This window comes from Mesorhizobium sp. CNPSo 4684 (assembly GCF_057784315.1).
In genome coordinates, this window is record NZ_JBWLUX010000013.1 from 1 (window position 1) to 55,701 (window position 55,701).

Here is a 55,701-nt window from a genome sequence, read left to right on the forward strand (position 1 = left end):
TGACGAAGGCGAAGATCCCAAGCTCTCCCGCGGCTGTAACCTCAGGTGGTACGGGCGACTTCGCCAAGCCAAGGTCCGGGCGGCCGCCCGGACCTTGGCTCAATCGCTTCAATCCCACGAAATCTCTCTCGTGTAGATACAAGGTGGCGCGGCGCAGCCGCGACGGAGAGGGGGAATGGCGCGGCCTTCAACGAGAGAAATCACCAACGCCGCAGCCCCCTCTCCGTCCGCTTCGCGGCCACCTCTCCCCCGCTTTGCGGGGGCGAGGAACCCAAGGCTGGCGAGGTTACGCCACCCCATACACCAGGCTCACCCGTCCATCCGAAAGCGGCTCGGCCTTGCGCAGTTCCAGCTTGTGCCTAGCGTGCACTGTGCCAAACAGCGCCTTGCCGTCGCCGGCGAGCAGCGGATAGACGATCAGCCGCATCTCATCGACCAGCCCGGCCTCGATCAGGCTGGCGGTGATGCGGGCGCCGCCCATGAGATAGATGTCCTTGCCCGGCTCGCGCTTCAGCGCGGCGATGTCGTCGAGGCTGCGCAGGAAGCGCGTCGACGGCCAGGCTGCCGAAGTCATGGTGTTCGACAGCACATAATGCGGGGTTTTCGCGGCAAACCGGGCCCATTCGAGTTCGGCCGGGTCGACCAGCTTGCCGGTCATCGGCAGCGGCTGGTCCGGCTCGTTCTCAAGGATCGCGCTCCAGTAGCGCTCATAGCCGGCATACATGACGCCGCCGAGCAGGCAGGCGTCGATCTCAGGCATCAGGCCGTATTCCTCCGACCAGTTGTCGACCCAGTCGGCGAACCCTTCGGGTCCTTCCATCTTGCCGTCGATGGAGATCTTCATTCCGGTGATCAATTTACGCATGACTTCCTCCTTCAGGCTTGCGGGATGCAAGCACGTCGCTTGGTTTCATCGGTGGTAAGTGCGAGCCTCCAGGGCGGAGGCTACGCGGTCGTTGCGAGATGGCCGATCGGCCATCCCTGTTGCACCCGTCCCCCTGGCGTGGGGACGTGGCGGTCAGTGGTGGTCCATATCCATCTGGTCTGTCAGGCAAAGGACATCGCGGTAGGCGCAGAGATCGTCGATGAGCGGCTTTTCGTCGGCCAGTATTTTCGCCCTCTCCGTCTCGCCGACGAGCTGGATCATGTAGCTCTGCTCGGCGTTGCCTTGTCTGTCGATGAAGGGATTGAGCAGGCTGGAAGGATTGGCGAGGTCCGGCGCCGCGCCGATGTCCTCATTGGTGATGCCGGCGGCATAGAACATCAGATGCGGCATCGGCATGGTGTGAACCTGCATGTCGGGCGGGCCGATGGTGCGCATGACTGGACCCACCATGTAGGACAGGCCTGCCTTGTCGGGCGTTTTGTAGGTCTTGTTGTCGTAGCGGTTCTGGATTTCAGCCTTCAGCGCGGCAGCGTCCATGCCCTCGGCGCGAAGCTTGGCGGCATCCATGATCACCTTGAGATAGGTGCTGGTGCCGGCGGCGTCGTAGCAGAGGGGAAAATAGATGTCGTTGCGGAAGTCGCCGATTTCCCAGGCAGTGCGCTCGACAATACAGGTCAAAGCGCTCGTGCCTTGCCGGGCAAGCTGATAGCCCTTGGCGGGATCGAGCAGATAGACGGTCGCCTTGTCGCGCAATGGCGACGGCAAGGCGCTGAGCGCATAGCGGGTTTCGAGCTGGGCCGGCATCCGGTCGATGGTCGTGTCGGCTGCCCGGGCTGCCGACTGGCCGGCAAGACCGATTGTTATAGCCAAGCCGATTGTTCTGAATGCACGCATTGTCTCTCTCCAATGTTGGGACGTGTTTCATCGGTCCTCGCGCCGGCATCCGGCGCGAGGTCAGGCAGAAATGCTTAGGTCAGGTCAGGCCGGCAGGCGCTGGTCGTAGTCGGTCTTGAGACGGTTCCAGCCGTCCCAGAACGTTTCCGGCTTCTCGCCCGTCATGCGGGCCGCCAGAATATCGAGATGTATGTGCCAGCCGGCGGCATGCATCAGCAGGCTCGAGCGGTCGGGCAGGCGGCGGTGAATAACGGTGAGCAGGACATCGTCGCCGCGCTGCGCCAATTCGAACGAGACATTGCCGCTGCCGCTCCAGGTGATGGTGAGCTTGCGCGGCGGGTCGTATTCGACAATGCGGCTCTGCATCCGGTGCTCATCACCGAAGCCGGCCGGCCTTTCTCCGGGCGGGTCGGTGAGTTCGTCATTGCGCCAGACGAGTTCGAAGGACGAACCTTCCCCCTCCTCCATGTCGCCGGCGGCCATCCACTGGCGGCGCAGATCGCTCTGCGTCAGATATTCCCAGACGCGCTCCCTGGTTCCGGGCAAAAGCCGTTCGATCCTCAAAGTGGCGGGTTGGATCAACTGGCCGTAGCCGTCGAAGTTCATCTGGTTCATTGGTCGTCTCCCTCGGATGATGTTGGCGTGATCGATTCTGGCTTGGGTGTTTCTGGCTTCATCGGTGGCGGCATCGTCTGCGTCGTCGATGTTTTGCGGTTCGCCTCCTCGCGCAACAGCTGTTCGAGGACATCGAGGCGGCTGTTCCAGAAGCGCGCGTAGGCGCCGAGCCACTCATAGGCGGTGGCCAGCGGACGCGCCTCGAGGTGACAGACATGGGTGCGGCCGCGCACTTCGCGACGGATCAGCCCGGCATGCTCCAGCGCCTTGATGTGCTTGGAGGCGGCGGCCAGCGACATGGCAAAGGGTTCGGCCAGCTGGCTCACCGTACGCTCGCCGCCGGCGAGGCTGTTGAGCATGTTGCGGCGCGTGGCGTCGCTAAGGGCGTGAAAAACCTGATCCATCTGGGGCGTCTCTAATTCAACCATGTAGTTGAATATAGATGCAGGCTTTTGAATAGTCAACCGTTTGGTTGAATGTTTTTTTGGGAGAAGGAGCCGACCCCCTACCCCCCTTGTGGGAGGTCGGACCGCAGGTTCGGGTGGGGTGCTTGGCGCTGACCGCGGGGATGAGAGCAATCTCCCCCCTCGTGGGGGAGATGTCCGGAAGGACAGAGGGGGGCGCGAAGGATCGCTACGTCTCAGCTACTCATGTCTTCGGCAAGGCCGGGTGCCACATGTGATTGACAGGCCTGCGGGACAGCGCCCCCCTCTGGCCTGCCGGCTTTCGTCATTCGGAAAGCCAAGCAATTGGCTTTCCATCCGCTTCGCGGACCATTCCTCAACCCCCACAAGGAGGGAGATTAGCAGCGTCAGCCCCTCACCCCGCCATTGCCAGCGGCACCGGGCTCTTGTTGGGGATCTGGATGTCGATCTCCAGCGTCGACATGGTCTCGCCGCGGTCCATCGAGACCTGCAGATAGTCCTGGTCGATCTGCACATGCTTGGCGATCACCGCCATGATCTCCTCGCGCAGGATGGAGACGAGGTCGGGCTGGCTGCGGTTGCGGCGCTCGTAGGCGAGCAGCACTTGCAGCCGCTCGCGCGCCACCGGCGCGCTGGTGCGCCGCTTGAAGATGTCGAGCAGGTTCATGCCGCCCTCCTTCCCAAAAGACGATCGAGGAAGCCCTTGCGTTCGAAGGGCACAATGACCGGCAGCTGTTCGCCCTCGAGCCGCTTTGCGGCATCGATGTAAGCCTTGGCTGCGGCATTCAGCGGCTCCGACAATGTCACCGGCGAGCCGAGGTTGGAGGCGCGCAGGACATCCTGGCTCTCCGGGATGATGCCCAAGAGCGGCGTCGACAGAATCTCCAGCACATCGTCGATCGACAGCATTTCGCCGCGAGCCGCGCGGGCGGCATCGTAGCGCGTGACCAGCACGTGCTTGGCGATCTGCTCGCCCTGCTCGGCGCGCAAGGTGCGGGCGTCGAGCAGGCCGATGATGCGATCGGAATCGCGCACCGAACTCACCTCAGGATTGGTGACGATGACCGCCTCGTCGGCAAAGCGCATGGCGAGCTGCGCGCCACGCTCGATGCCGGCCGGGCTGTCGCAGAAGACATAGTCGAAGACCGAGCGCAGCTTGCCGATGACCTCGGCCACGCCCTCCTCGGTCAGCGCATCCTTGTCGCGCGTCTGCGAGGCCGGCAGCAGGAACAGCGTCTCGACCCGCTTGTCGCGGATCAGCGCCTGCGACAGCTTTGCCGAGCCCTGGATGACGTTGACGAGGTCGAACACCACGCGCCGTTCGGCCCCCATGATCAAATCGAGGTTGCGCAGGCCGACATCGAAATCGACCAGCGCCACCTTCTTGCCGGTCTTGGCGACCGCCGCCCCCAGAGCCGCGGTCGAGGTCGTCTTGCCGACGCCCCCCTTGCCCGAGGTGACCACCACTACCTTGCCCATCAATAAAGCCTCCGTTGTTGTTCGTTATGTCGCTGACCGGGCGCGAGCCGCGCCCGCCGCATTAGCTGAAAGGGGCGATGCGCAGCATGCCGTTGTCGAGAAATGCCTGCACAGGCTTGCCCCGGACTGACGGGTCCATCTCCTCGGCCGTGCAATACCAGCCATCGACCGACAGAAGCTCGGCCTCGTTTCTGCGGCAGAAGACGCGGGCCGCCGTGTTGCCCTGCGCACCCGCCGAAGCGCGGCCGCGCAGCGTGCCATAGACATGGATCGAGCCGGTGGCGACGATTTCGGAGCCGGAAGCGACCGAGCCCAGCACGATGACATCGCCATGCGGATGAAAGATCAGCTGCCCCGAGCGGATCGGCGAGCGGATCATCAACGTGCCGGCGTCCGGCGCGCCGGCTTTGGCGTCGTTCGGCAGCGGCTTGGCATCGGCCGCCGGCTTCGGATCGGTTGCCTTCAAATCGTTTGGCTTCAGATCCGCCTTCAAATCGCTTGCTGCCTTAAGATCGGCGGCCGGCTTGTCGCCCGACGCAGTAGCATCCTCCGCCCTGCCCGCCTTGCGGCTTGGCTGCAGCAGCCCGTCGGTGGTCGCCTCCTTGGCGCCGACCAGCACCGGCGGCAGATGCGCGCCAAGCTCGCCGCCGCCGTCGAGTTCCATGGCATAGACGCGGATGCCGCGCTGGCCGAGCACGCCGATCAGCGCTTCGATGGCGACGACATCGGGCTTCAGCACGTTCAGATCGAGCACCACCGGGCGGCCGGCAAAGTAGCCCGGCGAGTTGCCGATCCAGCGATCCAGGCTCTCCAGCCAAACATCCAAAGGCGCCTCCGGCGTCAGCGTGAAAGCGACGAAGGAGCGGGCGCGAAAGCGAATGGATTTGGCGTCGAGGGGAGCGGCAAAGGTCACGGCGGGCGATTCCTTACTGATAGGTAAACGCTAGGCCGGGCATGGTTAATGAAAGGTTAACGGGAGGGGGAGCCCGCGTGAAATCGGAAGGTTGGCTAGACGCCAGTTTCGGACGCCAACCGGCGACACATTGTACGTCTTGATACGGGCCGTATGCGGACTGGCAGCTTCGAGGTTCGGATTTTGAGAAGCGGACACTCCCGGTAGCCGCAGGCGTGGACGTGATCTGACCCAAGTACGACGCTCGCTTGTTCGCCGACAGACGGTCGCTTTGCGCCACGCTCCCGACCTTGCGGTCCGCTCAATCGCAGGATTGTGCAACGGCTAAAGGCCTTTGGCGGATCGGATCGGTGGCTCGAGCAACTCTGGCCTGCCAGAATAACGCCTTCGAGCGCGGCGGGTTAGACAGATAACGTCTGATTCGCAGATACATTAGCAGCAGGAAATATGTTGCCAAACGGCGGAAAGAGACGGATCATCAACGCCCGCACCACCCCGATCGAGAATTGGCAGAGACAGGGCTGATCGGGGTTGGCGATCGTATCGAACGCCAGGGAGGTTCAGATGAAACTGCGTGCTTGCCTGCCAAGCGCGGGATGGACCGCACTTGTCCTGATGGGTCTCGGCACCGGCGCTGCCGTTGCTTACGTCGCCGACAGTCCGTTGCAGTCGCGGCTTGCGGCGGCGACAAGAGTGCCGTTGCCGGGAGAACTCGGCGTCGGACACTGTGTCGTCCTGGCCGCCGCCGGCCAATCATTGTCCCCGGAAGACATGAAGGCCTACGAAGAGGCCCAGCCGCCCCTGTGGGACGACCTGGGTTCCTTGAACTATCCAATCAGCACAAAGAGCGCAGATGCTCAAAAATACTTTGACCAGGGGCTGCGGCTCGCCACCAACTTCAATCACGCGGAGGCGCGACGCGCCTTCCGCAAGGCACAAAGCCTCGATCCCGACTGCGCGATGTGCTTCCTCGGCGAGGCGCTGATCCTTGGGCCCAACATCAACGTGCCGATGGATCCTGCCGCAAATGCACCGGCGATCGCTGCTCTTCGAAAGGCGCAAGCGCTTTCATCCGGTGCCACCGAGAAGGAGCGGCGACTGATCGAGGCAGTCGCTACGCGGTATTCCGAAGATCCCAACGCCGATCGAAACGCCCTGAATGCCGCATTCGCCGATGCAACTGCGGCGCTTTCCGACAAATATCCTGACGATCTCGAGCTCGCTGTGCTGGCGGCAGAGGCGGGCATGGACACGCAGCCCTGGGACTATTGGAAGCCGGGCGGCAAGGAACCCAAGGGCCGCACCGCCGACGTCCAGAAGCGGCTGGAAGGCGTTCTCGCCAAGAAGCCTGACCATCCGATGGCAATTCACCTCTACATTCATCTTGTCGAGGCATCGGATCGTCCGGAGCGCGCCGAGCCCTACGCGGATCGGCTGGCAACGCTTATGCCGGGGGCCGGACACATCGTCCATATGCCGAGCCATATCTACTACCGCGTCGGCCGCTACACGGACTCGCTGAAGTCCAACGAAGCTGCCTCGAAAGTGGACGAGACATATATCGCCGAAACCGGCGCTGTCGGTGTCTATCCGCTCGGCTACTATTCCCACAACGTGCACTTCGTATTGGTTTCGGCCCAGCTCCTCGGTGACTCGAAGACGGTGCTTGCAGAGGCCGACAAGCTGGACAAGTTTCTGACCAACGATGTAGCCACGGCCATTCCGATCGTACAGCCGGTGAAAGCAGCTCCCTATTTTGCCTGGGCGCAATATGCCGAGCCCGATACGATCCTGGCCAAGCCCGAGCCGGCCGGCGCGCCGCCTTACGTCACGTCGATGTGGCACTATGCGCGCGGCGTCGCCCTGGCCGAGAAGAAGGACACGTCAGGCGCCCGAGCAGAGGCGGACGCCATCCACAAGATCGCCCAGGAGACCGACTGGTCGGTGCACGATGCCTGGGGAATCCCGGCATTGTCTGTCCTGCAAGTGGCCGAAGATGTCGTACGCGCCCGCGCTGCGCAGGCCGAGAACGATGTCGGCGGTTCGATAGCCCTCTGGAAGAAGGCGGCCGAAACGCAGGACACGATCCCCTATATGGAGCCACCGTACTGGTACTATCCCGTGAGGCAGTCCCTGGGCGCCGCCCTCCTCAAGAACGGTCAGCCGGCGGACGCGGCGAAGGAGTTCGTGGCGGCGCTCGACCGCGCACGCAGCAGCGCCTGGGCGCTGTTCGGGCTGCAGCAGGCGGCGAAGGCCCAAGGCGATACTGCGGCCGAAACCAAGGCCGCGGACGAATTTTCGAAAGCCTGGAAGGGCGATCCAGGCACGGTGACGCTCGAACGGCTCTGACGGAGCTCATACGGGCGGACCGATCCGGTCGGCCGCCCGGGCTCCAACCGTTCACCGAATTCCGATTTGTCGGAACACCTCCAAGCGGTGGTTTGGTTTGACCTGGCCAGTCTTGAGTAGCGAATTTCTCGGTCGCCATCCCGATCCCGAGCAGCCGTCCCTGCTGCCCAACGGAAGGTAGGTGAGAAAATGACACGAGTGCACTGATGGGCCCGGCCTGGACGCCGGCGACGGTCGCGCTGATGGTGCTTGGCTTCGTGCTCTTCTGGCCGCTCGGCCTTGGCCACGCTGGCCTACATCCTCTGGGGCGACCGGTTCGTCAAACGCGTGCGAGCGGGCGAAGGTGACGGTGCGCAACCGCCTAACCGATCGCGGGCGCCCGCCACGAGTTGCGATACGGAGCTCATCCGCTCCCGCTTCGTTGTCGTTCGAATAGAAGACCAGCGCAGCTGCGACCGTCCGCATCAGGCATTGTATAAGACGTTCGCACGTAGCCGTGCGAAGGTCGGCAAATGGCGCAACCACGACCTCCAGCCTGATGGCCGGCAAGGTCTGCTTTCAGGGAAGCTGCGAAGCTGACCTCTACGGCCGACATGAGGCGCATTGCTGTCATTCGTAATTACAGAGAATGAACGCCTTCAATGGTGTATCGCTATTGCGACCACCTCCTCAATGCCGCTTGAAATACTGCACCTTCGGCCTCGTGTTTCTCCGCCGCTTCGCGGTTATCAAACGCGCCGAGATTGCGCCTCTTCCCAGACTTTTTGTCCGGTGGCGGCGCGGTCGGTGCCCAGGCGGTCGAACAGACCCCGCGCTTCGTCCCCCGACATGCCGGTGCGCACGGACCAGTTCCTCGACTAAGAACGTTAGTGCCGGCAATCTCCTTTGTTTGCGGCAGGGCTTCGTCGGCCGTCAGCGGCAAAGCGGCTTCCCGGTGGATCTCCATCGCGTTCTGGTGCAGTGGCGCTTGTGGTCGCCATGGGCGCCTCCCTCACCTTGCCTGCCCGGCGACCCGCCATGCCGAACATGCTTAACGCCGGAGCAGCTTGTCGTGTTACGATTGCCCGTCGGCATCCTCAAGTCAACGCGGCTGCAAGTGCCGGCTCGTGAACCAAACACGCGGGCAAGCTGACGGCAAAGAATTTCCTGCCGCAGGGTTTCGCAAAGCGAGGAGACGTTGATGCGCGCAAGGGGCCGATTTTTCTGTAGCCTGGTGGCTGTCCTGTTTGCCGGTGTCTTCTGGGTGGATGCCGCCCATGCGCAGGATGCAGGGTGTATGTTGGAGCCGGTGGCCGGTACGTCCCGACAGATTCTGAGATGTCGGGAAGGCCTTTCCGTCATCGTGGAAGGTGGCGCTCGTTTTACGCTGGAGGATCGCGATAGAAACGGCAGTCCCGACGCGGTCAGGTTGCGGCGCAAGGCGCTGCTGCTCGATGCTCGGCCCGGCGCGGTCCAGGGTGGCTTCGCGGTGATCACCCCGCAGGCAATCGCCGCGGTGCGCGGCACAAAATGGGCAGTCGACGTTGGCAATGGCAAGACGTCTGTTTTCGTCCTGAGAGGTCGCGTCGCCGTGCAAAGACCGGCATCCACCGATGTCGTGGTCCTCGCACCGGGGGATGGCGTGGACGTCGAGGCCGGGACAGGCGAACTCGTCGTCAAGCGCTGGCCCGCGAAGCGCGTGTCCGCCTTGCTGGCCCGTTTCGGCCAGTGAGCTTGCCCAATGAGCCGGCAATGAGCCGACGAGGGCTTCCGACGCTGATCGCGCTCGTTCTGGCGGGTCTTTGGGGCGCCGGCCTGGGCTTCGCACACTGGCGCAGTAATTTGTGGTTTCTCGATCGCGTCGAGGCAACGATGACCGATCTTCGAACGCTTGTTCGAGGAACGGCAAAGCCGCCGGAGCTGGTCACCATTGTCGCGATAGACGATGAAGCGGTGCGGCGCGAGGGCAGCTATCCGCTCAGCCGCGCCACGCTTGCCCGGATCATCGATACGATAGAGCCGCTTGGGCCGAAAGCCATTGCGCTCGACCTGCTGCTGGTCGACCCCGGGGCAAAAGACACTGACGAAGCGCTAGCGCGTTCGCTGAGCAGGAGCAGAAGCGTAATCGCCGCAGCGGCGATCTACCCCGGAAGCAAACAATGGACGCTGGGCGAAGGACCGCTGGCCCGCGTGCCGAATGCCGAGCGGTTTCTGTGGCCCCTGAAAGCGTTTTCGGACGCCGCCGCTGTCGGCGTCGTGAACGTGGTCACCGACAAGACGGGAACGCCCCGGTTCGTGCCGTTGCTGTTTCGGGCCGGAGACCAGTTGCAAGCGTCCTTCTCCTTGCGTGTCGCCGCCATGGCGGCGGGAGAGGACCCTGGAATTACGCCCGATGATCTATCGCTGGACGGACGGTCGATCCGTACGGACATTGGTCACATCCTGCCTCTGACATTCTATGGCCCGCGCGGCACGATCCGCACGATCAGCGCCGCGACCGTGCTGGAGGGCCAATTCGATCCCGGCGCTATCCGGGGTCGAATTGTCTTGATAGGAGCGACCGCAACCGGCACCGGCGATGTCTTCCCGACACCGTTCGATCCCATATTGCCGGGCGTCGAGGTCATGTCGACGGCGATTGCCCATCTGTTGACTGGCGACGGAATCGTGCGCGACCAGAATGTTCGCCTTGCAGACGCAGGCTTTGCCGTGGTGCTGCCCATGCTTCTTGTCGGCCTGTTGGCGTGGCGCCGAAACGCCATCGGCCTCGCGGCGGTCGCCGGCGTGGTCCTGATCTGGGTCGCGGTCAACATGACCGCTTTCCTGCACCATATCTGGTTGAGCGCCGCGCTGCCGATGACCGCCGCCATTCCGCCGGCAATCCTGTTTGGGGCCGCGCAGCTTTGGCTGGGCAGGAGCCGGGCTCAATATTTCGCCACGCAGAGCCAATTGCTTCAACGCGTTGAAGCCCCAGGACTGGGGGCATGGCTCGCCAAGCATGGCGACTTCCTCTCGGAACCCGTCCGGACAGAAGCCGCCATCCTGTTCATCGACCTGTCCGGCTTCACCGGACTGAGTGAAACATTGGGACCGAGCGCCACACGCGAACTCCTGAACAATTTTCACGCGTTGGTGGACGAAGAAGTGACAAGCTGTGGTGGCGTTGTCACGAGTTTCATGGGTGACGGCGCCATGATCCTGTTCGGCCTGCCGGAACCGGCGACAGACGACGCCTTCAATGCTGCCCGCTGTTGTGTCGGGCTCTCCAGCCACACCAACGATTGGCTTGCCTCGTTGCCTGCGTCGACCGCATCCCGGATCGGCTTCAAGATTGGAGCGCATCATGGAACAATCGTGGCCTCACGACTCGGCGGCGAAGGGCGTCAGCACATTGCAGCCATCGGCGACACCGTCAACGTTGCAAGTCGCTTGATGGAGATCGCTGCCGACCAGAATGCCGAAGTGGCGGTGAGTTACGAAATGCTTGAGGTCGCCGGTCGCGACTGCGCGTTGTTCAAATCCGGTGCTTTAAGAGGACCTGTGGAGACCCAGATCCGTGGGCGATCCAGCTCGCTCGCAATCTGGCTTTGGCAGAGTGCGCGGGCGCAGCAGTAGATCCGGCCCCGTGATCAATGGCGCACCATCCATCCCTTCGCCAAGCCTCTGGCGCCGTGAGGCCCCCGATCAAGACGTGCGCCGCCCTTTCCCCTCGAGCCTCCGCGCCGCCTGCTCAACCGCAGCCCGGTCGGTGCCCAGGCGATCGATCAGCTCCTGCGCCTCGTCGCCCGATATGCCGGTGCGCACGGCCAATTCCTCGACCGTCAGCACGTCGGTGCTGGCGATCTCTCTGGTTTGCGGCAAGGCGTCGTCGGCCGTCAGCGGCAAAGCGGTTTCCCGGTCGATTTCGGCTTCGGCCCTGTGCCAGTGATGCTCGGGATCGCCACCGCCTTCGCGCTCCCAGATCTGGTATGCGCGCTTCTGGATCTTCTCGTGCCGTTCGTCACTCATCGTCGTTCCTCCCTGGTGTCAGGGAAGAACGCGGTGCCGGTGCGAACGATCCAAAAAATTTTGGGTGATCGGTGGAGCTAACGGAAAAGGCGGCGCTCTACGGCGCCCCCCTTCTGGCCTGCCGGCGTTCGTCGTTCGGACAGCCAAGCAATTGGCTTCCCGTCCGCTGCGCGGACCACTCCTCACCCCCCACTTGTGGGGAGATTAGCATCTTCGGCGCCTCGCCAGTTCTGTGACGTTGGAGGTTGGCGACGGCCGAGGTGACGGCCAATCTCCCTCCTTGTGGGGGAGATGCCCGGCAAGGCAGAGGGGGGCGCCGTGGAGCGCGACGGTGCAGGATGACTTCCCCCTCGCCCTTGCCTGCCTCAAACCGGCAACCGCACCTCCAGCGTGAACTCGTTCTCCGCCGCCAGAAGTGCCGCCACCATCTCCTTGTCGCGCTGGCGTTGCTGCAGATAGCAGGCCACCAGCCAGTCCAGCGAGAACCTGCCGGCGCCAACCGCGGCCAACACGAACATGCCGCCTGATATGGCCAGATCCTTTTCGAAATTCAGCAATTCGCTCTGGCTGGCGAAATTGGTGTGGAACAACGTGGCCGTTGCCAGGCAAAACAGGCCAAGGCCGATGCCGCCCAGCCGCGTCAGCAGGCCTGTCGCAACGGAGAGCCCTGCCCCCAGTTGCAGCGCGATGGTCGCGATGAAAGGCGGCAGGCCGACGCCCTGGGCTGCCATCGCCTTGGCGGCGCCGTCGAAATGGATGGCCAGTGTCACACCCTCATGCAGGAAGATGAAGGACATTAGCAGGCGGCCGGCAAGCAAGGTGACGTCCTTGAGGCGATATTTTGCGGCGAGCGTGTGCAGCTTCGCGGTGTGGTCGGTCAGTAGCATGGTCTGGCTCCGGATTTTGGGTGCAGGCAGCCGCCGCGCGCCCGGTGGGGCGGGCGTGGATGGCGCTGGACGGGAGATGTCCGAGGGGCCGGAGCCAGCCTGAGGGAAGCATGCCGGCTCCGGCCTTTGTGGGCGCCGGCCACGGACGCCCAAAGTGTGGTGGATGGGTTGAGGTCGGCGCCAAGGCCCCCTCATCCGGCCGCTTCGCGGCCACCTCTGCCGGGGCGAGTCACGGGCCTCGCCCGTCCTTCGGACCCCCGTTGGGGAGAAGAGGAAAGCGTCAGCGCTGGTCGCCTCCTCTCCCCTCGGGGAGAGGTCGGATTGCCCCGAATTGCCCTTGCAATTCGGTTGGCAATCCGGGTGAGGGGGAATTTGCGCTGTGGCCTTACTGCGTCACCTTGGTGTCAATCGCCTTCTGCAAATCCTCGAGTTCCTCGCAGCCGGCGGGGCAGAGTTTCTGCAGCGAGGCCAATTGTTCGTTGGCCTTGGCCATGTCGCCGGTTTCGACATAGAGCTCGCCCAGATATTCGCGGGCGGCCTTGTGGTCGGGCTTCAGCTCCAGCGCCTTGTTGTAGTAGGTCAGCGCGGTGGTGAAGTCGCCGGTCTTGCGCAGCGTGAAGCCGAGCAGATTGTAGACGTCGGCCTGCTGGTTGTCCTGCGCGAGATCGCGCAGGTCGGCCAACGCGCCCTTGTAGTCCTTGACGGCGATCTTGGCCTGGACGGCGGTGAGGTCGGGCGCATCAGTGCCTTCGATGTCGTCAACAGCAAAGGCCGGCATGACGGTCGCTGCGGGAACCACGGTCAGCACGGCGATGGCGCCGAGCAGGCCGAACAGAGCGTTCTTGCCCAGACAGGATTTTCTCATTGTCTTTCTCGCTTTGGTTGGAAGCTCGCGCTCAAATCTGAACAGGGGTGAAGCCGTAGGCATTGCCGTCCTTGACGAAGACGCCGGTGCCCGGGAACGGGAAGTGCGAACCGGAAATGCGGATGTTGTCCGCGATCACCCGGTCGATGATTTTGTGACGCGTGGCGATCGCCGTCGGTCCGTCCTGGTCGTAGCTGCCCTGCCATTCCGGATGCGGCGCCAGCAGCGCTGGCACATACATGGTGTCGGCCGAGACCATCAGTTGCTCCTTGCCGGAATTGGCGAGGTAGACCGAGTGGCCCGGCGTGTGGCCCGGGGCGGCGATGATCTGGATGCCGGGCACGACCTCGGCGCCATCATTGACCCGCTTCCAGTTCTTCCATTTCGGAAAATTTTCGGCGATGCGCTTCCCGGCGGGCTTGCGGCCCTCGGGCAGTTTCGCCAGCCGGCTGGGGTCGGTCCACCAATTGTATTCGGTGGCGTTGACGATCAGCTCGGCATTGGGGAACACCGGCGCGTTGGTGCCCTTCTCCATCAGACCCCAGACATGGTCGGGATGGAAATGCGAGATCATGATGGTGTCGATTGCCTTGTAGTCGATGCCGGCGGCGGCCATGTTGGCCGGCAGATGCGTGGCGTTGGTCTGCCACTGGCCGACGCCCGAGCCGGCATCCATCATGATCAGCTTGCCGTTCATCTTGAGCACGACGACGGTGAGCGGGATCGGCATGAATTCGGTGGTCAGCCCAGCCTTGGCGAGTGCGGCCTTGGTGTCGTCGACCGAGACATCCTTGATGAAGGCCGGATCGTGGGGCTTGCGCCAGATGCCGTCATAGATGGCGGTGACCTCGATATCGCCGACCTTGTATTTGTAGAAGCCGACCGCCGGCTCGACGGGCGTTTCGGCGAAGGCGGCTTTCGTGAATTCCAGCTTGCCGGCGAGGCCGAAGGCGGCTGCGGCGAGCGTGGTTCCAAGCAATGTGCGACGTGTCATGCTGAACATGGTGATTTCCTCTTGTGAGTGATGTCTGAAGTCGCGGAGAGATGACGGAGAGCGCTGGCTCCCCGTCCTGATCGGTGAGGCGGCTGCGCGGATCCGGCGCCGTCGCCCATGACTCAGCGGCCCCAGATGCTGTCGCGGTTGTGCCGGTCAATGATGTCTTGCACCGAGCCCTGCTTCGGCCCCGTCGTCGCCTTGGTGTCGACGCCGTCCTGGTGTGCTGTGTAGGGAATTGACGCCGTGGCATTGGTGTCCACGGAAGGCTGGCCGGCCTTGTTGGTGAAGTGGTCGCTGCCGGCAAAGGCAGCGCTCGAGGCAAGCAGCATCGCAGCCACGCTGAAAGCGAGCTTGGTCATGTCCAAAATTCCTTGTTTCGTCTCTTTGGGTCGCGGGCTGGAATGGCCCCGCTGATAACAAGACCCGGAAGGGCCGTGCTTTATTCCCCGGTGCGGTGAGATTTTTTTGGAAGGGGAGAAATCAGGGGGCGGTCGAGCAGACGCTGGGCCGGATCAGGCGCGGTTGCGGCGCCTCGGCAATTTCGCCGAACCGTCAGAACGCTACTCCGCCGCCTCTGCGTAATCCACGGGCACATAATTGAGGATCGGGCCGAGCCAGCGCTCGACCTCGGCCAGCGGCATGGCCTTGCGGCGGGCGTAATCCTCGACCTGGTCGCGTTCGACCTTGGCGACGCCGAAATAGTAGCTTTCGGGATGCGCGAGATAGAGGCCGGACACCGACGAGCCCGGCCACATCGCGTAGCTCTCGGTCAGGCTGACGCCGGCATTGCCCTCGCCGTCCAGCAGCCGGAACAAAGTCGCCTTTTCGGTATGGTCGGGCTGCGCGGGATAGCCGGGCGCCGGGCGGATGCCGCGATAGGGTTCGCCGATCAGTTCGTCCGGCGCCAGCTTCTCGTCGGCCGCGTAGCCCCAGAAGTCCTTGCGCACCTTCTCGTGCATGCGCTCGGCGAAAGCTTCGGCGAAACGGTCGGCCAGCGCCTTGACCATGATCGAGGAATAGTCGTCATTGGCCCGCTCGAAGCGCTCGGCGATCGCCACCTCCTCGATGCCGGCGGTGACGATGAAGCCGCCGATATAATCGGGCTTGCCGCTCTCGGCAGGCGCGACGAAATCCGACAGCGCGACATTGGCCTTGCCGTCGCGCTTGGTCAGTTGCTGGCGCAGCGTGAAGAACGTCGCCAGCTCCTGCGAGCGTGCCTCATCCGTGAACAGCTTGATGTCGTCATCGACGGCATTGGCCGGCCAGAAGCCGATGACGCCGCGCGGCGCAAACCATTTTTCCGCGATGATCTTCTTCAGCATCGCCTGCGCATCCTCGAACAGCTGGCGCGCGGCGGGGCCCTGCGTCTCGTCTTCGAGGATCTTGGGATAACGGCCCTTTAGCTCCCAGGTCTGGAAGAACGGCGTCCAGTCGATGTAGCGCGCCAGCTCCGCCAGGTCCCAGTCCTGGAACAGTTTCACGCCCGTGAAGGACGGCCTCGGCGGCTGGTAGGCCGACCAGTCGACCTTGTGCGCATTGGCCCTTGCTTTGGCCAGCGGCAGCCGCTGCTTGTCGGCCTCGGAGCGGGCATGCGCGTCGGCGACTTTTTTGTATTCGGCCCGCACCGTGTCGACATAATCGGCCTTGCCGTCGTTTGAGAGCAGCGCCGATACCACGCCGACGGCCCGGCTGGCGTCGGTGACATAGACCGTCTGACCCTTGGAATAGCGCGGGTGGATCTTCACCGCCGTGTGCACGCGGCTGGTCGTCGCGCCGCCGATCAGAAGCGGGATGTCGAAGCCTTCGCGCTCCATTTCCGAAGCCATGTGCACCATCTCGTCCAGCGACGGCGTGATCAGGCCGGACAGGCCGATGATGTCGACATTTTGCTCGCGCGCCGTCTGCAGGATCTTCGCCGCCGGTACCATAACGCCGAGATCGATGATCTCGTAATTGTTGCAGGCGAGCACGACGCCGACGATGTTCTTGCCGATGTCGTGGACATCGCCCTTCACCGTCGCCATCAGGATCTTTCCCGCCGTCTGGCGCTCGCCATTGTCGATGCCATTGGCGGCGTTGGCCAGTTTCTCGGCCTCCATATGCGGCAGCAATCCAGCCACCGCCTGCTTCATCACCCGCGCCGACTTGACCACTTGCGGCAGGAACATTTTTCCCGCGCCAAACAGGTCGCCGACGACATTCATGCCGGCCATGAGCGGGCCTTCGATGACATGCAGCGGACGCTCGGCGGCCAGCCGCGCTTCCTCGGTGTCGGCGTCGATGAATTCGGTGATGCCGTTGACCAGCGCATGCGAAATGCGCCCTTCGACCGGCAGCTCGCGCCAGGCGAGATCGCGCTCCTTGCCCTCCTTGCCGGCGGCGCCCTTGAAACGCTCGGCGATCTCCAGCATGCGCTCGGTGGCGGTGCCGCCGGCCCTGGGTGCGCGGTTGAGCACGACATCCTCGCAGGCCTCGCGCAGCTCCGGCTCGATCGTGTCGTAGACGGCGAGCTGGCCGGCATTGACGATGCCCATATCCATGCCGCGCTGGATGGCGTGGTAGAGGAACACGGCGTGCATGGCCTCGCGCACCGGCTCGTTGCCGCGGAACGAGAAGGACAGGTTAGACACGCCGCCCGAGATATGGACATGCGGCAAGGTGCCGGTGATCTCGCCGGTGGCCTCGATGAAGTCGACGCCGTAATTGTCGTGCTCCTCGATGCCGGTGGCGACCGCGAAGACATTGGGGTCGAAGACGATGTCTTCGGGCGGGAAGCCGGCCTGTTCGGTGAGCAGCTTGTAGGCGCGGGTGCAGATTTCGACCTTGCGCGCCTTGGTGTCGGCCTGGCCGACCTCGTCGAAGGCCATGACGACCACCGCCGCGCCATAGGCGCGCACCAGCCTGGCATGATGCAGGAACGCTTCTTCGCCTTCCTTCATCGAGATGGAATTGACCAGCGGCTTGCCTTGCACGCATTTCAGGCCGGCCTCGATGATTTCCCATTTCGAGGAGTCGACCATGACAGGCACACGCGCGATGTCGGGCTCGGCGGCGATCAAATTGAGATACCCGACCATCGCCTTCTTCGAATCGATCAGGCCTTCGTCCATGTTGATGTCGATGATCTGCGCGCCATTGGCGACCTGGTCGCGCGCCACGTCGAGCGCGGGGACATAATCGCCCGCCGTGATCAGCTTTCTGAACTTGGCCGAGCCGGTGACGTTGGTGCGCTCGCCGACATTGACGAAGGGAATCTCGTCGGTCAGCGTGAACGGCTCCAGGCCGGACAGCCGCATCTTGCGCGCGATCTCGGGAATGGGGCGCGGCGGATATTTTTTGACCGCCTCGGCGATGGCGCGGATGTGCTCCGGCGTCGAGCCGCAGCAGCCGCCGACGACGTTGACCAGCCCTTCCCTGGCGAAATTCTCTATCTGCGCGGCCATGAAGTCCGGGCTCTCGTCATAGCGACCGAATTCATTGGGCAAGCCGGCATTCGGATAGGCGCAGACGAAGGTGTCGGCGACGCCGGATATTTCGGCCAGATGCGCGCGCATGGCGTTAGCGCCGAGCGCGCAGTTGAGGCCGATGGTGAAGGGGCTGGCGTGGCGCACCGAATGCCAGAAGGCGGTCGGCGTCTGGCCCGACAATGTGCGGCCGGAGAGATCGGTGATGGTGCCGGAAATCATCACCGGCAGATGCACGCCCTTCTCGAGAAAGATCTCGTTGCAGGCGAAGATCGCCGCCTTGGCGTTCAGCGTATCGAAGATGGTCTCGATCAGGATGATGTCGGCGCCGCCGTCGATCAGGCCGCGCAACTGCTCGCCATAGGCCAGGCGCAATTCGTCGAAGCTCACGGCACGATAGCCGGGATTGTTGACGTCGGGTGACATCGAGGCGGTGCGGTTGGTTGGCCCCAGCGCGCCGGCGACGAAGCGGCGCTTGCCGTCTTCCTGCTCGGCGCGAATGGCGGCGCGCCGCACCAGCCGCGCACCGTCGCGATTCAGCGCATAGACGGCATCCTCCATGCCGTAATCAGCCTGCGCGATCGAAGTGGAGGAGAAGGTGTTGGTCTCGAGGATGTCGGCGCCGGCGATGGCGTACTGATAGTGGATCTCCTCGATCGCTGCGGGCTGCGTCAGGATCAGCAGGTCGTTGTTGCCCTGCTGGTGGCAGGCGCAGCCGGCGAAGGCCTCGCCGCGGAAATGCTCCTCGTCGAAACCCAGACCCTGGATCTGCGTGCCCATGGCGCCGTCAAGGATGAGGATGCGCTCGCGCGCCGCCGCGGTGAGTGCCGCAAGCACTTCGGAACCGTCGGGCTTTACCGCGACGGGGCCGAACAACGCATCCAGCGATGCAGAATTCTGCGACATTTTTTATCCTTGGGGCGACAACCATCATATAAGGATATCTTTATGTCAATATACGGATACGACCGAACATGTCACGGCCGGTCAATCATCATGACCCACAGCAGGCCGGCACCGGTCATTGGCGGAACCGGCGCTGCCTACCCCACAACGTCCCGATACACCCTCACCTCGCCATCCTGGCCGCGAATGCGCCAGTTGTCCCCTTCCCGCGCCTCGATATGGTACGGCCCAAGCGGCACCTTGCCGCCGCCTTCCGGCAGGTCCAGCACATAGACGGGATTGCAGATGCCCGACAGGCGGGCGCGCAGCGCGCCGGCCAGCGCCTGTCCCTCGGCAATGGTGGTGCGCCGATGCGCCATGCCGCGCGCGAGGTCGCCGTGGTGCAGGTAATAGGGCTTTACCCCCAGACGATACATCAGCTCGCGGCAGAGCTCCTCCAGCACCTCGACCGTGTCGTTGACGCCCTTGAGCAGGACGCTCTGGTTGAGCAGCACGAAGCCTGCCTGGCGCAGGCTGCGGCAGGCCACCTCGGTGGCCGGCGTGATCTCCCGCGCGTGGTTGAAATGCGTGACGACGGTGACCATCAGCCGGCCCTGCAAGGCGCCAACCAGCCCCGGCGTGATGCGCGTCGGCAGCACGACAGGCACACGGGTGTGGATGCGCAGCAGCCGCACATGCGCGATCGCCTCGATGCGGGCGCGGATTTCGGCCAGCGCCTTGTCCGGCAGCGACAGCGGATCGCCACCGGTCAGGATCACCTCGCGGATTTCGGTGCGGGCTTCGATATAGGCAAAAGCCTCTTCGAGAGCCTCGTGCGTATAGCCACGCCCGATCGAGGTCAGGGACTCCTTGCGGAAGCAGAAGCGGCAATAGACCGCGCACTGATAGGTCGGGAACAACAGCACCCGGTCGGCATGGCGGTGCGTCAGTCGCGGCACCGGACTGAAGGCATGGTCGGCGATTGGATCGTCGAGCTCGCCCTCGGTTTCCACCAGCTCATCCGGCGACGGAATGATTTGCGCGCGGATCGGATCGGCGGGATCGTTCCAGTCGATCAGGTCGAGATAGGTTTTTGGGGCACGCACCTTGTGCCGCACGGCCGCTTCCTGCGCCGCCACCCGCTCAGTTGGCGACAGCGGCAGCGAGGCGAGATCGCGGACGTGGCGGACGCCGGCGCGGATGTCGTCCTGCCAGGCGCTGTCGGCATCGGCGGCTTTGAGATTGGTGTCTGTGGTCATTGGAGGTCTCGGAGCAGCAATTTGCGCGGAGCTATCGGCCGGATGGCGCAGTTGGTCAACCGTCTGTTGCCGCCGACGTTGATCCGTAGAGTTCCCGCCGACCTCAGAGGCTGACGCTGCCCCTCATTGCCCTGCCGGGCATTTCTCGCCGTAAAACGGGGAGAAAGTGGCTAATCCCGACTTTCGCCGCAATCGACCAGCGCCGCGATTTCGGGCAATCTGACGGACAAGGCGCTCAATGGGGAGATGGGCGCTGACAGGGAGGACCGCCATGAGCAAAAGACCGCGCTATGAGGATGCCGTTCAGCGCTTTCGCATCGAAGACGAGATCGCCCGGTTGCATGGCAACCCTGCAACCGGCATCAATGCCTATGTCGAATGCTGCGGCCGCTACACCGGTGAAAACCGGCTGGCGCTGCGCGCGATCTCGGCCGGCGGCGAATTGCGAGAATTCACCTTCGACGATCTCGCCGACATGTCGGGTCGCGCCGCCAGTGTGCTCAAGGATGCCGGCGTCGGTGCCGGCGATGTCGTCGCCGGCATGCTGCCGCGCATCCCCGAGCTGGTGGCGCTCATCCTCGGCACATGGCGCATTGGCGCGGTCTACCAGCCGCTGTTCACCGCCTTCGGCCCGAAGGCCATCGAGCACCGTCTCGGCTACAGCGGTGCGAAGATCGTGGTGACCAATCCGGCAAATCGCGGCAAGCTCGACGAGGTCGAGACACCAGCGCAAATCGCGACCATTCTTGGCTCCGACGAGGCGCTGCCGGAAGGCGACATCGATTTCCGCGCCGCCGTTGCGGCCGCCTCGCCCGACTGCCAGCCGGTGATGCGCAAGGGCGACGACCTGTTCATGATAATGTCGACCTCCGGCACGACAGGCCTGCCCAAGGGCGTTCCGGTGCCGCTGCGCGCCCTGCTGGCGTTCGGCGCCTATATGCGCGATGCGATCGGGCTGCTGCCCGACGATATCTTCTGGAACATCGCCGATCCCGGCTGGGCCTACGGCCTCTATTACGCCATCACCGGTCCGTTGCAGCTCGGCATCGCCACCACCTTCTATGAAGGCGCCTTCAACGCCAAAAGCACCTACGACCTTATCGAGCGGCTCGGCGTCACCAGCCTCGCCGGCTCGCCGACCGCCTATCGCCTGCTTATGGCGGAAGGGCCTGAGGCCGCCGCTCGTGTAAAAGGCAGACTGCGCGTGGTGAGCAGCGCCGGCGAACCGCTCAATCCGGAAGTGATCCGCTGGTTCGACGCCCATCTCGCCGCCCCGATCCACGACCATTATGGCCAGACCGAGAACGGCATGATGGTGAACAACCATCATGGGCTCTCGCATGTCGTACGTGCGGGCTCGGCCGGCTTCGCCATGCCCGGCTACCGCATGGTGGTGCTCGACGAGGCCGGCAACGAGCTCGGCCCCAACCAGCCCGGTATCCTTGCCGTCGACATTGGCAGATCGCCGCTGCGCTGGTTCGAGGGTTATCATCAGGCCGAGACGCCGGCGATATCAGGCGGCTACTACCGCACCGGCGACACGGTGGAGTATGAGCCGGACGGCTCGGTGTCCTTCATCGGTCGCGCCGACGATGTCATCACCTCGGCCGGCTACCGCATCGGCCCGTTCGACGTCGAAAGCGCGCTGATCGAGCATCCGGCGGTCAACGAGGCGGCCGTCGTCGGCGTGCCCGATCCGCAGCGCACCGAGATCGTCAAGGCCTTCGTGGTGCTGGCACCGGCCTACAAGGGCAACCCGAAGCTAGCCGAAGAGCTTGCCCAACACGTCAAGAAGCGGCTCTCGGCGCATTCCTATCCGCGCGAGGTCGAGTTCGTCACCGAACTACCGAAGACCCCAAGCGGCAAGATCCAGCGGTTTTTGCTGAGGAAGGCGGAAGTGGAGAAGCGCAAGGCGTGATTAGGCGCCAATCTCCCTCCTTGAGGGGGAGATGTCGCCGAAGGCGACAGAGGGGGTCGTTGCGCGTGAAGCGCTAACGTCGTCTCGCACTGCAAAAGGAGTCAGCGCTTCACGCGCGGCGACCCCCTCTGGCCTGCCGGCCATCTCCCCCTCAAGGGGGGAGATCTGCAGCTCCGACGCCGTCTTTTTTCGGCCCAATGTTGTCATGTATCCTTGGAATCGAAGGTAGAGCGGGTTTTAAATCATGCGGATGGTCTGGACGTTTCTGTTCGCGCTCGTGAGCAGCGTTGCTTTCGCGGCCTCGCCGGAGGATGACTATATCGCAGCGCGCGACAAGGCGATTGCGGCCATCGCGGCGCTGAACGACGCGAATGCTGCAATCGAAACCATCGACGCCCAGAACGAGAAGGCGCTGGCCGACCTGCAACAGCGTCTTTCCGGCATTATCGGCCCCTTGGGCGTCAAGGATTTTCCGGCAACCGGCACGATCAATATCGAAAGCCTCAGCGACTCCGACATCGGCTACGGCATGCTCGATGGGCTGCGATACACCAAAGGCGACGACGGCCCCACCCTGGTGGCAACGACGCGAGGGCTGCTGGAGCGCTGGCTCCAGGCCAAAGCCGCCGAGACCGACGAGAGTTTCAAACTGCCTGCAAGCATCGATGAGGCGCTGAAGCTCGATGCTTTCTATACCCAGGCGATCAACAGCGACGCCGCCTTCGAGGGAACGCTCGACTTTCCGCTGAAGACGCCTCAAGGCGCCGACATTGCCTTCGCACGGCTCGGCGGCTGGACGCAGGACGTCGGACCGATCTACGAGCAGGAAGTCATCGTTACGATCATCAAAGGCAAGAGCGTCACGATCACAGCGGCGCCGGCGGCCCCTGCCGTCCCGAAGATCGCCGCCTGCGACGCCGTCTGGGCGGCTGCGGATGCCGCCGCGCAGAAATTCCAGGAGGCCTACCAGGCTTCGGACCTCAAGGACGAAAAAGCGTTCGATGCCTCCAATGCCGCCTGGGAAAAAGGCGACGCCGACTATCGCGCCTGCATGGGGAAGAACCTGCCGGCCGACCCGGCCTTCCCGGCACTGCTTGCCCAGGCGCAGGCGCTTGCCGACCAGATGGCGGGGAAGTAAGGCTCCCGGAAGAGCCTCGCGGCGAGATCAGTCGACTTTTTCTCGATTTCGGATGCGAAGGTTCCGAGCGGCCGCCCGATGCCGCTTGCGCAATTCATTGTTCAGGGAACCGCTCTACGCCTTTGCTTTAGTCGCAAGGCACTCAGCTTTCGCCCCCTATGCTGACAACCAAGATCTCAACGTTTATTCCCGGGCCGCCTTGAAGTTCAAATTTAAACTTTAGCTACTATGGTCGATCGATGGACTACTGCCCTGGAAAGGTATTCGGATCGAATTGGCAGGAGAGACACCCAATCCCGGCCGGTTGAAACAGGCCATTTTTTCTTCCGCCAACTTGCCGGCGGCGATTGCCTTTGTTGTGCTTCTCGTCTGTGCCCTGGTTGCCGACCAGAGGAACAGGGAGGTCTCCGATCAGCTGGCGCGCGCTGACGTCCTGGCCAAGGTCAACATCATACGCGCCAAGCTCGAAGGCAACATTACCGGCAATCTCCAGCTGGTTCAGGGCCTCGTTTCGGCGATCGTTACCGAGCCCTATATGGGCCAGCAGAGATTTGCTGCACTCGCCCGCAATTTGTTTGAGCAGAAATCGCAACTGCGCGATATTGCCGGCGCGCCCGATCTCGTCATCACGCTGATATACCCGCTGGAAGGCAATGAGAAAGCCATCGGGCTGGATTACCGCAAGACCGAGGCGCAACGCATGGCTGCGCTTCGGGCCCGCGACCATCGCGTGCTGGTGCTCGCCGGGCCGGTCAAATTGGCGCAAGGCGGACGTGGCTTCATCGGCCGTATCCCTGTCTTCGTGCCGACGGCGGGTGGCGGTGACCGTTTTTGGGGAATTGTCTCGGCCGTGATCGATATCGATCGGCTCTACGCTGCCAGCGGACTGACCGACCCTGACCTGGATATCGATGTGGCGCTCATCGGCAAGGATGCGCTGGGGGGTGGCGGCGAACTGTTCTTCGGCGGCGACAATGTCGTGGCCGGCAATCCGGTGACGGCGGAGGTGCAACTGCCTTCAGGCTCCTGGCAGATTTCGGCCATACCGAAGGGCGGCTGGCCAACCGCTCCGAAAAATGAGTGGCTGCTGTGGACGCTCATGGGCCTCGCCGGCGCGCTGGTGGTGCTGCCGATCCTCGCGGCCGGACGTCTTTTCGGTGAACGGCAGAAAAATGACGCCGAGTTGAGGCGCCTGTCCAGGCGTCTGGAACTGGCATTGGAGGCCTCGGGGATAGGCGTGTGGGAGCACGACCTCGTCAGCAACGAGCTCGTATGGGACGACCGCATCAACGAAATCTATGGCAAGCCCGCCGACGGCAAGACCCGCGGCTATGACGACTGGGCGCTGGCGATCCACCCTGAAGATTTCGAACGGGCGAAAGCGGACTTCGATTCGGCTGCCGCGACACAAGGCCCCTACTCTTCGCAGTATCGGCTTTTGCGACCGGACGGCACAATTCGCCATGTCCGCACACGCGCCAGTTTCTTCCAGGACATCAACGGCGGATCAAAAATGATCGGCGCCGAATGGGACGTGACCTGGGACGTGCTGCTCAACGAGAATCTCGTGCGCGAACGACGCCTTTCAGAATCGAAGAATGCCGAACTGAATATGGCCAAGGCCCGCATCGAGCATGTCGCGCTGCACGATTCGCTGACCGGCCTGCCCAACCGTCGGTATCTGGATGAGATGCTTGCCGAAAACCACGAAGCCGAGGGCCGCGCAGCATTGCTGCATCTCGACCTTGACCGCTTCAAGCAGATCAACGACACGCTCGGCCATGCAGCGGGCGATGCATTGCTGGTGCATGCTTCGAAAGTCATCCAGGCCAGCGTCGGCGGTGCCGATTTCGTTGCGCGCATCGGCGGCGATGAGTTTGTCGTGCTGAGCCATGGACGCGACGACAAGGAGCTCGCCGCGCTTGCCGACCACATCATCGACGCCATGCGCCAGCCGGTCGACTATCTGGGTCACCAGTGCCGGTTCGGCGTAAGCATCGGCATTGCAGCCAACAGCGGCGTCGACGCCAAGCAATTGCTCGTCAATACCGATCTCGCCCTGTACCGGGCGAAAGGCCGTGGCCGCAACCGCTACGAGTTTTTCAACGAAGAGCTGCAGAGCGAGATCGTTCGGACCAAGCAAACCGCCGACGAGATTCTGGGCGGACTCGAGCGGAACGAATTCGTCGTCTACTACCAGCCGCAGTTCGACGCCAGGACGCTGGAGATCGTCGGCGTCGAGGCGCTGTCGCGTTGGGACCATCCGCAACGCGGCATGCTGACCCCCGACGCCTACATCAAGGTGGCTGAAGAACTCAATGTCGTGGCGCTTATCGACCGCACTGTCCTGACGCAGGCGCTTGATGATTTCGAGCGCTGGTCGCGTAGCCACCTCAACATCCCGCGCGTGTCGGTCAACGTCTCCGCCAGGCGCTTGGAGGACAAGGACCTGATCAAGGGTTTGCGCAAGCTTGCCATCAAGAAAGGGACCGTGTCGTTCGAGCTGGTGGAGTCCATTTTCCTCGACGAAAACGACGAACTGGTCACCTGGAACATCGAGCACATAAAGGGGCTCGGTATCGACATCGAGATCGACGATTTCGGCACCGGACATGCCTCGATCGTCTCGCTCCTGAAGTTGCGGCCGCGTCGCCTCAAGATCGATCGCCAGCTGGTCACCCCCATCACCAGCTCAACCGCGCAGCGACAGCTGGTGTCGTCCATCATCGACATCGGCAAGTCGCTCGGTATCGAAGTGGTCGCCGAGGGTGTCGAGACGATGGAGCACGCGCAGATCCTGAAAGAGCTTGGCTGCGATATCCTCCAAGGCTTCCTGTTCGGCTACCCGATGGACGCAAAAGCCTTCAAGACATTCGCCCAGTCACGCAAATGGCTGGCGGCGAGTTGACAAACCCTGCTTGACGCAATTGCGGACGGAAGAACCGTTTCCTGAAATGGCTCTAGCTGCGCAGTCCCGGCGCTCCTGCCGGTCCGCTCGACATATGGATCGACAGAAAGATTCAGCAGAATTTCAGAAATCTTCCGGTACGCGCCCGTTCCTTGGCTTCATTGTTCTCCTGAACGAACTGGAGGAGGTGGAACATGTCAGTGAATGAGAGCACACGCCAAGCCGCCCGGCAGGAACTGCTGGAATATGCATCCACCGTCATGGCTGCATCCCCGTGAGCGCCCATGCCTGGAACAATGTTCGAAATGCTCGAGATCATCGCCATGGAGAGGCGGATGGCTTCCAGCCAAGGTGAAAGCGGATCAAATTCTCCTGATCCCTTGACGTCCAAGCCGATCAAGACCCCAATAGGGCAGCGTTTGCTCAAGTTGGTCAGATCGGCATTCGATGTCGCAAGAAAACGCAGGGCACGTACTGGCACTTGGCAGTTGCGAGCTTGATCTTGCCCGCGGGCTGCTGTTGTGCGACGGGAAACCTGTCGCTCTGCGCTCCAAGGCGTTTGACCTGTTGACCTATCTCAGTAGGAATGTCGGGCGTGTCGCGACCAAGTCGGAACTGATGTCGGCGGTATGGCCTGATGTCTTCGTGACCGAGGACTCGCTGACGCAGGCGGTCAGGGAGTTGCGAAAGGCGCTGCAGGACGAAAGCCAAACCATCATCCGTACGGTCGCCAAACGCGGCTACGTGCTGTCTCTTCTCGAGGCGCCAAAGCAAGAGCGCCCCGGACAACCGAGCGTTGCGGTACTGCGTTTCAGCAATGAAGGTGCGCCGGAAGACACCCCTTTGATCGACGGTTTCGCCGAGGACATTGTCAATGCGTTGGCTCGCTTCGGAAGGGTCGACGTGCTGGCACGCAATTCCGGATTTGCCTTTGCCTCGGATTCCGCTTCCGATTGGCGTGCCGTTGGCGACAGCCTTGGCGCAACCTATCTGGTCCGCGGCAGGGCGACGACCCGCGCAGACGGCATGCGGGTCACCGTCAGTCTCATGACTGCTTCGACGGGTGGAGTCCTCTGGAGCGAAACTTTTTCTGCGTCCGGCGGCCAGATCTTCGACATGCAGGAAGAAATCGCCTGCCGTGTGGTGAACCGGCTGGTCGCTCGGCTCGACGACGCAGGTGTCAAGCAGGCAACCCCGAAGCCTCCCGACAGCCTGGCCGCATACGAGCTTCTCCTGCGTGGACTGGCCCGGCTGCGCGGTTATGGTGATGATGACAACAAGGCTGCGCGCGATCTTTTCCAGGCTGCGGTCGAAAAGGACCCGACCTATGCCCTGGCGCATTCCTACATCGCGCTCGCCGATCTCATTATCGGCGGCTATGCCGAGGCGTCCCCGGAATTGCTTGGTTCACTGATCGAGCGCGCGGAGTGCGCGGTGACCCTGGCGCCGGAAGAGCCGCGCTGCCATCGCGTGCTCGCGCAGGCCTTGATCTCTGCCCGCCAGTTCGACGCGGCCGAACATCACCTTCAGCGCGCGCTCGACCTCAATCCCTATGACGCCGATACGATCGCGCAAATGGGGTTCTTGCTCTCGATGAGAGGCAGGCCTCTTGAAGCACTCGCGGCGCTAGACAGTGCGATACGGATCAACCCGATCCATCCTGATTGGTACCACTATGATCGCGCCATCGCGCAATACTCGGCTGGAGACTACAAGGCCGCGCTTGTCAGCATGTCCAAGGTCCCCTCGAAGTCGCCCTGGCGACTGACAAGGCTGGCGGGGTGCCACGCGCAACTCGGCGAACTGAAGGAAGCTCAGCGCATCATGGCAGAGGTCAAGCGGATAGCACCTGACTTTTCGCCGATGCAGTTTGCGCAAACCGGGATTGCGTACGAACATGCAAGTGATGTTGAACATCTCGTTGCCGGCGTCGCCAAGGCAATCGCTGCGTATGAGGAGAAGCCCTAGGCGGTGCGGTCTTCGCTTTGGACGAGAGCCGAGGCGTCCGTCTGCCGGGCGGGGTTACCCCCGCAACCCCGGCGCTTCCTGCCCGGTCCGCTCGACATATTCGGTATAGCCGCCGCCATAGGTGTGAATGCCTTCCGGCGTCAGTTCCAGCACGCGGTTGGAGAGTGCGGCCAGGAAATGGCGGTCGTGCGAGACGAACAGCAGGGTGCCTTCATACTGCGACAGCGCCGTGATCAGCATCTCCTTGGTGGCGATGTCGAGATGGTTGGTCGGCTCGTCCAGCACCAGAAGATTGGGCGGGTCGAACAGCATCAGCGCCATCACCAGCCGTGCCTTCTCTCCGCCCGACAGCACGCGGCATTTCTTCTCGATCTCGTCGCCGGAAAAGCCGAAGCAGCCGGCAAGTGCCCGCAGCGGCGCCTGTCCGGCGTGCGGAAACGCGTCCTCCAGCGTCTGGAACACGGTGCGCTCGCCTTCCAGCACCTCCATGGCGTGCTGGGCGAAATAGCCCATTTTCACACTCGGCCCCCGCGCCACCGTGCCGGCATCGGGGTCGGAGGAGCCGGCGACCAGCTTCAGCAGTGTCGACTTGCCGGCGCCGTTGACGCCCATGATGCACCAGCGTTCGCGGCGGCGGACCTGAAAGTCGAGCCCCTCATAGATGCTGCGGCTGCCATAGCCTTTGTGGACGTTCTTCAGCGTTACGACGTCTTCGCCGCAGCGCGGCGCCGGCTGGAAGTCGAAATTGACGATCTGGCGGCGTTTGGGCGGCTCGACGCGGTCGATCTTGTCGAGCTTCTTCACCCGGCTCTGCACCTGGGCGGCATGGGACGCCCGCGCCTTGAAGCGTTCGATGAAGGCGATCTCCTTGGCCAGCATCGCCTGCTGGCGCTCGAACTGCGCCTGCTGCTGCTTGTCGGCGATCGCCCGCTGCTGCTGGTAGAATTCGTAATTGCCGGAATAGGCGGTGAGCGAACCGGCGTCGATCTCGACCACCTTGTTGACGATGCGGTTCATGAACTCGCGATCGTGCGAGGTCATCAGCAGCGCACCGTCATAGCCTTTCAAAAACTGCTCCAGCCAGATCAGGCTTTCAAGATCGAGATGGTTCGACGGCTCATCGAGCAGCATCACGTCGGGCCGCATCAGAAGGATGCGGGCGAGCGCCACGCGCATCTTCCAGCCGCCGGACAGTTTTCCGACATCGCCGTCCATCATCTCCTGCGAAAAGCCGAGGCCGTCGAGCACTTCCCGGGCGCGGCCGTCCAGCGCATAGCCGTCGAGCTCCTCGAAGCGGTGCTGCGCCTCGCCATATTGTTCGATGATCTCGTCCATCCGGTCGGCCTGGTCGGGATCGGCCATGGCCGCCTCGAGTTCGGCCATTTCGGCCGCCACGTCGCTGACCGGCCCGGCGCCGTTCATCACTTCGGCGACCGCACTATGGCCGGCCATGTCGCCGACATCCTGGCTGAAATAGCCGATGGTGACGCCGCGATCGACCTGCACCTGGCCCTCGTCGGGCTGCTCCTGTCCGGTGATCATGCGAAACAAAGTCGTCTTGCCGGCGCCGTTCGGCCCGACAAGGCCGACCTTCTCGCCCTTCTGCAAGGCGGCCGAGGCCTCGATGAAGACGATCTGGCGGCCGTTCTGCTTGCCGATGTTTTCGAGACGGATCATGGGGCGGTCCGGGGGAGTTGGTGCAAAGTTGAGGGATTTGCCCGGGGCCATACGCGAATGAGCGCAAGGAGGGAAGAGGCAGAAGCGCCGCAGATGGTGGCGACGACCCCGTCATCGCGAACGAAAACAAAAATCCAGGGATTGTCGAAAACCGCCCTCGCGGAACGACATTGGCGCGGCGGCCTGCATGGCCCCCGACCAACAGGACAGGAATACGGCGATGGCCAAGATGCTCGTGATCTACAAAACCCCGGCCGATCCGGAGGCATTCGACCGGCACTATTTCGAGGTTCATGTGCCGCAGGCCAAGAAGCTTCCCGGCCTGCGACGCTACGACATCAGCAGGCGGCCCATCATCAAGCGCTCGGCGGGCGAGATGCCGTATCTGGTCGGGACGCTCTATTTCGACAGCCTCGCCGATATGCAGAGCGCATTTGCCACCGAAATCGGCATTGCCTGCGCCGCTGACCGGCGGATACTCGCGCCAGGAGACGACGACTTGACGATGCTGGTGTTCGACGTCGACGAAGTGTGAGCCTTCGCCGGTCTCGGACAGCCAGCGGAACGAAGGAGCCGCGCCGAAGCGGACGACGTTACTTCGCGTCGTGGAAGATGATCCCCAGCGTATGCCGCCGTCCCGAGCGCAGGCGGCTGACACCGTGCCTGAGATTGACGCGGTAGTGCCCTTTCGTGCCTTGCACCGGCCGGTTGTGGACAGCAAAAATCACCGCATCGCCCTGGGTCAGCGGCACCACCTCGGCGCGGCTCTGCATGCGCGGGCGCTGTTCGGTGAGAACGAACTCGCCGCCGGTGAAATCCTCGCCGGGTTGCGACAGCAGGATCGCCACCTGCAGCGGGAAAGCGAGGTCACCGTAGAGGTCCTGGTGCAGGCAGTTGAAGTCGCCGGGACCATATTGGAGGAGCAGCGGCGTCGGTCGCGTCTGGCCGTTTTCGTGGCAAAGCTGGAGGAAGGCGGCGTGGTCGGCGGGATAGCGCTGGGCAACACCCATGCGCTCGTTCCAGTCGTTGGCGACGCCGGCCAGCCTGGGGTAGAGCGCGGTGCGCAGGCCGCCGATGAGATCCGGCGGGTAGCGGAAATAGCGGTACTCGCCTTTGCCGAAGCCATGGCGGGCCATCACCACATGGCTGCGGAAATGCTCCTCATGCGGATAGAGCGCGGCGATTTCGGCGCATTCCTCGGGTGAGAGCAGAGCCGGCATGACAGCGCTGCCATAGCTGTTCAGGTCGCCGATTAGAGCGCTCCAGTCCTGCGCGGCCACGCGCGCTTCGGCCGAACGGGTTGCGCGTTTGGCGGTTATCGAATGGATGGTCATGGATGCCTCCTTTGATACGATCAAAGTGGGGCGGGTGAGAGGTGCGAACCACCCGATTCCTGCGGAGATGGACGCGCTTTACCTTCTCCCCTTGTGGGAGAAGGTGGATCGGCGCGCAGCGCCGAGACGGTTGAGGGGTGTTCCAGCGGAGTGAGGCGTTGGCGTTCCCTGGAACACCCCTCATCCGACCGAGCCTCGCTCGGCCACCTTCTCCCACAAGGGGAGAATGGAAAACCGTACGTCACCGCTTGCGATACCCGTCCAACTCCGGATCAAGATCGACCCGCACCGCGTTGGTGAACACGCAGGTCGCCACCATGATGCCGGCGAAGGCGACAAGATTGACCAGCAGCGTGTCGGCGTAGCGGGCCTTGAGTGCCGCCCAGATGTTGTCCGGGACGGCATTGGCGTTGGCGGCGACCGCCTTGCCGAAAGCGATCAGCAGCGCTTCATCCTTGCTCGGCTCGATCGCCTCCGGCTCAAGTCCGCTATCGATCAGCGCACGGCGGAAGAAGGTGACCGGAATCTCGGCCCGGCAGCCTTGCGAGATCGCCAGCGAAAACAGCCAGATGGCGCGGTCGTCGACCGTGGGCCTTAACAGATCGCGCAGCGTGAACCATTCGGCATAGATGCGGTGCGCCGCGGGCGAATGCAGCAGAATGCGCTTCATGTTGGTCATGCGACCGCGCAGGCCAAGCTCCCTGTCGTGCTCGGCGCGGATGTCTTGCGATGCCGTCGCGTAGTCGATCGGCGGGATCATGGCCATCGGATGGTCCTTGGTTGGTGGCGGGCGAGGACGTTCAGCCTCATCCAAGCGTCGCGTGCAGTTCAGGCGCGGTGCGCAGCGTGTTGGACACCGTGCAGATCGCTTCGGCATCCTCGACGATCCGCTGCTTGGTCGCCGCGTCGAGATCGCCCGAGATGTCGAGCCTGATGCTGATCTTTTCAACACGTGACGGTTCGTCCTTCGCCTTCTCGCCGCTGACCTCGGCGCGCACCTCGCCGAGGTTGGCGGCGACGCCGAGGCGCGTGGCGGCGATGCGGGCGCTCAGCACCATGCAGGCGGCGACGGAGGCATAGAGCAGGTCGAGCGGATTGAAGCCCTGAGCATTGACCCCGGTCACCACATCGACGCTGCCGCCGGTCGGAGTTGTCACGACCGGTAAGCCGCCCGGCGGCATCACGGCCAGCGCGCCGGTTTCTCGGGTCCTGACCTTGAGTTCTGCCATTTCAACTATCCTTTCGGGGCCGGGCAAAATGCAAGGCGCAGCCGCCTGGCGGCCGCGCCCTGCCACGCAATGCCGGTATATGGTAGTCTCGGGGCCGACATCGCAACATCGACCGACGAACAAAATCGTCTGCTTCGAGGTTCAGCAATGAAGCGCAGTTTCATTTTGGCTGTGATTGCCGGCGTAGGCCTGCTCTGCGGTGCCGCATTTTTGATTGTCGGTCCGTCCCCAGTCTCGCCAGACGCCATCCAGTCGTCGGTTGTTCGTACCCCTGCATTGATCGACAGGGCCTGGAAGTTGCCCGTGGCTGCTACCTTCAATGCCAACCTTGACTGGCAATCGAACAGTTCACGCTGCGGTCCGGCAAGTGTCGCAAACACCTTCCGCTCGATCGGCGAAGAGGAGACGACCGAAGCCGAAGTGCTCGCGGGAACCGGAAAGTGCTGGACCGGCTTTTGCATCGTCGGTCTGACGCTGGACGAGCTTGCCGACATCGCTCAGGCGAAAACCGGGCGCAAAGTCTCCGTGCTTCGGAATCTGAGCGCCGACGAGTTCCGCGAGCACATGAAGCACGCCAACGACCCCGGCCGCCGCTACATCATCAACTTTACCCGAGAGACGATATTCGGCGCCGGCAGTGGTCATTTTTCACCGATCGGCGGCTATCTGGAGGCCGAGGACTTGGTTTTCGTTCTCGACGTCAACGAGCGCTACAAGCCTTGGCTGATCGAGCGCGAACGCCTGTTCTCGGCCATGGACACCATCGACAGCGATGGCGGCAAAAAGCGCGGGTTGCTTCTGATCGAGTAGCAGGGGCCCCTCAGCGGTTTCTCAGCCACGATGCACTCGCTACCTCAACCCGGCGCCGGCCACCCGCGCAAAATGTGTTTCTGGATCTTGCCGGAGGCGGTGCGCGGCAACGCGTCGGCGAGCAGGAATTCCTTCGGCACCTTGTAGCGGGCGATACGGTCCGCGCAGTGGGCGGCCAGCCCCGAAAGGTCGGGCGCGCGACCGGGCTTTGCGACAACGAAAGCCCGTCCGACCTCGCCCCAGCGCTCATGGGCGATGCCGATGACGGCCGCTTCGGCAATGTCGGGATGTTCGAGCAACGCCATTTCGACCTCGGCCGGATAGACGTTTTCGCCGCCGGAGATGAACATGTCTTTGCGGCGGTCGACCAGGGTGACAAAGCCGTCTTCGTCCCGGCGGGCAATGTCGCCGGTGCGGAACCATCCATCGGATGTGAAGGCCTGCGCCGTCTCGGCCGGCCGCTTCCAGTAGCCGGGCGTGATGTTGGGGCCGCTGAGCCAGATCTCACCGGCCTCGCCCGGGGCGACGTCGTTGCCGTCATCATCGACGATGCGCAGGCAAACCGAAGGTCCCGGCAGGCCGGCGGAACCTGCCTTGCGGGCGATCTGGCCGGCTTCGAGCGGCATGCCGAGCACGGTGCCGGCCTCGGTCATGCCGAAGCCGTCGACCATGCGCACGCCCTGCTCCAGCCACCAGCGGATGTCGGCGGCGGGATTGGGAGCGCCGCCGGTGAAGATAGCGGTGAGCGAGATCCACTTCGCCGGGTCGAAATCCGCGCCATCGCGCAGCATTCTTGCCATTTGCGGCACGCAGAAATAGTGGGTGACGCCGAGCTCGGGATCAGCCAGCCGGCGGTTGGTGAGACCGGCCTCGAAGCCGGGCGAGATCAGCACGGCGCCGCCTTGCAGCAAGGGCGGACGCAGGCTGGTGATGAGGCCGATGACATGGAACATCGGCGCATCGCACAGGAAGACACTTGCATTGCCGACCCGCCCCAGCACGCCGAAATTGACCGCGGTGGCGAAGGCGTTGGCCTCGGTGATGATGACGCCCTTGGGGCGACCCGACGTGCCGGAGGTGTAGAGGATGATCGACGGCTGATCGGCCGGCGGCAAGGGCCGGCGCGTTGCCGGCGCCTGCGCTGCCATCGCCGCCACGAAGGCAGCGACCTCGACCGTCATGCAGCTCTTGGGCGGCGCCCTATCAAACGCGGCATCGTGCAGCAGCAGTGCGGGATCGCAATCGGCGAGGATAGCCTGCTGCTCAGGCGCAGCGAGGCGCCAGTTCACCGGCACGAAGACGGCGCCGAAGCGCATGGCGGCCTGTTGCAGGATCAGGAGGTCGGCGCTGTTGCGGGCGACGCTGGCGATGCGCTGCCCCGGCTCGATGCCGTAGCCGCTTTCGAGCACGGCGACAGCGCGCTGGATGGCTTCGTCGAGCCCGCCGTAGGTCCAGCGCCGCGCAGAAGCGAGGTCGACGCAAGCGAGACGCTCTGGCTGCGTCGCGGCATACAGGGCCACGGGATCGGGCGTCGTCCAGGCCGGCATCTCGCATCTCCTCCCAGATCGGATGTTGGCTGATCACCTTGCCTTGTCGTAGGCGCCGAGGCCGGGCTTGTAGCTCTTCTCATCAATGAACTGGCGGATGCCTTCCTTGCGGCCGTCATTGTCGTAGGAGTTGGCCGCCTCTTGCGCGCGCACCAGATAGTCCTCGGCATTGTCGTAGGTCATCTCGGCGACGCGGCGGATGGCGTCCTTGGTGGCCTTAAGCGCGACCGGATTTTTCTTCAGCAAAATATTCGCCACCTCGGTGACGCGCGCCTTCAGCTTCTCCAATGGCAGGCTTTCATTGACCAGCTTCCAAGCCGCCGCCTTCCTGCCGTCGATGAGTTCGCCGGTCAGCGCGTGGTACATGGCGTCGCGCATCGACAGCAGGTCGACCACTACCTTGGTGGCGCCGCCGCCAGGCAGGATGCCCCAGTTGATCTCGGACAGCGCAAACTGCGCCTCGTCGGCGGCGAAGGCGAGGTCGCAGGCAAACAGCGGGCCATAGCCGCCGCCAAAGCACCAGCCATTGACCATGGCGATGGTCGGCTTGCGGTACCAGCGCAGCCGCCGCCACCAGCCATAGGCTTCGCCTTGAGCTTTGCGGACGGCGCCTAGCCCTTTGGCCTCGGTCTCGCGAAAATACTCCTTGAGGTCCATGCCCGCCGACCAGGCGCTGCCCTCGCCCGACAGTACCAGCACCCCGACATCGTCGCGGTATTCCAGCCCATCCAGCACTTCCATCATGCGGCGGTTGAGCGCCGGGTTCATGCAGTTGCGTTTTTCGGGTCGGTTGAAGCGCACCCAGGCGATGCCGTTCTCGACGTCGAAGGCCACGGTCTCTTCGGTCATGGCAATTCTCCTCCTGCTTGCGTGCATGGCAAGCCAAGAGCCGCGCTCCAACCTGCCTTGCATTAATCGCTATGCTACATAGCTTTCATAATTGCTATGTCGCATAGTATTTTCTGCTTGACAAGGGCCTTGGTCGCGGTGATCGCTTGCAGCATGGACGAGGCCACAATCCGCAGCAAACCCCGCAAGGCCAGGATAGCGCCGGAAGACACGCTCGACGCGCAGATTGGCTACAATCTGCGGCGCGCTTCGGCTCTGGCGCTCAATGATTTCGCTGTCGAGATGGCCGATGCCTCGTTGCGCCCGGTGACCTACGGCATGCTCGCGTTGATCGACGAAAGGCCCGGTATCCGCGCCGCCGAACTCTGCCGCCTGCTCGGCATGAAGAGCGCGAACATGGCGCCGCTGCTTGCCGAACTCGAGGAACGCGGCCTGGTCGAACGCGACGACCATGCGCGGGACAAGCGCGTACAGGTGCTCGCCTTGACCAAGGCAGCCAAAGCGGCCATGCCGGCATGGCGCCGGCAGGTACGCCGGCACGAGGACCGGTTCCTGCAGCAGCTGACGAAAAAGGAACGGGCAACGCTGCTGCGCCTGCTGCGCCTGATCTGGATCGAGGAAGAGTAAGTTCTTCGGCAAGCGCTCGTCACTAGCCATTTGCCATGCCGCCACCGATCTCGCTGAAGACCTTTTTCGAACAAGGCGATAGCGGCGCATCTTGCCGGTCTGATTCAGGCCGGGTGGCATCCGCCTGTCAGCAGTCTTCACCGTGCCCGTTCCCTCTCCGCCCTGCCCTTTGCTAGGCTCGCGCCATCCGCAACAGGAGCGCGAAATCATGATCGTCCAGGCCTGCATCAATGGCGCCCGCGCCGCCGATTTCCACCCTGCCCTCCCCCTCGACGCCGAAGCCATGGCGCGCGACGGTGCGGCTTCGATTGCCGCCGGCGCGGCCGAGCTGCATGTCCATGCGCGCGGAGCCGACAAGCGAGAGAGCCTTTCGCCGGCAGCGATGGATCCGACGATCGCGGCGCTGCGCCGCGCCTGTCCCGGCACGCTGATCGGCGTCTCCACCGGCGCCTGGATCGAGAACGACGATACCAGCACGCTGGTCGCCATCGCCGGCTGGCGCGAATTGCCGGACTATGCCTCGGTCAATCTCAGCGAGACGGCAGCACCCATTGTCATGGAGAGCCTGCGTCAGCGTGGCATCGGCATCGAAGCCGGTCTGGCTTCAGTCGCCGACGCTGAGCGGCTGGTCGGCCTCGACCATGGCGGACGCGTGCTGCGCATCCTGATCGAGATTTCCGAGCAGACGTTGGACGAGGCGTTTGCCGTTGCCTATGGCATCGAAAAGGTGCTCGAACGCGCCGGCATCTGCCGCGCCATCCTGTTGCATGGCGAGAACGCGACCGTGTGGCCGTTCGTCGAGAAGGCGGCGGCGCGGAAATTGTCGACCCGCGTCGGGCTGGAGGACGGCAAGGAATTGCCGGACGGCAGCGTGGCGTCAGGCAATGCTGCACTCGTGGCGGCCGCAGTGGCGATCTTCCGAGCCGGCCGATCGGCGTAGCGGCTGAGGAGTGTGCGCCGGCGATCTACCCTCGTGAGGTGATCGCCACGTTCGCGAAGCGGCGCAACAGCGAGTGATAACTCCCCTCTTGCTGTTACTAGAAATTTCTCATAGGTTGTTTTCATATCTGGAAGAAATTTCCTCTTATTTTTCTCCTTTATGAAAGCCTAGCCTTTGCGTGAACATCTCGATCAAACCGATCGACGGCTGGTCAAGCTGTTGTCACAGGATGCCCAACCCGGCATCAACCGGCTCGCCGAGACGATGGCGATCTCGGTGCCGACAGTGCGTTCAAGGCTGCGCAATCTGCTGGACCGCAATTTGCTGAAGATCGTCGGGCTGCTCAATCTGACCGAGCGCCCGGAGTTGATCTCGGCCATTGTCGGCATCAACGCGCAAGGCCGAGGCCGCGCCCGCGAGCTGGCGCAGCGAATCTCGGAACTGCCTTTCGTCAACTCGGCCTCGGTGGTCACCGGGCGCTTCGACATCATTGTCGACGTCACTGTCGCCGGCGATGTCGCCGACCTCTACCGCATCACCAGCGAGTTGATCCCCGGCGCCGGCATTCCCGGCGAAGTGGTGCGCAGCGAGACCTTCGTCGTCATGGCCTCGTGCAACAAATGGGTCAGCCTTCCCGAAGGCTGCTGGTCGGAAGAAACACCGGCCCGCAAGGAGCCGGCATGAAGATCGCAGTTCTCGGCGGTCTCGGCCTGCAGGGCCGCGCGGCCATTGCCGATCTCGTCGCCAGCGCCGGTGTCGAGGAAATCGTCTGTGTCGATACAGCAGCTGACGGCCCTGTCCGGCTTGCCGGCCTAACCGACCTTTCTCGCGTGCGTTTCGTCGTGCCCGAAGGCGCGATCGGTCCGGCACTCGCCACTGTGTTGGCCGATGTCGACGCCGTCATCGATCTCCTGCCGCAGCCACTGATGCGCGAGGCGGTGCAGGCGGCGATCGCGACGCGCACGCCGCTGGTCACTACCAATTACGGCAAGGCGATTGCCGATCTGGCGCTGGAGGCTGAACGGGCCGGCGTTTCGATCATGTCCGAATGCGGGCTCGACCCCGGCATCGACCTCGTGCTTTACGCGCGCGCCGCAAAGCAGTTCGACAGCATTTCTTCGATCGATTCCTATTGCGGCGGCATCCCCGAACCGAAGGCAATGGCCAAGCCGCTCTGCTACAAGGTGAGCTGGAATTTCGACATGGTTCTGGTCAGCCAGAACCGCGACAGCGTGATGATCGAGGACGGCAAGCGGGTCGAAGTCTCGGCCGGCCGACAGCACGACAACCGCTTCATCCACGAGATCGACGTGGCCGGCCTCGGCCGGCTGGAGGCCTTTCCCAATGGCGACGCGCTGCACTATGTCGAGATGCTGGAGGCCGCCAAAGGGCTGCAACGCTCGGGCCGCTATACGCTGCGCTGGCCCGGCTGGTCGGCGTTCTGGGCGCCGCTGAAGGAACTCGGCTTCCTCTCCGAAGACAAGGTGCCCGGCACAAGCGCCAGCCCACGCGAATTTCTCGGCCGGCTGCTCGGCCCGCAACTGCAGTACGGCGCCGACGAGAAGGACCTTTGCGTTATGCGCAACGTCTTTTCCGGTCTCGAAGGTGGTCGCGCCAAAACGGTGACGTCGGACCTCATCATTGAGCGCGACCTCGGCTCCGGCCTGTTCGGCATGAGCCTCGGCGTCGGCTATCCCGCCAGCATCGTGGCGCAGATGCTGGCGCGACGCGAGATCACCACACCAGGGCTTTTGAACCCGCTGCAGCATGTTCCGGACGAACCGTTCTTCGACGAACTGGCCAGGCGCGGCATCAGGGTTGCCGAGACGGTGGCCTGGGACTGAGGATTTTCGAACGGTGGCGCCGCCGGCAAACGGCGCTGCCGCTCAAAAAGCACCCGAAGGGTGAAAATAACAAACGACGCAGTGGAACAATACAACAAGGAGGAATGCCAAATGAAGATTGCCAAGCTTTTCATCGCCGGACTTGCGCTTGCGGGTCTTACCACCGCTGCCAGTGCCGGAACGCTCGACGAGATCACCAAGCGCGGCGAATTGCGCGTCGCGGTGCAGACGCAAGGACCGCCCTTCTCGCTGGTCGGCGCCAATGGCGAACGCACCGGCAGTTCGGTCGAACTCGCCGAGCTGATGGCCAAGGAAATGGGCGTGAAGGTCACCTTCCTCGACTATGACTGGGACGGGCTGATCCCGGCGCTGCTGTCGGGCAAGGCCGACCTGCTGGTCGCCGACATGACGCCGACGCTGGCGCGCGGCATGAAGGTCGCCTTCACCACGCCCTACATGTATACGGGCAGCACCGTCTTCACCAAGGCCGACAGCAAGTTCAAGACCACCGAGGACTGCAAGGCCAAGGGCACCAAGATCGCCGTGCTGTTGGGCGCCACCGGCGAAAAGGAAGCCAAGAACGCCTTCCCGGATGCCGACATCAAGAGCTACAAGGGCGGCGGTCCGCTGCTGCTCGACGCGGTCAACAACGGCCAGGCCGATTGCGGCGTCAACGACGTCTCGGCGGTCACGGGTCAGTCGACCGCTTATCCCGCCGGCACCTTCACCATCATGCCGGAGTTGTTGTCTAAGGAACCGCTTGCCTTCGCCACCCGCTATGACGAGCCGGACCTGCTGGTCTGGATGAACCTGTTCCTCAACCAGGTCAGCATCGACGGCCGCCTGCAGAAGAACCTCGACTACTGGGTCAATTCCGACGCCTGGAAGAAGGATCACTGAGGAATAGGAATTAGGCAGTAGGGAGTAGGCAGTAGGCAGTAGGGAGCAGTAATTATCCGTTCCTGACACCCTACTCACTACTGCCCACTGCCTATTCCCCATTCACCGCCCATGCTCGAAAACTTCAGCTTCCGCACCATCATCGAATATCTGCCGCTGTTCGGGCAGGGTCTGGTCACGACCGTCTGGCTGTCGGCGCTGTCCTTTGCCGGGGCGCTGGCGGTCGGCATCGTGCTCGCCGCCATGAACCTGCAGCGCAACCAGCTGTTTCGCCTGCCAGCCAAGGCGTATATCGATGCCGTGCGCGCCACGCCGTTGCTGGCGCAACTCTACTTCCTCTATTTCGGCCTGCCGCGGCTCGGCTTCGTCCTGCCGGAGCTCGTCGTCGGCATCATCGCTCTGTCGCTGAACAGCGGCGCCTATGTCGCTGAAATCATTCGCGCCGGCATCCTGTCGATCCCGCGCGGCCAGGTGGAAGCCGGCGTCGCCTCGGGGATGACCTATGTCCAGCGCATGCGCCTCGTCATCCTGCCGCAAGCGTTCAAGGTGACGATCCCGCCGCTGCTCGGCCAAGCGATCGTTCTGGTCAAGGATTCGGCGCTGTTGTCGCTGATCTCGGTTTCCGAACTGACGCGCGCCGGCCAGCTACTGGCGTCCGACCGTTTCATGCCGGCTGAAGGTTTTCTCACCATCGCCGCCTTTTACCTCCTGCTCTACTACTGCCTTAAGGGGCTAGCTGTTGCTTCCAGCCAATGGCTCGGCTCGGCGGGGGCACGCACATGATCTGGCAGCAGCTGCAAAGCCTCGCCGGCAGCTATCCCCTCGCCTTGCGCGGCCTCGGAATGACGGTGATGCTGTCGCTGATCAGCCTGGTGCTGGGCACGGCGCTCGGCTTCGGCCTCGGCATATTGCGCACCGGCGGCAACCGGCTGATCTCGAGTGTGATCGGCGCCTGGGTCGACCTGATCCGCGGCACGCCGTTCCTGGTGCAGATCTTCCTGATCTTCTTCATCCTGCCGGAGTTCGGCATCGAGCTCGACGCCTTCACCGCCGGCATCATCGCACTGACCAATCTGGCCGCCTGCTTTATCTGCGAAATCGTCGCCGCCGGCATCCGTTCGGTGCCGACCGGCCAGGTCGAGGCAGCGCTGGCGTCAGGCCTGTCGCGCTGGCAGCGCATGCGCCAGGTGGTGCTGCCGCAAGCGATGCGCATCGTGCTGCCGCCGCTGGTCGGGCAGTATGTGCTCTTGATCAAGGATTCTTCGGTCGTCTCGGCCATCGGGCTGACCGACCTCACCCGGGTCGGCTGGCTGGTGGTGCAGCGTGTGCCCAACGGCCTGCTGGTCTTCTTCCTCGTCGGCGTCGGCTATTTCATCGTCTGCTATCCGCTGATCATGCTCGCCCGCCGGCTGGAGCGGCGCATGGGCCAAGCGCATGGCGAGGTGCAGCTGTGACATCGAACCCCAAAGGGCGCACGAATATGAGCACGCCAAGCCAGGCCAAAACCGGCATGATCGACTTTCGCGGCGTCAACAAATGGTTCGGCCCGCTCAATGTGCTGAAGGACATCACGCTCAGCGTCGAACCGCGCGAAGTGGTGGTCGTCTGCGGCCCCAGCGGCTCGGGCAAGAGCACGCTGATCCGCTGCATCAACGGCCTGGAGGCAATCAAGGACGGCGACCTCATCGTCGACGGCCAGCGCCTCGGCGATCCCGCCACCAACATGACGCTGCTGCGCACCGAGATCGGCTTCGTCTTCCAGTCGTTCAATCTCTACCCGCACAAGACCGCTCTGGAAAACGTGACGCTGGCGCCAATCCATGTCCGCAAGATCCCGCGCGCCGAGGCCGAGCAGGCCGGTCGCGACTTGCTGGCCAAGGTCGGCCTGGCCGACAAGGTCACCGCCTATCCCTCACAGCTCTCCGGCGGCCAGCAGCAGCGCGTGGCGATCGCCCGCTGCCTCGGCATGCGGCCGAAGATCATGCTGTTCGACGAGCCGACCTCGGCGCTCGACCCCGAGATGATTTCCGAAGTGCTCGACGTGATGGTCGCGGTGGCAGAAGAAGGCATGACGATGATGGTGGTGACGCACGAAATGGGCTTTGCCCGCAAGGTGGCGCAGCGCGTGGTGTTCATGGATGCCGGCGCCATCGTCGAAAGCGGCACGCCGGAGGAGTTTTTCTCTGCCCCGAAGACGGACCGCAGCCGGGCTTTTCTGAGCAAGATTCTCAGGCACTAGGGTCGGCGCTCGAACAACTGGCCGCCGCCGGCACGAGATGAAACTTCGATCTGCGACTATGCATCAAGGATCGCGCTTACCAGCCGGGCGGTGCGCGGCGCGAGCGTCAGCCCTATGTGTCCATGGCCGAAGGCAAGGATCACATCCCGCCCACCTCTCGATGGCCTGATAACGGGCACAGAATTGGGCATTGAAGGCCGGAATCCGAGCCATGTGCGGCTCGGCTCCCCCAGGTCTGGAAAAACCCGACGCGAATTCTCCACCAGCGCCGCCAGCAACCGCTGATTGGCGGGAACCCCCAATCCACCGAGTTCTACAAGGCCTGCAACGCGCAACCGGCCTCGCATCGGGCAAAGATAGAAGCCGAGCGCTGTCGGGCAGACCGGCCGTTCAATCGGTGGGTGGGTCATGTCAAATTCAATGTGATAGCCACGTTCGGCATCGAGGCTGACCGGATCATCGATTTGGGCGGCGAGCCTTTGCGAGTGGGCACCGGCGGAGATAACAGCGGTCTGGGCGCGGATGTCGAAGGGCCCCGCGATGATCCGGATCCCATTCGCTTCCCGGGCGATCGTTTGTGCAGAGGCCTTGACGAATTGCACACCCGCCCGCCGGACTGTTGCGGTCAACCGATGCATCGCTTCGCCCGGATCACTGAGATTGAGTGCGCCCGGAAAAAACAGCCCGCCACCTTCGAAGGGCGGTAGCCGAGGTTCGAGCCGATGCACTTCGTCGGCCGAAAGCAGTTCCTGACCAACGCCATGGAAGCGGCGCAGATCGATATCGGTGGCTGCCGCCTTGAAGGCCTTGGGCGTTTCGTAGAGATAGAGACAGCCCCTGGCGGAGAGCAGGTCCGATGCCCCAATTTCCGCTGCGAACTCCTCCCAAGCCGCCGATGCGTCCGATACGAGTTCGGCGATCCGGCGGGTGTTTTCCCTGAACCGGTGCGGCAGAGATTCGTATGCGAACCTCGCCAGCCAAGGGAAGAGGGTCGGCAAGGCGGAAGCGCGGATCGACAACGGACTGCGCGCGTTGAGCAGCAGGGAAGGCAGATTCCTCAGAACCGCCGGCGTCCCGACGGGGATTACCGCATAGTCCGCGATGGTCCCGGCGTTGCCGTAAGATGCGCCACTGCCAGGTTCGTTCGGTTCGATCACGACAACCTCGCGTCCGTCAGCGCGAAGCCGAAGTGCAATCGCCAAACCTATGACGCCACCGCCGATGACGGCGATGTCGGTCGAAATCCTGCTCATCTGGTCCACATGCGTTGAGGCAAAGACGGTGGCTGGCGCCCGAGACCCTGCGAAACGGCGATGGCAGTGCCGTGCCCGGATCGCACATGCGCCAATGGGTTCTGTCAGGACTGTTTGCTGGCTGGCGTTCAGGCAGGCGCGGCGTAGCGCGCGACATAGGCAGCCGTTCGTGCTTCACGCGGGTTGTCGAGCACGTCGGCCGCCGTTCCCTGCTCGATGATCCGGCCGCCGTCAATGAAGACGACCCAGTCCGAGACTTCGCGGGCGAAAGGTAATTCGTGGGTGACGAGGATCATGGTCATGCCGTCCTTTGCCAGTTCTCGCATCACACGCAGCACCTCACCGGTCGATTCTGGATCGAGCGCGGAGGTCGGTTCGTCGAACAGAAGCACAGTCGGGCCGAGGGCCAGGGCGCGCGCGATCGCGACGCGCTGCTGCTCGCCGCCAGACATGCGTTCCGGATAGGCTGTTGCCCGATGCGCGAGACCGACGCGCGTGAGCAGGCGCACCGCGCGCTCGACCGCTTCGCGCTCCCCAATTGCGGCGGCATGCATCTGGGCGAGAACGACATTTTCCACCGCTGTCAGATGCGGGAACAGGTTGAAGCGCTGAAACACCATGCCGACGCGCTGGCGCAGCTTGGCGAGATTCCTGCACGTCACCGCACCCTTGTCGCAGATCGTCTCGCCATTTACCTCGATGACGCCGTCGTCGGGCTGCTCGAGCAGGTTGACGCAGCGCATCAGCGTCGTCTTGCCGCCGCCGCTTTGGCCGATGATGCTGATGATCCGACCAGCCGGCACGTCGAGATCTATGCCGCCGAGCACCTGCCTCCCGTCGAAGGACTTCCGCAAGCCACGGATGGTGACTGCCGGGCCGGAAGCCGTCTTGCCAAGCTCCCTATTGAGTGTCTCGTGTGCCATCGGTCTAGGCTCCGCCCGCGAGCAGCGTCTTCGCCAGCTTCAGCCGCCGCCGGCGCCCCAGCGACAGCGGTACGCCAGCCTGAATGGTCCGCTCCAGCCAGAGCAGGCATTGCGAAATCGGATAGCAGACGGCGAAATAGATAGACGCAATCACCAGATAGACTTCGAGCGCCCGAAACGTTTCGGAGGCGATCAGCTGCGCCTGGGTCATCAGTTCAACGGCAGAGATCGTCACCAGAAGCGACGTCGATTTCAGAAGGTCGACGAACATGGTGTTGGTGCCAGGCAATGCCAGCCTCAACGCCTGAGGTAGAATGACGTGGCTAAAGGTGGTGCCGCGGCCAAGGCCCAGCGCCTGCGCAGCCTCGTTCTGACCGGAATGGATGCCGGCGATGGCCGCGCGGAAAATCTCCGAGAGATAGGCGGCATAGAACAACATGAGGCTCAGCACGCCGGCGACGAAGACGCTGAGCTTGATGCCGACCGACGGCAGGCCGAAATAGGTGACGAAGATAATCGCGAGCAACGGGACGTTCTTGAATATCTCCGTGTAGATGGCGGCCGGCAGACGCACCAGACGCAAGCGATTGAGGCGCATCAGCGCCAGCACGAGGCCGAGGACAGCAGCACCGACAAAGCTGACGATGGTGTAGGCCAGGGTCCTGAGCAGACCCCAGCCGAGATTGCTTGCGTAGTCGCTCCAGGGAACCTGGAAAAACCCGGTGAGCGTGTGGAAAAGGGACATGTGCTTGCCCCGACGCTCAAGGCGCGATTGAGGGCGGCGACCAATCCGCGGGGCGGTCCACGCCCCGGCGCTGAGCCGCCATCTCCGGCGAAGGAACCAGGAACTGCTTCGGATCGCCGCCCCATTTTGTGACGAGCGCGGCAAGCGAGCCGTCCTTGTACATTGCATCGATCTGGGCCGAGACAGCTGTCGCGAGCTTCGGCGCCTCTTTCGGCAGGTAAAAGCCGGTCATGTAGGGCTGGAAATACTGATAGTCGGGATGGGCCTTGATCTCGTCGGCGGCTGGCGGCGCCAGATAGGCGACGCGGAACTTCATGTCCGGTCGTTCCTTCTGCTGATAGATAATCAGCAGCGGGTCGAGAAAGCCGACATCCAGCCTGCCTGATGACAGGTCCTGAAAGACACTGTCGGCCGTGGGATAGGTGTGCGGGGTGGCATTGGGCACCTGCGCGATCGATTTCGCCCAGACATAGCCGGTGACGGTCCCGAGATCCTTGCCCTCCAGGCTCTTGACGTCCGGATAGTCGGCAGTGCCTTGCACCGCCATTGCCGGTGGCGAATAGTAAGGCGGATCGGTGAAGAGACCGACCTTCTGGCGCGCGTCCGACCAGGCGATGCCGCCGATCGTGATGTCGGCACGCCGCGACTGGACCGATGCCAGCATACCGGGAAAATCGGTGACGCTGACTTCCATCTTGAGACCCAATTTGTCGGCGACCGCGGCAAGGATATCGCTGTCCAGCCCGACGAGCTTCTCGTCCTTCATCGCCGTGTAGGGCATATAGGGCTCGATCGTGACCTGTAGGACGCCCGGCTTCAGCGTCTCAAGCCCGTCCGCATGCGCCACCGTGGCCAGCAATCCAATTCCAACCCCTAGCAAGGCGCCAATGCCGACCTTGAATCGCGAGCGAGACAAAACACCCTTTTCCATCCCCGATATCTCCCTGTCACCGGATCAATATATTTGTGATATATTGATCAGTATATTATATGAATCCGTTGTCAAGTGATTCCTCGGCGATCGGAATCGACCCCTGTGAGGTGAGTTGGGATGGATGCGCGGATGCCGGAAGACGATGCCGACAATGTCGAGCCTGGCTCGACATTGGCCGAGCGCACCTATCTGCAGCTGAGGGAGGACATCATCACGGTTAAGCTGGCGCCCGGCACCCTGCTTCGCGAAACCGATCTCATGCGGCGGCTGGACGTCGGTCGCACGCCAGTGCGCGAGGCGTTGTTGCGGCTGCAGCGCGATGGCTTCGTCGATGTCAACGGCCGCCGCGGGACCTCCGTCAGCACGATCGACATCAGCGATCTATCGGCGATCTATGAGGCCAGGGCGAGAATTGAATCCTGGGCGACGCGACTGGCCGCCGAACGTCTGCGAGAGCCTGAGCGTCGGGAAGCGCGCGCCCTGATTGCCGAACTCGCCGCCTTTAAAAACCCTCCGGAACTCGAGCCCCTGCTTGCGCTCGACCGACGCATCCACCGCTTCATCTACCGCGCCGCCAAGAACCCCTATTTGTTCGACACGCTCGACCACTACCACAACCTGTCACTCAGGATCTTGCATGTGGCGACGCGGCGTTTTCCGGAACTCATGTCGGGGCTCGACAAGGTCCTGCAGGAGCAAACCCTTATGCTCGAGGCGGTTTGCAGGGGAGATGGCGAAACGGCCGAGCGCATCGCGCTGCATCACGTCCTCAGCTTCGAACAGGATGTTCGCAAGATCATCTAGCCGATTTGGCGGAACAACGACCTCCGGCGTGACCGCCTGTCAGCGTCCAGAAAGCGCGAAGGCTATTTGTGTGGCCGGCACGCGGCGTAAAGCAGTTATACGCGCCTTCACCTTTGAAAGGTCGCGTCCTGCCTAATTCTTCAAAGCGTCGCCAGCCGCGCATTTGTCATCGTCGTTCCATAGGCTTGCCGCAGCGTTTGCTTCTCCTCCAGCGCAGCGATGACGCTTGCGGCAAAATCCGTCGCGTACATGTCGGCCAGCCGGGTCAGCCCGCCTGGCGTGAAGACGTTGATCTCCAGAAGTTTGTCGCCGACGATGTCGAGACCGACCAGGAACATGCCGTCGCCGATCAGTTTGGGGCGCACCATCTCGGCGATGCCCAGCATGGTGGCCGTTACCTTGACCTTGCGGGCCGTGCCGGCGGCATGGATGTTGGAGCGGACGTCGCCTTTGGCCGGAACGCGGCGAAAGGCTGCGTATTTGCCGTCGCGCACCAGCGGCAGGCCGTTCATCAGGAACAGACGCACGTCACCGGCCTTGGCTTCCGGAAGGTAGACCTGCGCGACAAGATAGCCGTCACCGCTGGCCGCCTCGAAAATCTGGTTGAGGTTGGAATCGGTGGGCTTGGCAATATGGAACACGTTCTTGCCACCCGAACCTTGCAGCGGTTTGACGATACAGCCCTTCGGCTGTTTGTCGATGAAGGCGCGGATCTCGGCAATGCTGCGCGATATCAGGCTCGCCGGCCTGACGGCCTCGGGGAAAGACTGCAAATAGAGCTTGCTCTGTGCCTGCGCCAGACCGCCCGGATCGTTGACGACGATGGTGCCGCGTTCGGCTGCGAGCCGACCGAACATGATGCCGGCATTGGCCGCCCATGGCCGACCGGCGCCATCCAGCGACGGGTCGTTACGCAGAAACAATATGTCGATGTCGCTCATGGCGACGGTCTTCTTCTGCTTCGCGGCATCCTGCAGGGCAGCATGAAGCTTGCCTGATGTCTTGTAGGCAGCATCGGGCAGAGCCGTCACGCTGACGGCCAGATCATCGTTAGGGCGCAGGATGAAATCGCCCGGCTCGACATAGACGACGGAATGACCGCGCTGGACGGCAGCCAGCGCCAACGCCGTCGTCGTGTAGCCCGGCGTCTCGGTTCCGATGGAATTGACGAAGAACGCAATGCGCATTTCAGAGCCCCCCTCAGGTTTCAACCATATCGATCGGATCGATTCCCGCCATCGCTTTCCTGAGGCGCGGGCGGGCAGCGTCGGAAGAGAGGAATGCAGGTTCGAGGCGAGGCGCCCGCAGCAGACCGCGTGCGTTGAGTTCCTGGATCGCGCCGAAATGCGCGGCGGCGATCTTGCCGATCCAGAACGGCGTTAGGCTGCCGCCATTCCTCAAGTGATCGAGGATCTGCAACAAGCCACGCAGATAAATGGCGTCCTTGGCAAGACCGCCGCCTCGATAGACGCGCAGAACGACGTTGAAGGCCTCGCGATCATCGATATCCCTGCGAAGAATGCGGAAGGTTTCCTCGAACGTTGCGCCGTCGAGCAGCGCCTGACAGGCTATCACCCTCGCCGCGATCAGCCGCAAACGCGCTGCGGTCATGCCGCCGACCAGATACTCCGCCAGCACAGCCAGTCCCTCCTGCATGCCCTCATAACCGGCGAGCCCGCTGCAGAAGATGGCGAGCCCCTGCGCGGCGCCATTGAAATAGGTCAGCAGATGAACACCGATCTCGTGACTGAGCAGCGCCGTCAGACGCTCCGGGGGAACATTGGTATCGCGCGACACCAGCAACCGGTTTCGCGAGACCAGCAGGCCGGCCGGCAGGTCGCCGCGGATCTCCACCGAAGCCTCGAAATCGGGATAGGCGGCGCGGTATCCGGCGATCATGTCGCGCGCGGCGGCGGCAACGGCGGCGGCGTCCAGTCCCTTCGGACGGGCGACTGAAGCAAGTCGCGGCAGCTTTTCGAGAATGGCGCGCGCCCTCGCCGCCAGGCTCGGCTCGACGCTGCCATAAAGGGCTCGTCCGAGTTCGACGAATCGCGGCGTCTCGCGTGCTGCGAGCATCGACAGCTGGAGATCGAGCTCCTGCTGCTTTTCGGAGAGCAGCCTGGTCAGGAGCGTATCTTCCAGATGATCGAGCGAGATCGAATAGAGCCTCCGCTTCTGGTCGGCGACCTCAAGCTCGAGCGGCCGGTAAAGCAGTGCGGGCACACGCTCGAAAGCGCCTGCCTGGAATTCCCGCCAGGCGGGTTCGGCATTGATCGGTGTGACGGCAAGCAGAAAATCGAAGGTCGACGCGACATTGTCGATCGCACGGTCGGCTCGCGCGACAGCGTCGATATAGGCGCGGCGACCGAGGGAACGATGGGTCGCCGGTTGTTCCAGGCTCGATGCCTTCAGGAAGGCACTGACGGCCTGAAGCGCGGAATCGACCATGTTGGCGACGACGAGATCGTGGAGTTCGGGGTAGACGCGCTTGGTGCCCGGCACCCTGTAGATCGGGGCGAAGCGCACCGTCAGGCACGCCACATCACCGGGATCGTTCCAGAGCCGTGCTTGGGCACGTGTGGTGGGACTGAGCTCGTCGACGCGGGGCGTGCGGTATTTGGCTTCACGCGCGGATGCAGCATCAGCGAAGCGCTTGCGCGCCGCCTTCTCCGGCGCCGTGTTGCCGCTGGCCAGCGCAATCTCGAAAGGCGGCAGGAATGGAACATCCTCGGTCAGGAACCGGTCTTCGGCCAACTCGCCGATGTCCAGGAAGAGGAATGCGCCGCAGTGATCGTGTAGCCGGCCCGCCACCAGCCGCGCGACCTCGCCAGCGAGCTCGATGTCGGCGGCGATCAGATAGGAGGCGTTGGCGGAGACGGCATGGAATGCGGCATCCTGATGCGACCCGACATGGACACACAGAAAGGGCAGCGGCCGATCAATGTGCAAACGATTGCCGTTGCCGAACTCGCGGCGGATCGGCTTGCCGTCGCGGAAAAGCGCGCCAAGGTCCGCTTCGATTTGCGCCAAGGGTGACGCGGGCTCGACAAGCTTGGGCTTCATCGCATGGCCCGCAGCGCCTTTGCCAGGACAGGCACAGTCGACGCCAGTATGGCGCGCAGCTGATCTATTGCTGCCCAGTCGGGTTCGCCGCTCCATTCGTCCATGAAGATTTTCTTGAACTCCACCGCGATGGCACAGCCGGTCTCTGGAAAATTGGTGTGGACGAAACGCGTCTGTTCGCCCTTGCCCTGGAAGGACACGTTTTCGCGCACGTCGATCGGCTCGCCGTTGAGCTGGTGGCCGCGAAGCGTTTCGATGAACGCATCGACGACCGGCGCCCAGCGCTCGCGGTCCATGGAAGACGTCCCGATATTGATGTCGGGAGCTGTGTCGCGAGATGTTGGCACAGAATGCGGCCCATCGCGGCGGTGATTGTAGCTGTGGACGTCGACGAGAACGAACCGGCCATAGCGCTTCTCGATATCGGCGAGGACACGCTTCAGCTCACTGTAGAAGGCGTCGTGAAAGGACAGAGACTCCTCCACGATGGCCTCGGCCGGCAACTCCCGCCAGACTTTGAGCCCCCAGGACTGGTCCGGCGACAAGTAGACGGCAGCGTCGCGCGCGCGGTTCAGATCGACCTGGAAGCGCGACCGATGAACGATGATCCGGGTCGGGAAATCGGCGATGAAGCGCTCAGTGAACGGATCTTCCTCTCGGAGCCGGTCTGGATCAGAAAGACACATAAGCCCTCGGCAAGCACTGCCGACGTTGGTGCCGCTATGGATGGCTGTACCGACGACAGGACCGTCTCCGAGCTTGATCGTCCAGCCCGACCCGCCCCGATCGGTGTTGGAAATCGTCTTGTCCATGCTCCGAAATGCGCGGAGCGTGCGGACGGTTCCGCTTCGTGTCGAAAGCGGCCTTCAGCCGAACGTCGCCAGCGGCTCTGCCTTGATCTCCACCCACTCACAGCGGCGGCTGTCGTGGTAGAAGGACTGGAAGGGCGGCGGGAAGGACGGATCGGCGAAGGCGCCAACGGGAATAGCGATCACACCGGGTTGAGTATCGATCCGGTAGTGGACGCTGGCGCCGCACTCCGGGCAGAAATTGTAGATGATGCGACCGCCCTGATCGCCCGTGCGGGTGAACTGCTTCGCCCGTCCCTCGATCGATACATCGCCTTCCGCAAACCGGACATTGTAGCTGAAGGCGCTGCCGGTGCGGCGCTTGCAGTCCAGGCAATGGCAGACCGAGATGCGCACCGGCTCGCCCGTACAGGTTGCTGACAACTGGCCGCAGAGACATTGCGCGTGGCGCGTGACCATGGCTTGCTCCTCCCGAGCCTGTTCCATCCCGATGGATCGGGATGGGGCTCCATCTTCTTGAGCATGATCTTCTCCGAAAACCGGATTCCACTTTTCGGGATCATGCTGCTGAGACACGTTACTGCGTGTCGGCGCTGGCTCTCAACTCCGCACGCTTCTCGTCCGACACGACAGCCAGGTCCAGCACCTTTTGCAGTTCGGCGGCATGATGGAATGACGGTTCGGTCTGCACGCCGCTTGCGACCGCATCGACGAAACGCTGGTAGTTGGTCGGCACCGTGCCGGCGTCGATCACCTGCCATTTGGCGGTCTCGATATCCTCGCCGATGCACGCCTTCAGCTCCGAGCCCTCGAGATTGTGCACGACCTCGATGCCGCCCTTGTCGCCGTAGATGCGCAGGCGCAGTTCGTTCATATGGCCGGTCGCCCAGCGGCTGGCATGCACGACGCCAAAGGCGCCGTTGGAAAAATCCAACGTCATGGCGAAACTGTCATTGGCGTCGAGGTTATATTCGCCGATGCGATTGTCCGGTGCCTTGTCGAAGGCGCGCAGCCGGCAGAAGACGTGGTCGATGTCGAGTGCCGCGCCATAGCTGGCGAAATCGAGAATGTGGATGCCGACATCGCCGAGCACGCCGTTGGAGCCGTGGCTGCGCGACAGCCGCCACAGCCATTTCGGATCGGTGCGCCAGTCGCCCCAGAATTTCGACACCAGCCAGCTCTGCAGATAGGAGGCCTCGACGTGGCGGACGGTGCCGATGTCGCCGGCCAGCACCATTTGCCGCGCCTTCTGCAAGGGAGCGACGTTGCGATAGGTGAGGTTGACCATGTTGACGATGCCAGCGGCTTGCGCCGCGTCAGCCATCTCGCTCGCCTTGGCAAAATTTTCGGCGAGCGGCTTTTCGCACAGCACCGGCTTGCCGGCCGCAATCAGCGTCATGGTCGTCGGATGGTGGATACGGTCAGGCGTGACGTTGGCCACCGCATCGAAGCCGCCCCAGTCGAGCGCTGCCTCCAGCGAGGTGAAGCGCTTCGGGATCTTGAAGCCGTCGGCGAATTCGCCGGCGCGCTTTTCGTCGACGTCGACAGCGCCGACGATCTCGACGCCGTCGATGGCGCCAAAGCGGCGGGCATGCTCCTGCGCCATCCAGCCGGTACCCAATATCAAAAGCCGCATTTTTGCACTCCGAGCGAAATTGGTTCGATTCAATGAAATGAGCCGAATGTGGTCCAAGCGTTGTTCATACGCAACTTGAGACGGAAAGCCGCTGCGCCTTTTCCTGGGGTTGTTTTAGCGGAAACCCGCCTCGCCCGCGGCGTGCAGCTTGCCGCCGCGCTCGACGATGGTCTCCAGCGCCTTGTCGACCGGCACATTCGGCGCATCGAGAATCGCCGACTTCGTGCCTTGCGGGTTGTGCGCCCACTTCACAGCGTTGCGCAGCACCTTGTGCACAGTGCCATCATGATAGGTCGGATAGGTTTCGTGACCCGGTCGGAAGTAGAAGACATTGCCGGCCCCGCGCCGGTAGGTCAGCCCCGAGCGGAACACCTCGCCGCCCTGGAACCAGGAGATGAAAATCGTCTCCAGCGGCTCCGGCACGGCGAACTGTTCGCCATACATTTCTTCATTCTCGAGCTCGAAATACTCACTGATGCCTTCGGCGATCGGATGGCTGGGGCTGGTCACCCAGAGCCGCTCGCGCTCGCCGGCCTCGCGCCATTTCAGCGTGCAGGGCGTGCCCATCAGCCGCTTGAAGATTTTCGAGAAATGACCGGAATGCAGAACGATCAGCCCCATGCCTTCAAAAACGCGGCGGGCGACGCGTTCGACCACTTCGTCGGCAACGGCGCCATGGTCCTTGTGACCCCACCAGACCAGCACGTCGGTCTCGGCCAGACGATCGGCCGGCAGGCCATGCTCGGGCTGTTCGAGTGTGGCGGTCGAGGCGGAGATCGCCTTGTCGGTGTTCAGCGCCTTGGCGATGGTCGTGTGCATGCCCTCGGGATAGAGGGCGGCGACCACTTCATTGGTCCGCTCATGGATATTCTCGCCCCAAACGACAGCGCGTATTGTCATGATGTCCTCTTGATTGTTTGAAGCTGGAGCCGCCGCGTCCACTCATAGTATCCCCAGCCGGAATTGAAAACGCTTTCAATGCCGGCTGCTGACAATTGCGGGGAACGTCGAGATCATCGATCTCGGAGTGGCCGTGCGGAAAATACCATTTTAAACAGGATGATAGAGGCTCATCCTGCTAAACCGTTTCAGGCGCGGCTGCCATCCGAGGCGACTTGCTTCAGCGCTTTCGACATGCGCGGCACCACGACGAGGCGCTTGATCTTACCCTTCTTGTAGGCGGCCAGGAAGCGCGCATAGTCCTTGAAGGCCACGCAGCCATGGGATTCCGCACGGCCGCCGCGCAGCAGGTAGGAGTGGGCGAGCAGGCCGTCGCGGCCATATTGGTTGCTGCCGCTGGTTGGGGTGAGACGTATCGCCTCGACACCGTAGAAACGCGATTCGCGCAGCTTCAAGTCATAGGTGCCGGGCGGTGTCGGGCCGACGTTCTTGCGGTTGGCGTAGCGCGGTTGGTCGGCCATCGAGCCAATTCCCGAATGCGCCTCGAGCCGCGAGCCGTCCGGCATGTAGACGGTCTTGGCCGAGATATCATAGATGGCGACGCCGTTGCCCATGTTGGGGGTCGCGAACAGATCCTTGAACGCGCGGCCGACACCGCCAGCCGGGACATCCGGTTTGGCATAGGCCAGCATCTCGCCGGCTTGCGCCTTCACCCGCTTGCCCGGCTTGGTGCGGATGGTCTCGCTGCCTGGCACGCCCGGCAGTGCGGCGACGTCCTGGGAATTGCGAGGCGAGCGCGGCGACACAATGCCTGGCGACTGGGGTGCCGCGGTCTCGGCCGCCCTGTCGGTCTGTGGCTTGGCCGCCTGAGGCTTGGCCGCTTGCGCCTTGGGCTTGCTGGGCGCCTCGGCAGGCTGAGCGGTTTCGGCGCGCGGACGCCAGCCAGGTAACGCCATGCTGTCGGGCAGATCATCCTGCGGCGGCAGCGAAGCCACCTGAACCTCGGCCTGCTCAGGATTTTGCGCTTCGACGATTGCCGCGACGGCCGGCGGCGGCGCCAGCATGTCGGCGCCCTGATCCGGCAAGGTGTTGGCCAGCGCCAACGCAAGGCGCGACGAGCGTTCGATCTCGGCCACTTCCGGCCCAAAGCGCTCCGAGGCCGGGCCATTCTGGTCGGGCATTCGGACTTCGGCGAAACGGGCAGCGGCCGGAAGGCTGGCAAGCATGAAGGGCCCATTCGAGGCCTTGGCAAAGGCGGCAGCCAGCTTTTGCGGCGACAGCTTTGCCTTGGCCACCACGCCGTCGAAGCGCGCATCGCGCGGGGTGACAAGTGCGATGCTGGTGTTTTGCGCGGCCCCGGTGTTTGCAGTGATCGTGGCGGCCGGCGCTGGATCGTGCGCGGCGAGGTGCAACCGCGCGGTCTTGCCGTCATGTGCCAAGCTGGCGGCGGTGCGTCTGCAGCCGGCGTCGCATTGGCTGAGCAGCGAAACCTGTACATTTTGTGCCGAAAGCCGTGGCGCCCACGAATTGGCAAGGCTGCGGCGCGAATCGGTGCGCGGTAACAGCAGGCTTCGCGGAAGGTTGTTGGACGCAGCGGTGAGCGAGGTTCCCAGCGAATAGAGGCCGGCCATGGTCGCCACCGACCACAGCGCAAGGGCCGCGCCGATAACCGGCACCACCACCCAGCGCTGGCCGGATCTCTTCGAAGTCAAATCCCGTTCAGGATTGTCGCCCCGGTCTTTCAAACGCAAAAACGCCATACAACCACTCTCAATCGGCATGCAGGCTTGCGACCCTCGCATCCGTGACATCCACAGTTCGCTGGTGCCCCCTGCGCCTTTCGCGTCTGTTGCCGATTGAATCAAAAGATGGACAAAGTTGGTTAACCAATCCCTCCACCGGTCGCACATTGTGCGGCGGTCGATACGAAAAAAGAGCCCTCCATGGTCTGCGCCACGGTAGAAATGCTCTCCCTCACCTGTGCTTTGCTGCCCGTTTTTGCGATCCAAGTCAAGGAAACGCTGCGTCAGGTCTCTGCAAGCCCGGGCTGATTGCCCGCCGATCGGCTGTTTCAAGCAGTTGACCTTCCGGTGGCTGGAAGGTCTATCCGCCTCAGAGACAGAGGCCTCCGACCACGGATATTTACCGATGAGTATCGGCACCACGACAGAAGAATCCGACCTGAAGTCGAACCCCTGCTGCGGCTGGCTTATCACGGTTGGATGGGGCGGCGAGGACATTGCGCCGTGAGACGGACTGTGAAAGCGGCGCTGCTGTGGCTCGTCTGCGCCCTCACGATGGCCGCCTCTGCCGGCGATGGACCGATCGTGACGGCACGGCAGGCGTCGATGAAGGAGATGGCGGCGGCGGCGAAAACCATCGCCGGCATGTTCGACGGCAGACAAGCCTACGACGCCGCGACGTTCAAGGCAGCGGCGCAAACCCTTCGCGCACGCACCGGCCCTGCCCTGATTGCCGAGTTTCCGAGCGCCTCGCTGGGGCCGCCTTCGCAGGCCAGGCTGGAGATCGATCCGGCGCGGGCGGAATTCGAGGCGCTGGCAAATCACATCGGGACGCTGGCCGGCGCGCTGGCCGCCAAGGCCGAGCACGCGCCTGACCGCATTACCGACGACATGCGCATGGGGGCCGGTCTGGCAATGGGCGGCGGCAGCCTGCTCGGCAAGCGCGCGATGCCGGCGGAAGCCGATCCGGCCAAACTTCCGGCTGAACATATCCTGCACCTCATCCTGCAGGATTGCTCGAACTGTCATTCGAAGTTCCGGCAAAAGGTGCAGTGAGTA

General features: G+C 63.3%; 51 protein-coding genes and 1 pseudogene. 20 read left to right on the forward strand and 32 right to left on the reverse strand.

The genetic code is table 11. From position 1 onward, the window contains the following. Positions 1-286: 286 nt before the first annotated feature. The 7 genes from AC04SG_RS13940 to minC all read right to left on the reverse strand — a co-directional run bounded on the left by AC04SG_RS13940 (position 287) and on the right by minC (position 5,212). Positions 287-865: a dihydrofolate reductase family protein gene (locus AC04SG_RS13940; protein WP_488551518.1), complete on the reverse strand. Its 579-nt coding sequence runs from the start codon at positions 863-865 to the stop codon at positions 287-289. A gap of 153 nt (positions 866-1,018) precedes the next feature. Continuing rightward, entirely contained in the window at positions 1,019-1,780 is a 762-nt protein-coding gene (locus tag AC04SG_RS13945; RefSeq protein ID WP_488551519.1) for a hypothetical protein, read from the reverse strand. Between the two features lie 84 nt (positions 1,781-1,864). Further along, the gene (locus AC04SG_RS13950; RefSeq protein WP_488551520.1) at positions 1,865-2,395 is read right to left on the reverse strand and encodes an SRPBCC family protein; all 531 of its coding nucleotides are present in this window, start codon (positions 2,393-2,395) and stop codon (positions 1,865-1,867) included. Beyond that, entirely contained in the window at positions 2,392-2,823 is a 432-nt protein-coding gene (locus AC04SG_RS13955; protein WP_488551521.1) for an ArsR/SmtB family transcription factor, read from the reverse strand. The genes AC04SG_RS13950 and AC04SG_RS13955 overlap by 4 nt, the downstream gene beginning before the upstream one ends. Before the next feature lie 391 nt (positions 2,824-3,214). Further along, the gene (minE, locus tag AC04SG_RS13960; protein ID WP_112560940.1) at positions 3,215-3,487 is read right to left on the reverse strand and encodes a cell division topological specificity factor MinE; all 273 of its coding nucleotides are present in this window, start codon (positions 3,485-3,487) and stop codon (positions 3,215-3,217) included. Continuing rightward, complete coding sequence (gene minD, locus AC04SG_RS13965) at positions 3,484-4,299, reverse strand: septum site-determining protein MinD (protein WP_029869303.1); 816 nt, start codon at positions 4,297-4,299, stop codon at positions 3,484-3,486. The genes minE and minD overlap by 4 nt, the downstream gene beginning before the upstream one ends. A 61-nt stretch (positions 4,300-4,360) precedes the next feature. Further along, entirely contained in the window at positions 4,361-5,212 is an 852-nt protein-coding gene (gene minC / locus AC04SG_RS13970) for a septum site-determining protein MinC (protein WP_488551522.1), read from the reverse strand. A gap of 564 nt (positions 5,213-5,776) precedes the next feature. On the opposite strand from minC, the gene AC04SG_RS13975 reads away from it, so the two are divergent. The 4 genes and pseudogenes from AC04SG_RS13975 to AC04SG_RS13990 all read left to right on the forward strand — a co-directional run bounded on the left by AC04SG_RS13975 (position 5,777) and on the right by AC04SG_RS13990 (position 11,155). Then, complete coding sequence (locus AC04SG_RS13975) at positions 5,777-7,561, forward strand: hypothetical protein (RefSeq protein ID WP_488551523.1); 1,785 nt, start codon at positions 5,777-5,779, stop codon at positions 7,559-7,561. Positions 7,562-7,767: 206 nt separating this feature from the next. Then, positions 7,768-7,876: pseudogene (locus AC04SG_RS13980) on the forward strand (DUF2852 domain-containing protein); the annotation flags it as partial. Positions 7,877-8,741: 865 nt separating this feature from the next. Then, positions 8,742-9,272, forward strand: coding sequence for a FecR domain-containing protein (locus tag AC04SG_RS13985; protein WP_488551524.1), 531 nt, complete (start codon positions 8,742-8,744; stop codon positions 9,270-9,272). Between the two features lie 20 nt (positions 9,273-9,292). Then, complete coding sequence (locus AC04SG_RS13990; protein ID WP_488551642.1) at positions 9,293-11,155, forward strand: CHASE2 domain-containing protein; 1,863 nt, start codon at positions 9,293-9,295, stop codon at positions 11,153-11,155. 69 nt (positions 11,156-11,224) lie between these two features. On the opposite strand, the gene AC04SG_RS13995 is transcribed toward AC04SG_RS13990, so the two are convergent. The 7 genes from AC04SG_RS13995 to AC04SG_RS14025 form a co-directional block, all read right to left on the reverse strand. Further along, a complete protein-coding gene (locus tag AC04SG_RS13995) occupies positions 11,225-11,548 on the reverse strand; it encodes a DUF2934 domain-containing protein (RefSeq protein ID WP_488551525.1) in 324 nt (107 codons plus the stop codon). A 365-nt stretch (positions 11,549-11,913) separates the two neighbouring features. After that, positions 11,914-12,435, reverse strand: coding sequence for a DoxX family protein (locus AC04SG_RS14000; protein ID WP_488551526.1), 522 nt, complete (start codon positions 12,433-12,435; stop codon positions 11,914-11,916). Between the two features lie 385 nt (positions 12,436-12,820). Continuing rightward, positions 12,821-13,300: a tetratricopeptide repeat protein gene (locus AC04SG_RS14005; RefSeq protein WP_488551527.1), complete on the reverse strand. Its 480-nt coding sequence runs from the start codon at positions 13,298-13,300 to the stop codon at positions 12,821-12,823. A 31-nt stretch (positions 13,301-13,331) separates the two neighbouring features. Continuing rightward, positions 13,332-14,303: an MBL fold metallo-hydrolase gene (locus AC04SG_RS14010; RefSeq protein WP_488551528.1), complete on the reverse strand. Its 972-nt coding sequence runs from the start codon at positions 14,301-14,303 to the stop codon at positions 13,332-13,334. 113 nt (positions 14,304-14,416) lie between these two features. Beyond that, a complete protein-coding gene (locus AC04SG_RS14015; protein ID WP_488551529.1) occupies positions 14,417-14,656 on the reverse strand; it encodes a DUF680 domain-containing protein in 240 nt (79 codons plus the stop codon). Between the two features lie 201 nt (positions 14,657-14,857). Beyond that, on the reverse strand, positions 14,858-18,667 hold the full coding sequence (metH, locus tag AC04SG_RS14020) for a methionine synthase (protein WP_488551530.1): 3,810 nt from the start codon (positions 18,665-18,667) through the stop codon (positions 14,858-14,860). A gap of 137 nt (positions 18,668-18,804) precedes the next feature. Next, entirely contained in the window at positions 18,805-19,905 is a 1,101-nt protein-coding gene (locus AC04SG_RS14025) for a KamA family radical SAM protein (protein WP_488551531.1), read from the reverse strand. Between the two features lie 271 nt (positions 19,906-20,176). Here AC04SG_RS14025 and AC04SG_RS14030 point away from each other — a divergent pair, with 271 nt between their 5' ends. The 3 genes from AC04SG_RS14030 to AC04SG_RS14040 all read left to right on the forward strand — a co-directional run bounded on the left by AC04SG_RS14030 (position 20,177) and on the right by AC04SG_RS14040 (position 25,869). Beyond that, complete coding sequence (locus AC04SG_RS14030; protein WP_488551532.1) at positions 20,177-21,823, forward strand: acyl-CoA synthetase; 1,647 nt, start codon at positions 20,177-20,179, stop codon at positions 21,821-21,823. Positions 21,824-22,067: 244 nt separating this feature from the next. Further along, positions 22,068-22,961, forward strand: coding sequence for a hypothetical protein (locus tag AC04SG_RS14035; RefSeq protein ID WP_488551533.1), 894 nt, complete (start codon positions 22,068-22,070; stop codon positions 22,959-22,961). A gap of 304 nt (positions 22,962-23,265) precedes the next feature. Next, entirely contained in the window at positions 23,266-25,869 is a 2,604-nt protein-coding gene (locus AC04SG_RS14040; RefSeq protein ID WP_488551643.1) for a bifunctional diguanylate cyclase/phosphodiesterase, read from the forward strand. A gap of 112 nt (positions 25,870-25,981) precedes the next feature. On the opposite strand, the gene AC04SG_RS14045 is transcribed toward AC04SG_RS14040, so the two are convergent. Next, positions 25,982-26,350, reverse strand: coding sequence for a hypothetical protein (locus AC04SG_RS14045; protein ID WP_488551649.1), 369 nt, complete (start codon positions 26,348-26,350; stop codon positions 25,982-25,984). Between AC04SG_RS14045 and AC04SG_RS14050 the strand changes: the two genes are divergently transcribed. Further along, positions 26,317-27,837, forward strand: coding sequence for a winged helix-turn-helix domain-containing protein (locus AC04SG_RS14050; RefSeq protein WP_488551534.1), 1,521 nt, complete (start codon positions 26,317-26,319; stop codon positions 27,835-27,837). The two genes, AC04SG_RS14045 and AC04SG_RS14050, sit on opposite strands and share 34 nt — an antisense overlap. A gap of 54 nt (positions 27,838-27,891) precedes the next feature. Here AC04SG_RS14050 and AC04SG_RS14055 read toward each other — a convergent pair whose 3' ends face one another. Then, entirely contained in the window at positions 27,892-29,514 is a 1,623-nt protein-coding gene (locus AC04SG_RS14055) for an ABC-F family ATP-binding cassette domain-containing protein (protein ID WP_488551535.1), read from the reverse strand. A 220-nt stretch (positions 29,515-29,734) separates the two neighbouring features. Here AC04SG_RS14055 and AC04SG_RS14060 point away from each other — a divergent pair, with 220 nt between their 5' ends. Continuing rightward, a complete protein-coding gene (locus AC04SG_RS14060) occupies positions 29,735-30,049 on the forward strand; it encodes an EthD family reductase (protein WP_488551536.1) in 315 nt (104 codons plus the stop codon). Between the two features lie 58 nt (positions 30,050-30,107). On the opposite strand, the gene AC04SG_RS14065 is transcribed toward AC04SG_RS14060, so the two are convergent. The 3 genes from AC04SG_RS14065 to AC04SG_RS14075 all read right to left on the reverse strand — a co-directional run bounded on the left by AC04SG_RS14065 (position 30,108) and on the right by AC04SG_RS14075 (position 32,077). After that, the gene (locus AC04SG_RS14065; RefSeq protein WP_488551537.1) at positions 30,108-30,848 is read right to left on the reverse strand and encodes a 2OG-Fe(II) oxygenase; all 741 of its coding nucleotides are present in this window, start codon (positions 30,846-30,848) and stop codon (positions 30,108-30,110) included. Between the two features lie 241 nt (positions 30,849-31,089). Beyond that, positions 31,090-31,614 carry a carboxymuconolactone decarboxylase family protein gene (locus tag AC04SG_RS14070; RefSeq protein ID WP_488551538.1) on the reverse strand — a complete coding sequence of 175 codons (525 nt, stop codon included), beginning with the start codon at positions 31,612-31,614 and terminating at the stop codon, positions 31,090-31,092. A gap of 40 nt (positions 31,615-31,654) precedes the next feature. After that, complete coding sequence (locus AC04SG_RS14075; protein ID WP_488551539.1) at positions 31,655-32,077, reverse strand: OsmC family protein; 423 nt, start codon at positions 32,075-32,077, stop codon at positions 31,655-31,657. Between the two features lie 147 nt (positions 32,078-32,224). Between AC04SG_RS14075 and AC04SG_RS14080 the strand changes: the two genes are divergently transcribed. Further along, positions 32,225-32,887, forward strand: coding sequence for a phytochelatin synthase family protein (locus AC04SG_RS14080; RefSeq protein WP_488551540.1), 663 nt, complete (start codon positions 32,225-32,227; stop codon positions 32,885-32,887). Positions 32,888-32,931: 44 nt separating this feature from the next. Here the strand turns inward: AC04SG_RS14080 and AC04SG_RS14085 are convergent, their stop codons facing one another. Both AC04SG_RS14085 and AC04SG_RS14090 read right to left on the reverse strand, forming a co-directional pair. Next, positions 32,932-34,434 carry an AMP-binding protein gene (locus AC04SG_RS14085; protein ID WP_488551541.1) on the reverse strand — a complete coding sequence of 501 codons (1,503 nt, stop codon included), beginning with the start codon at positions 34,432-34,434 and terminating at the stop codon, positions 32,932-32,934. 33 nt (positions 34,435-34,467) lie between these two features. Further along, the gene (locus AC04SG_RS14090) at positions 34,468-35,283 is read right to left on the reverse strand and encodes a p-hydroxycinnamoyl CoA hydratase/lyase (protein WP_352592168.1); all 816 of its coding nucleotides are present in this window, start codon (positions 35,281-35,283) and stop codon (positions 34,468-34,470) included. 153 nt (positions 35,284-35,436) lie between these two features. Between AC04SG_RS14090 and AC04SG_RS14095 the strand changes: the two genes are divergently transcribed. The 8 genes from AC04SG_RS14095 to AC04SG_RS14130 all read left to right on the forward strand — a co-directional run bounded on the left by AC04SG_RS14095 (position 35,437) and on the right by AC04SG_RS14130 (position 41,833). Continuing rightward, positions 35,437-35,910: a MarR family winged helix-turn-helix transcriptional regulator gene (locus tag AC04SG_RS14095; protein ID WP_488551542.1), complete on the forward strand. Its 474-nt coding sequence runs from the start codon at positions 35,437-35,439 to the stop codon at positions 35,908-35,910. 208 nt (positions 35,911-36,118) lie between these two features. Beyond that, positions 36,119-36,850: a 3-keto-5-aminohexanoate cleavage protein gene (locus tag AC04SG_RS14100; protein ID WP_488551543.1), complete on the forward strand. Its 732-nt coding sequence runs from the start codon at positions 36,119-36,121 to the stop codon at positions 36,848-36,850. 174 nt (positions 36,851-37,024) lie between these two features. Further along, positions 37,025-37,534 (forward strand): Lrp/AsnC family transcriptional regulator, encoded by a 510-nt coding sequence (locus tag AC04SG_RS14105; protein ID WP_112560910.1) that lies wholly within the window; start codon positions 37,025-37,027, stop codon positions 37,532-37,534. Then, complete coding sequence (locus tag AC04SG_RS14110; protein WP_488551544.1) at positions 37,531-38,694, forward strand: saccharopine dehydrogenase C-terminal domain-containing protein; 1,164 nt, start codon at positions 37,531-37,533, stop codon at positions 38,692-38,694. Before AC04SG_RS14105 ends, AC04SG_RS14110 begins: the two co-directional genes overlap by 4 nt. Positions 38,695-38,805: 111 nt before the next feature. After that, complete coding sequence (locus tag AC04SG_RS14115) at positions 38,806-39,594, forward strand: ABC transporter substrate-binding protein (RefSeq protein WP_488551545.1); 789 nt, start codon at positions 38,806-38,808, stop codon at positions 39,592-39,594. A 111-nt stretch (positions 39,595-39,705) separates the two neighbouring features. Beyond that, positions 39,706-40,377 (forward strand): amino acid ABC transporter permease, encoded by a 672-nt coding sequence (locus AC04SG_RS14120; protein WP_488551546.1) that lies wholly within the window; start codon positions 39,706-39,708, stop codon positions 40,375-40,377. After that, positions 40,374-41,048 carry an amino acid ABC transporter permease gene (locus AC04SG_RS14125; protein WP_477283209.1) on the forward strand — a complete coding sequence of 225 codons (675 nt, stop codon included), beginning with the start codon at positions 40,374-40,376 and terminating at the stop codon, positions 41,046-41,048. Before AC04SG_RS14120 ends, AC04SG_RS14125 begins: the two co-directional genes overlap by 4 nt. Before the next feature lie 56 nt (positions 41,049-41,104). Next, entirely contained in the window at positions 41,105-41,833 is a 729-nt protein-coding gene (locus AC04SG_RS14130) for an amino acid ABC transporter ATP-binding protein (protein WP_488551644.1), read from the forward strand. Between the two features lie 56 nt (positions 41,834-41,889). Here the strand turns inward: AC04SG_RS14130 and AC04SG_RS14135 are convergent, their stop codons facing one another. From AC04SG_RS14135 to AC04SG_RS14150, 4 genes are all read right to left on the reverse strand, one after another. Next, positions 41,890-43,086 carry an NAD(P)/FAD-dependent oxidoreductase gene (locus tag AC04SG_RS14135; protein WP_488551547.1) on the reverse strand — a complete coding sequence of 399 codons (1,197 nt, stop codon included), beginning with the start codon at positions 43,084-43,086 and terminating at the stop codon, positions 41,890-41,892. Between the two features lie 128 nt (positions 43,087-43,214). Continuing rightward, positions 43,215-44,009 (reverse strand): amino acid ABC transporter ATP-binding protein, encoded by a 795-nt coding sequence (locus AC04SG_RS14140; protein ID WP_352592191.1) that lies wholly within the window; start codon positions 44,007-44,009, stop codon positions 43,215-43,217. A 4-nt stretch (positions 44,010-44,013) separates the two neighbouring features. After that, the gene (locus AC04SG_RS14145) at positions 44,014-44,754 is read right to left on the reverse strand and encodes an amino acid ABC transporter permease (protein ID WP_477343134.1); all 741 of its coding nucleotides are present in this window, start codon (positions 44,752-44,754) and stop codon (positions 44,014-44,016) included. A gap of 16 nt (positions 44,755-44,770) precedes the next feature. Beyond that, a complete protein-coding gene (locus AC04SG_RS14150; protein ID WP_488551548.1) occupies positions 44,771-45,685 on the reverse strand; it encodes a substrate-binding periplasmic protein in 915 nt (304 codons plus the stop codon). 132 nt (positions 45,686-45,817) lie between these two features. Here AC04SG_RS14150 and AC04SG_RS14155 point away from each other — a divergent pair, with 132 nt between their 5' ends. After that, positions 45,818-46,492 carry a GntR family transcriptional regulator gene (locus AC04SG_RS14155; RefSeq protein WP_488551549.1) on the forward strand — a complete coding sequence of 225 codons (675 nt, stop codon included), beginning with the start codon at positions 45,818-45,820 and terminating at the stop codon, positions 46,490-46,492. Positions 46,493-46,632: 140 nt separating this feature from the next. Here the strand turns inward: AC04SG_RS14155 and AC04SG_RS14160 are convergent, their stop codons facing one another. The 7 genes from AC04SG_RS14160 to AC04SG_RS14190 all read right to left on the reverse strand — a co-directional run bounded on the left by AC04SG_RS14160 (position 46,633) and on the right by AC04SG_RS14190 (position 54,612). Beyond that, a complete protein-coding gene (locus AC04SG_RS14160) occupies positions 46,633-47,679 on the reverse strand; it encodes a glutathione synthetase (RefSeq protein WP_488551550.1) in 1,047 nt (348 codons plus the stop codon). Positions 47,680-47,692: 13 nt separating this feature from the next. Then, a complete protein-coding gene (locus AC04SG_RS14165) occupies positions 47,693-49,555 on the reverse strand; it encodes a flavohemoglobin expression-modulating QEGLA motif protein (protein ID WP_488551551.1) in 1,863 nt (620 codons plus the stop codon). Next, positions 49,552-50,367, reverse strand: coding sequence for an N-formylglutamate amidohydrolase (locus AC04SG_RS14170; protein WP_488551552.1), 816 nt, complete (start codon positions 50,365-50,367; stop codon positions 49,552-49,554). The genes AC04SG_RS14165 and AC04SG_RS14170 overlap by 4 nt, the downstream gene beginning before the upstream one ends. 54 nt (positions 50,368-50,421) lie before the next feature. After that, a complete protein-coding gene (locus tag AC04SG_RS14175; protein WP_488551553.1) occupies positions 50,422-50,823 on the reverse strand; it encodes a GFA family protein in 402 nt (133 codons plus the stop codon). Positions 50,824-50,941: 118 nt separating this feature from the next. After that, on the reverse strand, positions 50,942-52,000 hold the full coding sequence (locus AC04SG_RS14180; RefSeq protein WP_488551554.1) for a Gfo/Idh/MocA family protein: 1,059 nt from the start codon (positions 51,998-52,000) through the stop codon (positions 50,942-50,944). Between the two features lie 114 nt (positions 52,001-52,114). Continuing rightward, a complete protein-coding gene (locus tag AC04SG_RS14185; protein ID WP_488551555.1) occupies positions 52,115-52,900 on the reverse strand; it encodes a ThuA domain-containing protein in 786 nt (261 codons plus the stop codon). A gap of 188 nt (positions 52,901-53,088) precedes the next feature. Then, positions 53,089-54,612: a DUF2778 domain-containing protein gene (locus AC04SG_RS14190; RefSeq protein WP_488551556.1), complete on the reverse strand. Its 1,524-nt coding sequence runs from the start codon at positions 54,610-54,612 to the stop codon at positions 53,089-53,091. A 534-nt stretch (positions 54,613-55,146) separates the two neighbouring features. On the opposite strand from AC04SG_RS14190, the gene AC04SG_RS14195 reads away from it, so the two are divergent. Beyond that, positions 55,147-55,698, forward strand: a complete 552-nt coding sequence (locus AC04SG_RS14195; RefSeq protein WP_488551557.1) for a cytochrome c — start codon at positions 55,147-55,149, stop codon at positions 55,696-55,698. Positions 55,699-55,701: the final 3 nt, after the last annotated feature.

What these genes read in the sequence shown, in the direction of transcription:
- AC04SG_RS13940 (WP_488551518.1), bottom strand. Translation starts at nt 865, where the DNA reads ATGCGTAAATTGATCACCGGAATGAAGATCTCCATCGACGGCAAGATG.
- AC04SG_RS13945 (WP_488551519.1), bottom strand. Translation starts at nt 1,780, where the DNA reads ATGCGTGCATTCAGAACAATCGGCTTGGCTATAACAATCGGTCTTGCC.
- AC04SG_RS13950 (WP_488551520.1), bottom strand. Translation starts at nt 2,395, where the DNA reads ATGAACCAGATGAACTTCGACGGCTACGGCCAGTTGATCCAACCCGCC.
- AC04SG_RS13955 (WP_488551521.1), bottom strand. Translation starts at nt 2,823, where the DNA reads ATGGTTGAATTAGAGACGCCCCAGATGGATCAGGTTTTTCACGCCCTT.
- minE (WP_112560940.1), bottom strand. Translation starts at nt 3,487, where the DNA reads ATGAACCTGCTCGACATCTTCAAGCGGCGCACCAGCGCGCCGGTGGCG.
- minD (WP_029869303.1), bottom strand. Translation starts at nt 4,299, where the DNA reads ATGGGCAAGGTAGTGGTGGTCACCTCGGGCAAGGGGGGCGTCGGCAAG.
- AC04SG_RS13975 (WP_488551523.1), top strand. Translation starts at nt 5,777, where the DNA reads ATGAAACTGCGTGCTTGCCTGCCAAGCGCGGGATGGACCGCACTTGTC.
- AC04SG_RS13985 (WP_488551524.1), top strand. Translation starts at nt 8,742, where the DNA reads ATGCGCGCAAGGGGCCGATTTTTCTGTAGCCTGGTGGCTGTCCTGTTT.
- AC04SG_RS13990 (WP_488551642.1), top strand. Translation starts at nt 9,293, where the DNA reads ATGAGCCGACGAGGGCTTCCGACGCTGATCGCGCTCGTTCTGGCGGGT.
- AC04SG_RS13995 (WP_488551525.1), bottom strand. Translation starts at nt 11,548, where the DNA reads ATGAGTGACGAACGGCACGAGAAGATCCAGAAGCGCGCATACCAGATC.
- AC04SG_RS14000 (WP_488551526.1), bottom strand. Translation starts at nt 12,435, where the DNA reads ATGCTACTGACCGACCACACCGCGAAGCTGCACACGCTCGCCGCAAAA.
- AC04SG_RS14005 (WP_488551527.1), bottom strand. Translation starts at nt 13,300, where the DNA reads ATGAGAAAATCCTGTCTGGGCAAGAACGCTCTGTTCGGCCTGCTCGGC.
- AC04SG_RS14010 (WP_488551528.1), bottom strand. Translation starts at nt 14,303, where the DNA reads ATGTTCAGCATGACACGTCGCACATTGCTTGGAACCACGCTCGCCGCA.
- AC04SG_RS14015 (WP_488551529.1), bottom strand. Translation starts at nt 14,656, where the DNA reads ATGACCAAGCTCGCTTTCAGCGTGGCTGCGATGCTGCTTGCCTCGAGC.
- metH (WP_488551530.1), bottom strand. Translation starts at nt 18,667, where the DNA reads ATGTCGCAGAATTCTGCATCGCTGGATGCGTTGTTCGGCCCCGTCGCG.
- AC04SG_RS14025 (WP_488551531.1), bottom strand. Translation starts at nt 19,905, where the DNA reads ATGACCACAGACACCAATCTCAAAGCCGCCGATGCCGACAGCGCCTGG.
- AC04SG_RS14030 (WP_488551532.1), top strand. Translation starts at nt 20,177, where the DNA reads ATGAGCAAAAGACCGCGCTATGAGGATGCCGTTCAGCGCTTTCGCATC.
- AC04SG_RS14035 (WP_488551533.1), top strand. Translation starts at nt 22,068, where the DNA reads ATGCGGATGGTCTGGACGTTTCTGTTCGCGCTCGTGAGCAGCGTTGCT.
- AC04SG_RS14050 (WP_488551534.1), top strand. Translation starts at nt 26,317, where the DNA reads ATGTCGCAAGAAAACGCAGGGCACGTACTGGCACTTGGCAGTTGCGAG.
- AC04SG_RS14055 (WP_488551535.1), bottom strand. Translation starts at nt 29,514, where the DNA reads ATGATCCGTCTCGAAAACATCGGCAAGCAGAACGGCCGCCAGATCGTC.
- AC04SG_RS14060 (WP_488551536.1), top strand. Translation starts at nt 29,735, where the DNA reads ATGGCCAAGATGCTCGTGATCTACAAAACCCCGGCCGATCCGGAGGCA.
- AC04SG_RS14065 (WP_488551537.1), bottom strand. Translation starts at nt 30,848, where the DNA reads ATGACCATCCATTCGATAACCGCCAAACGCGCAACCCGTTCGGCCGAA.
- AC04SG_RS14070 (WP_488551538.1), bottom strand. Translation starts at nt 31,614, where the DNA reads ATGGCCATGATCCCGCCGATCGACTACGCGACGGCATCGCAAGACATC.
- AC04SG_RS14075 (WP_488551539.1), bottom strand. Translation starts at nt 32,077, where the DNA reads ATGGCAGAACTCAAGGTCAGGACCCGAGAAACCGGCGCGCTGGCCGTG.
- AC04SG_RS14080 (WP_488551540.1), top strand. Translation starts at nt 32,225, where the DNA reads ATGAAGCGCAGTTTCATTTTGGCTGTGATTGCCGGCGTAGGCCTGCTC.
- AC04SG_RS14085 (WP_488551541.1), bottom strand. Translation starts at nt 34,434, where the DNA reads ATGCCGGCCTGGACGACGCCCGATCCCGTGGCCCTGTATGCCGCGACG.
- AC04SG_RS14090 (WP_352592168.1), bottom strand. Translation starts at nt 35,283, where the DNA reads ATGACCGAAGAGACCGTGGCCTTCGACGTCGAGAACGGCATCGCCTGG.
- AC04SG_RS14095 (WP_488551542.1), top strand. Translation starts at nt 35,437, where the DNA reads ATGGACGAGGCCACAATCCGCAGCAAACCCCGCAAGGCCAGGATAGCG.
- AC04SG_RS14100 (WP_488551543.1), top strand. Translation starts at nt 36,119, where the DNA reads ATGATCGTCCAGGCCTGCATCAATGGCGCCCGCGCCGCCGATTTCCAC.
- AC04SG_RS14110 (WP_488551544.1), top strand. Translation starts at nt 37,531, where the DNA reads ATGAAGATCGCAGTTCTCGGCGGTCTCGGCCTGCAGGGCCGCGCGGCC.
- AC04SG_RS14115 (WP_488551545.1), top strand. Translation starts at nt 38,806, where the DNA reads ATGAAGATTGCCAAGCTTTTCATCGCCGGACTTGCGCTTGCGGGTCTT.
- AC04SG_RS14120 (WP_488551546.1), top strand. Translation starts at nt 39,706, where the DNA reads ATGCTCGAAAACTTCAGCTTCCGCACCATCATCGAATATCTGCCGCTG.
- AC04SG_RS14125 (WP_477283209.1), top strand. Translation starts at nt 40,374, where the DNA reads ATGATCTGGCAGCAGCTGCAAAGCCTCGCCGGCAGCTATCCCCTCGCC.
- AC04SG_RS14130 (WP_488551644.1), top strand. Translation starts at nt 41,105, where the DNA reads ATGATCGACTTTCGCGGCGTCAACAAATGGTTCGGCCCGCTCAATGTG.
- AC04SG_RS14135 (WP_488551547.1), bottom strand. Translation starts at nt 43,086, where the DNA reads ATGAGCAGGATTTCGACCGACATCGCCGTCATCGGCGGTGGCGTCATA.
- AC04SG_RS14140 (WP_352592191.1), bottom strand. Translation starts at nt 44,009, where the DNA reads ATGGCACACGAGACACTCAATAGGGAGCTTGGCAAGACGGCTTCCGGC.
- AC04SG_RS14145 (WP_477343134.1), bottom strand. Translation starts at nt 44,754, where the DNA reads ATGTCCCTTTTCCACACGCTCACCGGGTTTTTCCAGGTTCCCTGGAGC.
- AC04SG_RS14150 (WP_488551548.1), bottom strand. Translation starts at nt 45,685, where the DNA reads ATGGAAAAGGGTGTTTTGTCTCGCTCGCGATTCAAGGTCGGCATTGGC.
- AC04SG_RS14155 (WP_488551549.1), top strand. Translation starts at nt 45,818, where the DNA reads ATGCCGGAAGACGATGCCGACAATGTCGAGCCTGGCTCGACATTGGCC.
- AC04SG_RS14160 (WP_488551550.1), bottom strand. Translation starts at nt 47,679, where the DNA reads ATGCGCATTGCGTTCTTCGTCAATTCCATCGGAACCGAGACGCCGGGC.
- AC04SG_RS14165 (WP_488551551.1), bottom strand. Translation starts at nt 49,555, where the DNA reads ATGAAGCCCAAGCTTGTCGAGCCCGCGTCACCCTTGGCGCAAATCGAA.
- AC04SG_RS14170 (WP_488551552.1), bottom strand. Translation starts at nt 50,367, where the DNA reads ATGGACAAGACGATTTCCAACACCGATCGGGGCGGGTCGGGCTGGACG.
- AC04SG_RS14175 (WP_488551553.1), bottom strand. Translation starts at nt 50,823, where the DNA reads ATGGTCACGCGCCACGCGCAATGTCTCTGCGGCCAGTTGTCAGCAACC.
- AC04SG_RS14180 (WP_488551554.1), bottom strand. Translation starts at nt 52,000, where the DNA reads ATGCGGCTTTTGATATTGGGTACCGGCTGGATGGCGCAGGAGCATGCC.
- AC04SG_RS14185 (WP_488551555.1), bottom strand. Translation starts at nt 52,900, where the DNA reads ATGACAATACGCGCTGTCGTTTGGGGCGAGAATATCCATGAGCGGACC.